The organism is Saccharopolyspora sp. MMCC62 (assembly GCF_057736575.1).
This window is the reverse complement of the sequence record NZ_JBYKCM010000009.1, coordinates 1-56,922: the sequence shown is the minus strand read 5'-3', so window position 1 is coordinate 56,922 and position 56,922 is coordinate 1. Positions and strand designations below refer to the sequence as shown.

Sequence of the window (56,922 nt, the reverse complement as noted above, 5' to 3'; positions counted from 1 at the left end):
GCGGACTGGCGGCCGGACGGCCCCCTCGCCCCGGACCACGTCCCCTCCGAAGCCGCCTGCTACGCCGCCGTCGCCACCCCGCGGAGCTGACCGGTCGGTCCGGAAATCCTTGCGCGGCAAGGACTGCGCGTCCCCGAAGTCCGGAATATCCGTTGCCGGACGGAAGTCGTGGGGCTGATGTGGTGAACGTCTTGGTATGAAAGCGCGTTCCTGCGACCGCAATGTGTTCGAACCCCTGTGCCTGTGGCACGGTGGAGTGAACTGCGAAAGCAGGAAGGACGTGAAGCCCATGCGCAACGTGAACAAGCGCCTCGGTCGGGCGGCCACCGTGGCCGCCCTGGTCGCCGGCGCGGCGCTCACCGGCACCGCCGCCTACGCGGACGCCGGGGACGTGACGCCCTGCCAGGCGACGGCGAAGGCCTGCGTGGACCTGTCGTCGAAGCAGGCGTGGCTGCAGGAGAACGGCCAGGGCTTCTACGGGCCGGTGCCGCTGACCTCCGGGAAGGCCGGCTCGGAAACCCCCGTCGGCACCTTCCGGGTGCAGTGGAAGGACGCCGACCACCGCAGCTCCGAGTTCGACAACGCACCGATGCCGAACTCGGTGTTCTTCACCACCACCGGGGTCGCCTTCCACGAGGGCAGCCTCGAGCAGGAGTCGAACGGCTGCGTGCACCTGTCCACCACCGCCGCCAAGAAGTTCTTCGACAGCCTGAACCCGGGCGACGAGGTCCAAGTCGTGCAGTGATCCAGGACCACGAGCAGGGGCGGCATCCGCACGGGTGCCGCCCCGCTTCGCGTCCGGAGGCCCGCACCGGCGCCGCCCCGGCCGGTGCGAAGATGGGGCGGTGACACGGATCGTGGCGGGCAGTGCGGGCGGCAGGCGGATCGACGTGCCGCCGCGCGGCACCCGCCCCACCTCGGAGCGGGTCCGCGAGGCCGTGTTCAGCGCGCTCGAAGCGGCCGTGGACCTGGACGGGGCGCGGGTGCTCGACCTCTACGGCGGCTCCGGGGCGCTCGGGTTCGAAGCGCTCTCCCGCGGCGCCGCGCACGCCACGTTCGTCGAAGCGGACCGCCGCGCCGCGCAGATCATCCGGCGCAACGCCGGGACCCTCGGCTTCCGGCAGGTCGCCGTCGAGCAGGCCAAGGCGGAGACCGCGCTGGCCACCCCGCCCGGGGAACCGTACGACCTGGTGCTGGCCGACCCGCCGTACGACCTCGATCCGGCCCGGCTGGCCCAGGTGCTGACCGCGCTGGCCACCGGCGGCTGGACGGCGCCCGGCGGGCTCGTCGTGCTGGAGCAGTCCACCCGCAGCGGCGAGCCGGCCTGGCCCACGCCGCTGACGGCCGACCGCACCCGCCGCTACGGCGACACCGCGGTGCACTGGGCGTTCCTGGAGGACGCGCTCCCGGAGGACCGGGCACTCCTGGAAGGTCAGGCGCCCCTGGACGACCGCGAGTCCCAGGAGGACGTCCCGAGGCTCCCGGAAGGCGAGCGGCGGCCCGGCTAGCAGCCCGGATCGGGCGGGTCCGATCGGGCGGTGACCCGTGCCACGTCCGGCCTGAGGCGGACGGAACCCGGTGCTAACGTCCGGCCTCATGAGACGTGCCGTGTGTCCTGGCTCCTACGACCCGGCCACCAACGGCCATCTCGACATCATCGAGCGGTCCGCGGGCCTGTTCGACGAGGTGGTCGTCGCGGTCCTGGTGAACAAGAGCAAGCGCAGCCTGTTCACCGTGGAGGAGCGGCTGGACATGCTCCGCGAGGTCACCGAGCCGTGGCCGAACGTGCGGATCGACTCCTGGCACGGGCTGCTGGTGGACTACTGCCGGGAGAACGACATCTCGGCGATCGTCAAGGGCCTGCGCGCGGTCAGCGACTTCGACTACGAGCTGCAGATGGCGCAGATGAACCAGCGGCTGTCCGGGGTGGAGACCCTGTTCATGTCGACCAACCCGCTCTACAGCTTCCTGGCCAGCTCCCTGGTCAAGGAGGTCGCGACCTACGGCGGGGACGTGGCGAGCCTGGTGCCGCCGAAGATCGAGCAGCGGCTGGTGGCCCGCGTCGCCGAGCGCAACGCCGAGAACTCCTGACGCCCGCCGGTGCTCAGCCGGTGAGGTCCAGCTTCATCCCCACGTGGCTGTGCTCGAAGCCCAGCCGCGCGTAGAACCGGTGCGCCCGCTCCCGCGAGACGTTGCTGGTGAGCTGCAGGATCCGCGCCCCGCGCCCGCGGGCCTGCTCGACGGCCCACCGCACCATCTCCGCGCCCAGCCCGCGCCCGCGCTGGTCCTCCCGCACCCGCACCGCCTCCAGCTGCGCCCGCGTCGCGCCCGCGTGCGAGAGGCCCGGGATGAACGTGAGCTGCAGCGTGCCCACCACCTCGCCCGCCCGGTCGGCGACGGCGAGCAGCTGGTTCGGGTCGGCGTCGATCGCCGCGAACGCCGCCGCGTACGCCGGATCGCCGGGGCGCTCCCGCAACCGGCCCAGCGGGTCGTCGGCGAGCAGGTCCACGATCGCGGCGAGGTCGGCTTCGACGGCGCTGCGGAGAACGGGAGATGTCATGGGCCGACCGTAGGACCACGTGCGGGTGAACTGTGCGTCCACCCGGCTTCGTGTTCACGACAAGCCTCCAGCTGATCATGGCCGCGGGTTAGCGTCCGGGCATGAAGATCTCGTCGAAAGCCATGAACATCCTGCTGGCCGGTGTGCTCGCCGTCGCGGGCCTGTTCGGCGTCTCGGTGACCGCGCTGTCGGCCGACCCGGTCGGCGTCGGCACCCACCAGGTCGCCGCGGCCGAGTGCGGCGACACCTCCGGGTTCGACGCGGTGAAGCTCTCCGCGCTGCCCGCCGAGGCCTCCGACACCGTGGACCTGATCAACAAGGGCGGCCCGTTCCCGTACCCGCAGGACGGCGGCACGTTCAGCAACCGCGAGGGCATCCTCCCGGACTGCGCCAGCGGTTACTACAAGGAGTACACCGTCGAGACCCCGGGCAGCGACGACCGCGGTGCGCGCCGCTTCGTCGTCGGGGAGAACGGTGAGTTCTTCTACACCGACGACCACTACGAGAGCTTCTCCATCACCGACATCAACGGCTGACCTCCCGGTCACCGCTTGCGGGCCGCTCGTCCTCCGGGGCGGGCGGCCCGTTCGCGTTCCGGCGGCTCGAAACGGGACACGCGCGGCGAGGTTCTCCACTTCGGGCGAGTCCGGCGGCACACTGGTGATCGGCCGACCCGTGATCCCCGGGGCCGGGGTCTGGTGTCATGCTTGCCGCTCCGGACGGCTACGACGGCAGGGAGATCGAGGTGTACCGGGTTTTCGAGGCGCTGGACGAGCTCGTCACGATCGTGGAGGAGGCGCGCGGGGTACCGATGACCTCGGGCTGCGTCGTTCCCCGCGGCGACGTGCTGGAGCTGCTCGACGACGTGCGGGACGCGTTCCCGCAGGAGCTCGACGACGCCCAGGACGTGCTCGACCACCGCGACGACGTGGTGTCCAAGGCCGAGGCGCAGTCCGGCAAGGCGATAGGGGACGCCAGGTCCGAAGCGGACCGCACCCTGTCCTCCGCCCGCGCCGAGGCCGAGCAGCTCGTCGCCGACGCCCAGGAGCAGGCCGACCAGCTCGTCGCCGACGCCCGCGCCCACGCCGAGGAATCGGTGACCGCGGGCCGCCGCGAGTACGAGGACTACGTGGGCCGCGCCCAGTCCGAGGCCGACCGCATGGTGCAGGCCGGCCGCGCCGCCTACGACCAGTCCGTGCACGAAGGCCGCTCCGAGCAGGCCCGGCTGGTCGCCGACACCGAGGTCGCCCAGGCGGCGCACGCCGAGGCGCGGCGCATCACCGAAGCCGCCCAGGAGGACGCGGAGCGGCTGCGCAGCGAGTGCGACGCCTACGTGGACGCCCGGCTCGCCGACTTCGAGGACCTGCTCAGCCGTACCCTGCGCACCGTCGGCAAGGGCCGCCAGCAGCTGCGCAGCCCGGTCGGGGTTCCGTTCGACTACGAGGAGTCCCGGCACGGCGCGCCCACCTACGAGGAGAACTGACGCCGCCACCCACCTGCGGCCGGGGCGATTCCGGGTGGTCGCGGGCGTGGCGTACGCTGGGCGCTCGTCCAGCCGTCGGCTGGTGCAGTGCCCCATCCCTTCACCTCGACGAGATTCGTGATGTCCCAGAACCGTGATGCAGCAAGTGCCGCCCCGCAGGTCGGCCCGTGGGTGATCGACACCCGCGAGCTCGGCCACCGCGCGGGCAGCAGCCGCAGCTTCGACCGCAGCGCCCCGGCGCCCGCCGGTTTCGGCCTGGAGATGATCGGAGTGCCGGAAGGCGACCCCGTCCAGCTCGACGTGCTGGCGGAGTCGGTGGTGGAAGGGGTGCTGATCTCGGGCACCGCCACGGCGGAGTTCACCGGTGAGTGCGCGCGCTGCCTCGACCAGTTCTCCGAGGAGATCGAGATCGAGCTGCGCGAGCTGTACGCCTACCCGGACAGCACCACCGAGGCGACCACCGACGAGGACGAGGTCAGCCGCGTCGTCGACGATCTGATCGACCTGGAGCCCGCGGTGCGGGACGCGATGCTGCTGACGATGCCCACGTCCCCGGTGTGCAGTGAGGACTGCGAAGGTCTCTGCACCGGGTGCGGGGTGAAGTGGGCCGAACTCGGCTCCGATCACACCCATGAGACGATGGACCCTCGCTGGGCCGCGCTGCGTGAGCGGTTCGGCGGGAACGAAGAGGAGAACTAGTCGTGGCCGTCCCCAAGCGCAAGATGTCCCGCTCCAACACCCGGCACCGCCGGTCCCAGTGGAAGGCCACCGCGCCGACCCTGGTGCAGTGCTCGAACCGGGCCTGCCGGGAGCAGAAGCTGCCGCACGTCGTCTGCCCGGCCTGCGGCCAGTACGACGGCCGCCAGGTCGTCCAGCCCGCCTGACGCGCGCGGATCGCGGAGTGGGGGGAAAGCAGTCCCGGAACCGCGTTGCGGACCGGGCCCCGTTGATGTCAGCGCTCGGCGTCGAACTCGACGCCGAGCTGCTCACGCTTGCCCTGACGCACCGCTCCTACGCGTACGAGAACGGTGGTCTGCCGCCGAACGAGCGGCTCGAGTTCCTCGGCGACTCCGTGCTGGGCCTGGTGATCACCGACCGGCTGTACCGGGAGCACCCGGACCTGCCGGAAGGTCAGCTGGCCAAGCTGCGCGCGAGCCTGGTGAACATGCACGCGCTGGCCGGAGTGGCCCGGACCCTCGGTGAGGGCGGGCTCGGCCGGTACCTGCTGCTCGGCCGCGGTGAGGAGCTCACCGGCGGTCGGGACAAGGCGAGCATCCTGGCGGACAGCCTGGAGGCGGTGCTCGGTGCGGTGTACCTGGAGAACGGGATCGACGTCGCCAGGGACCTCATCTACCGCCTGTTCGGCGCGCTGCTGACCGAGGCGCCGCAGCGCGGTGCCGGGTTGGACTGGAAGACGAGCCTGCAGGAGCTCACCGCGGCCGCCGGGCTGGGTGTGCCGGAGTACCGGGTGCAGGAACGCGGACCTGATCACCGCAAGGAGTTCAGCGCGTTCGTGGCCGTGGCGGGCGACACCCTCGGCGAGGGTGACGGCCGGACCAAGAAGGAAGCCGAGCAGAAGGCCGCCGAGGCGGCGTGGCGCTCGTTGTCCGAGCGGGAGCAGAACGCTCAGGACCAGGCCGACCAGACCGGCGAGTCCGGGGCGGACGAGTCCGCCGCGAGCGCTTCCGGCGACGGTGCGGCCCGCGACGGCGATACCGCGTGATCGTCCAGCGGTAGAGCGGTTTTCACTGCCGGTCGAGCGGTGGAACCTCCGGCGGCTCCGGCCGCCGCGGGATCCTCTGCTCGACCGGTTTTTTCGCGCGCTGCGGCGCGCACGTCGATGTTCCGCCGCCGTCGCGCGGCGAGTCCCCGCGGTGCCGAGAGGTGGGCGCGTGCCCGAGTTGCCCGAGGTCGAGGTGGTCCGGCGCGGTGTCGCCGAGCACGTGACCGGACGAACCGTGTCCGCAGTGGAGGTCCTGCACCCGCGCGCGGTGCGCAGGCACGTCCCCGGGCCCGACGACTTCGCGGCCCGGCTGGTCGGCCGCACCGTGCGCGGCGCGCGGCGGCGCGGCAAGTACCTCTGGCTGGTGCTGGACGAGGACGCGGCGCCGCAGGCCACCGAGTTCGTCGGCACCGCCGACGCGCCCGGCGAAGCGGTGCTGACCCACCTCGGCATGAGCGGCCAGCTGCTGGTGCAACCGGTCGGGACCGCGGACGAGAAGCACCTGCGGGTGCGGTTCGCGTTCGCCGACGGCGGTCCCGAGCTGCGGTTCGTGGACCAGCGCACCTTCGGCGGGCTCAGCCTGGCCGACCAGGTGGCGGTCGACGGGGTGCTGCTGCCGACGCCGGTGGCCCACATCGCGCCGGACCCGCTGGAGGAGGCCTTCGACCTCGACTCGGTGGTGGCGAAGCTGCGGTCGCGGCGCACCGGGGTGAAGCGGGCGCTGCTCGACCAGAGCCTGATCTCCGGGGTCGGCAACATCTACGCGGACGAAGCGCTGTGGCGGGCGAAGCTGCACTGGGCGCGGCCCACCGCCACGCTGACCGGCCCGGAGGTGCGGGCGCTGCTCGCCGCCGTCACCGAGGTGATGGGGGAGGCGTTGCAGGTCGGCGGCACCTCGTTCGACGCGCTGTACGTCAACGTGAACGGCGAGTCCGGCTACTTCGACCGGTCGCTCGCGGTGTACGGCCAGGCCGAGCGGCCCTGCCCGCGGTGCGGGGCGGTGGTGCGGCGGGACGCGTTCATGAACCGCTCGTCCTACACCTGCCCGGTGTGCCAGCCGGAACCCCGCAACGCGCACCGCTGACGCGGGCGGGCCCCTCGGCTGCTGCGTGAACCGAGGGGCCCTGGACCAGTGCCACGCTCGAGCGGTGTTCGCTGACCCGAGCGTCGGCTACCCGGGGTGGCGCGGGGTGAATCACGCGGGCCGGGGTGGATCGTGCCGGCCGAGCCGGGTCGTGCGGGCCGGGGCGGACTAGCGGGAGCCGGGGATCTCGCCGGTGGTGGCGATCCGCTCGGCGACGTCCCGGAGCTTGACGTTGGTGTGCTGCGAGCTGGTGCGGAGCACGTCGAAGGCCTGGTCCGCGGAGATCTTGTAGCGCTCCATGACGATGCCGAGCGCCTCCCCGATGAGCTGGCGGGTGGCGACCGCCGAGTGCAGCTGCGCGTCGACGCGGGCGGAGGAGAACGCGACCGCGGCGTGCGAGGCCATGATCCAGCCGATCAGCTCGGAGTGGTCGGTGAAGGCGCCGGGCCGCGAGGAGTAGAGGTTCAGCGCGCCCAGCTCGTCCTCGTCGGTGAACAGCAGGAAGCCCATCATGCTGCCGATGCCGAGCTCCCGGGCCTTCGCCGCGTAGCGGGGCCAGCGCGTCGTGCCGGTCATGTCGGCGATGCGGTAGGCCTGCTCGCGGTGCTGGGCGGCGTCCAGGCACGGCCCTTCGCCCAGCTCGACCTGGAACCGGTCCGAGTCGCCGACCAGGTCGTCCGTCACCGCGAGGGTCTCCACGCGGCGCCGCTCGCCGCCGCCGTGCAACGTCATGATCCCGGCGTGCTCACAGCCGTCCACCAGCGCGACGGCGTGCCGGCAGATGCGGTCCAGGGTGGGTTGGACGCCGTCCTGGGCGAGCAGGTCCCGCGACATGGTGGCCAGTGCGACCGCCAGTTCTTCGGCTCCGTTGCGCAACGCACCTCCCGAGGTGGACGACCATCCCTCGCCCCTACCCGTTCCCGAGCATCGCGACACCCGCCCGGTCGATGCGGAGCAGGACGGTGCCGTGGGCGGGGACGTCGGCGGCGAGGGGCCCGGTGGTGCCGTCGGTGAGGTTCCGCGCCCGGTGCGGCCCGGCGGGGAGGCCCAGCTCGGCGGGATCGGCGGTGATGCGGGCCGGGGTGTCGGCGCGGTTGTAGAGGGCGATGGCGGTGCCGTCGTGCAGCGGCTTCGCCCAGACCTGGTGGTCGCCGCCGCGGACCTGGCGGGCCGCCGCGCCGAGCGGGTCCTGGTCGACGGCGATCAGCTCGGGATCGGTGAGCAGCGCGCGGTCCGCCTCGCTCATCGTCCGGGGGTCGTTGCCCGCGATGAGCGGGGCGGCGAACATGGCCCACATGCTCAGGTGGGTGCGCTCCTCGTCGGGGGTGAGCCCGGCGTAGCCGTTCACGCCGTGCACGCCGACCTCCAGCATGTCCGGATCGTTCCAACACCCCGGGCGCACCCGATCCGCAAGTCCATTGTGGACTTCGATGATGTTCCGCACGCCCATCGGATGTGCGTTGCGGTTCCCGGAATCCCACACCGGCTGGATGTCCTCGGTCGTGCGCGCCAGGTGCGCGACCCCGCACCAGCTCTCGGATTCCCCCGGCTCGCCGGGGAAGTTGCTGTTCGGGTTGGTGCTGAAGACGATCGGCCTGCCGGTGGCGGCGAGCGCGTCGCGCATCGCGGTGAACGCGGCGCGCACGTTCCGGGTGGAACCGCCGCCGGAGCACCAGTCGTACTTGAGGTAGTCCACGCCCCAGGACGCGAAGGTGCGGGCGTCCTGCACCTCCCGGTCACCGCTGCCGGTCGCGCCCGGGTACGCGCCGGTGCGCTGCGCGCAGGTCCGCACGTTCGGCGACAGGTAGATCCCGAACCGCAGGCCCCGCGCGTGCAGGTAGTCGCCGAGCGCCGCCATGCCGCCGGGGAAGCGGGCGCGGTCGGCCCGCAGGTTCCCGGCGGCGTCGCGCTCCGGTTCGTACCAGCAGTCGTCCACGACGACGTAGCGGTAGCCGGCGTCCCGCATCCCCGACGCCACCATCGCGTCCGCCACACCGCGGATCTTCGCCTCGTCGATGTCGCAGCCGAAGGTGTTCCAGCTGTTCCAGCCCATCGGCGGGGTGGCCGCGGGCGGCACCGGAAGTGGTGCCGCCGCGGCGGTGTCCCGCGGTGGGGCGCTGGTGCCCGCGAGCGCGAGCACGGCCAGCAGGGCGAGCGCGACGCTCGGCACCCGGCGAGCGGTCCTCCCGGTGGCCGCCGGCATCAGTGCCGGTTCGCGCAGTCGTAGAGCCGGGTCGGCGCGTCCTCCCCGCCGGTGCCGGTCGTCGCCCCGCCGGTGCCGGTCGTCGCCGCTGCGGTGCCGCCGTAGTCGGCCGGGTCGACGGCGGTGCAGTGCGCGGCGACCCAGGCCATCGACTCGTCGACGACGCGGGTGTCGACGTCCTCGCCGGTGCTCCGCACCCCGGAGCTGCCGTTGGTCCACACGAAGCGCAACCGTCCTTCCTCGACGTAGGTCCGCAGCCGGTCGACGGTGGGGGCCGGGTCGTTGCCGTTGTAGCCGCCGACGGCCATCACCGGCTCGCCGGTGTCCAGGATGATCGGTGCGGCCACCATGGCACCGACGACCGCGACCAGCCAGGTCTCGCCCTGGTGGTGGTCGGTGAGGTAGCGGACCACCTCGTCGCTCACCTCGGAGCTCTGGCCACCGGGACCGCGGCGGCCGTCGCCGGACGTCCGGGCGTTCTGGCCGTCCGCGTTCTGCCCGTTCGGGTTCTGCCCGTTCTGGCTCTGCCCGTTCGGGTTCCGGCCGTCCGAGCTCGTGCCGTCCGCGTTCGGGTCGGCCGAGTCCTGGCCGCTGGAGTCCTGCCCGTCCGCGTCCCGGCCGCCCGCACCCCGCCCGTCGGCGCCCGGTCCACCGCGCCCGTCCTGGCCGGGACCGCGCTGGCCCCGGCCCGGACCGCCACCGCCGGGACCGCCGCCCGGGCCGCCCTGCGCGGTCGGTCCGGCGGACGGGAACGTCGCCTGGATGGGCGTGCTCAGCGGGGTCAGCGCGTAGGCCGTCGGCCCGGACAGCACCGCGATCAGCCCGGCCAGCAGCGCCGCCAGCCCGAGCTTCGCCCGCCGCATCCGCCGCTCCCGGGGGAACGCGAGCAGCAGCACCAGCACCAGCACCGAGACCGCGGTGAGCACCGCGATCAGCGGCGGCAGCCAGCCGATCCAGTCGGAGTCCAGCAGCGCGCACGCCCACGCCCCGGTCGCCGCGATCGACAGCGGCAGCAGCGCGCCCCACCCGGTCGAGACCCGGAACAGCCGCACCATGCACACCACGCCGATGCCGGTCACGGCCGCGAGCGGCGCCGCCAGCGCCACCGTGTAGTACGGGTGCCAGATGCCGGAGGCGAAGGTGAACACCGCCGCGGTCACCAGCAGGGTTCCCAGCCACAGCAGGAGATCCGCGCGCTGCGCGCTGTGCGCGGGCCGCCGCCGCAGGTACACCAGCGCGGCGATCGCGCCGCACAGCGCCAGCGGGAACAGCCAGGAGATCTGCCCGGCCACCTGGTCGCTGATCAACCGGGTGAGGCCCTCGTCGCCCCCGCCGGGTCCGCCGCCCATCCCGCCGGGTCCGCCCCCGCCGGGCGGCATCCCGCCGGGCATCCCGCCACCGCCGCCTCCGCCGGTCATCCCGGGCGACATGATGTGGTTCTGCCCGAGCACCCGCCCGATCCCGTTGTAGCCGAGCAGCAGGTCCAGCACCGTGTTGTCCGTGCTGCCGCCGATGTAGGGCCGCGAGGCGGCGGGCACGGCGTCCACCGCGACCAGCCACGCGGCGCTCACCCCGGCCAGCACCAGCCCGGCGACGCCGAGGTTCAGCAGCTTCCGCGGCCACCGCGGCCGGGCCGCGACCAGGTACACCACCGCGATCACCGGGACCACGAAGTACGCCTGCAGCATCTTCGCGTTGAACGCGAGCCCGATCGCCACCGCGCTCCACACCAGCGGCACGAGCTTCCCGGAGCGGATCGCGTTGGAAGCGCCCCAGATCGCCAGCACGGTGAGCAGCACCAGCAGCCCGTCCGGGTTGTTGTGCCGCGCCATCGCCACCGCGATCGGCGTCACCGCCAGCGCCAGCGCCGCCAGCAGCCCGGCGGCGTGCCCGAAGGAACGCCGCACCAGGTGGTGCACCACGGCCACGGTGAGCACGGCGAACACGGCCTGCGGCACCAGCAGGCTCCACGTGCCGAACCCGAAGACCCGCGCCGACAGCGCCTGCACCCACAGCGCCAGCGGCGGCTTGTCCACGGTGATGAACGAGGCCGCGTCGAGCGAGCCGTAGAAGAACGCCTTCCAGCTCTGCGTCATGCCGAGCACCGTCGCCGAGTAGTACGTGTTCGCCCACTCGTTGATCGACAGCGCCCAGGTGTCGAGCACCGCCGACACCGCCAGCACCGCGATCAGCGCCGGCCGCGCCCACGCCGGGTCCGCCCTCCTGCCCAGCACCCACCGGGCCGCCCGGGACCGTTCCTGCTCCACCGCGTCACTCCTCTGCTCGCCGTCGCCCCGACGGTGGACGGCGAAGCTGGGAATCGGCTGGACGTCCGGTGCGAGCACTCCGGCCGGTCCGGCGCCCGTTCGCGCAGCACCCGGCACCCCGGGCGGTGCGCGGGCGCGCGCGACGGGCCCGGATTCCCAGCGAACTCCCACCCAGCGCCTAGGCCCTGGACAACCCGGCGGTGCTTCATGGAACCCGGGTCGCCAGAGCTGCCGACCGTGATGTCAGGAGCGGGAGAACGTGGGAAAGGGATGAACGTGATGCCGCAAGGAAGTGTCGATACCGCGCGCCGGGGGGCGATGGCGCGCGAGACGGCGACGGTCGATCTGGTGATCCCGGTCTACAACGAGGAACGGTCGCTGCCGGGGTGCCTGCAGGTGCTCCAGCACCACCTCGAGCACGAATTCCCGTTCTGCTGGACGATCACGGTCGTCGACAACGCCAGCACCGACGGGACGCTGCGCGTCGCCCACGAGATGTCCGAGTCGATGCCCAACGTGCGGGTGCTGCACCTGGACCGCAAGGGCCGGGGCCTGGCGCTGCGCACCGCGTGGGGTTACAGCGACGCGGACGTGGTGGTCTACATGGACGTGGACCTCTCCACCGGGCTGGACGGGTTGCTGCCACTGGTGGCGCCGCTGGTCAACGGGCATTCGGACCTGGCCATCGGGTCCCGGCTGGCGCCGGGTTCGCGCACCATCCGCGGGGCGAAGCGGGAGTTGATCTCGCGGGCCTACAACAAGGTGATCCGCTGGACGCACGGCGCGCGGTTCTCCGACGCGCAGTGCGGGTTCAAGGCGGCGCGCACCGACGTGATCCGGCCGCTGCTGCGCAAGGTCGAGGACGATTCCTGGTTCTTCGACACCGAACTGCTGCTGCTGGCCGAGCACAACGGGCTGCGGGTGCACGAGGTGCCGGTGGACTGGGTCGAGGACGTCGACACCCGCGTCAACGTCACCAAGACCGCCACCGACGACCTCGCCGGGCTGCTGCGGGTGGCGCGGGCGAAGCTGACCGGTGCCGCCACCGTCGAGGGCCTGCCGCGGCGACCGGAACCGCGCGCCGCGCACCCGCAGGCGGTGCTCGCGGAGCGGGAGAACGGCCTGCTGTGGCAGCTGTTCTCCTTCGGCATCATCGGCATCCTGTCCACAGTGGCCACGTCGGTGCTGTACGCGCTGCTGCGGTCGTGGTGGCCGCCGCTGGTGGCGAACCTGGTGGCGCTGACCGTGACGACCCTGTGGAACACCGAGGCGAACCGCCGGTTCACCTTCGTCGGGCGGGCCGCGTCCTCCGGGCGGGTGCACGTGCAGGGGCTGGTGGTGTTCGCCCTGTACTACGTGGTGACCTCCGGCGCGCTGCTGGCGCTCGACGCCGCGGTTCCGGACGCCTCCCGCTGGCTGGAAGTGCTGGTGCTGATCGCCTCCTCGGTCGTCGGCACCGCGCTGCGCTTCGTACTGCTGCGGTCCTGGGTGTTCCGCCCGAGGACGCCGCAGCCCACGCCCGTTCCCTCCTCCGAAAAGGAAGCAGCATGACCACGGTCGCACTCGGCGCACCCGCAGCGGACGCCGTCGACGCACCCCGGCGGAGGCGGTGGCAGCCGTTCGCGCTCGGCGCGATCTGCCTGCTCGCCGCGGTCCTCTACGCGTGGGGGATCGGTTCCTCCTGGGGCAACACGTACTACTCGGCGGCGGTCAAGTCGATGTCGCAGAGCTTCGAGAACTTCCTGTTCGGGTCGTTCGACCCGGCCGGGGTGGTCACCGTGGACAAGCCGCCGATGGCGCTGTGGGTCCAGGTGGCGTCCGCGAAGATCTTCGGCTTCAACCAGTTCGCGGTGCTGTTCCCGCAGGTCGTGATGGGCGTGGCCGGGGTGTTCCTGCTGCACCGCGTGGTGCGCCGGTGGGCGGGGGAGCACGCCGCCCTGCTGGCGGCGCTGGTCATGGCGCTGACGCCGATCACGGTGGCGATCAACCGGGACAACAACCCGGACACGCTGCTGGTGCTGCTGGTGGTGGCCGCCGCGTACGCGCTGACCCGCGCGCTCGCGGCGGAACGCGCCTCCCGCGCCACCTGGTGGCTGGTCGGTGCGGCCGCGCTCATCGGCTGCGGGTTCATGACGAAGATGCTGCAGGCGTGGATGCTGCTGCCGGTGTTCATCGCGGTGTACCTGGTGGGGCGGCGGGCGCCCTGGGGGCGCAAGGCGCTGGACCTGGTGGCGGCGGCGGTGACGGTGCTGGTCACCTCGTTCTGGTGGGTCGCGGTCACCGCGCTGTGGCCGTCGCCGAAGCCTTACATCGGCGGTAGCGAGGACGGTTCCGCCTGGGACCTGATCTTCGGCTACAACGGGTTCGGCCGGATCTTCGGCGGCGAGGGCAACGGTGGTGGCGGGGGCTCCTCGTCCGGCGGTGGCCCCGGCGGGGGCGGGCCCGGCGGCGGGTTCTCCGGTGAGTCCGGGCTGCTGCGGTTCGCGAACGAGCAGCTCGCCGGGCAGATCAGCTGGCTGTTCCCGCTGTGCGCGCTGGTCCTGGTCTCCGTCGTGGTGGGAGCGGTGCTGCGGCGCCGCGCCGGGGAGCCGGGCGACCGGTTCGAGGCCGCGGGCTGGGTGCTGTGGGGCGGCTGGCTGGTGTTCATCTGGCTGATGTTCAGCTTCGCCCAGGGCACGATGCACCCGTACTACACGACGATGCTGGCGCCCGCGGTCGGCGCGGTCGCCGGCGCCGGGCTGGTCCGGTTCGGACGCTCCTACCGGTCGGGCGCGGGCAAGGCGTGGCTGCTGCTGCCGCTGGGCGTGGTGCTCACCGTGGCGTGGGCGGCGGTGCTGGTGTTCCGCGATCCGGAGTGGAACGGCTGGGCCGGGTACCTGGCGATCGGGCTGGGCGTGGTGGCGGTGCTCGCGCTGCTGCTCGGCCGCGGCAGGCGCGCGGTGAGCGCGGTGGCGCTGGCGTTGTCGCTGGCCGCGGTGCTGGCCGTGCCGAGCGTGTGGTCGGCGGCGACGGCGTTCGCGTCGGACGGCGGAGGCGGCATGGGCGGGGCGAACCCGACGGCCGGTCCGTCGACCGGGATGGGCGGTCCGGGCGGTGGCGGTCCCGGTGGCATGCCGGGGCGGAGCTCGCAGGACGGGAACGCCTCGGGCCAGGATTCGCCGGGGCAGAACGCTCAGGACCAGGGCTCGCAGGACCAGAACTCGCAGGACCGGGGTTCGCGGCCCGGCGGCGGGCAGTCCCGCGGCGGTCCCGGCGGCATGAGCGGCGAGTCCCTCACCGACGAGCAGCAGTCGCTGCTGGCGTACGTGACCGCGCAGGCCGGTGACCGGGAGATCCCGCTCGCGGTCGAGGGCGGGGCGCACGGCGCGAGCTCCTACATCATCAACAGCGACGTCCGGGTCATCGGCATGGGCGGGTTCACCGGCAGCGACGACGCGCCGTCGGTGGCGCAGCTGACCTCCTGGAAGCAGGCCGGGCAGCTCGGATTCGTGCAGCTCGGCGGCATGGGCGGTCCCGGCGGCGGTGGCCCCGGTGGCGGCGGTCCGGGCGGCACGTCCGGGCAGCGGTCCCAGAGCGGCCAAGACCAGGGCGGCCAGGACCAGGGCGGCCAGGACCAGGGCGGCCAGGACCAGGGCGGCCAGGACCAGGACGGGAACGGCCGCTCGCAGGGCGGCGGGATGCCCGGCGGCCAGGGCGGTGCCGCCACCGAACGCCAGGAGTGGGTGGAGCAGAACTGCACCCTGGTGGACGCCGCCACCTACGGGGGCACCGCCTCCGAGCAGGACGGCCAGTCCGCCGGCGGTCTCTACGACTGCCGGGGCTGAGCCCCCGCCGCCGGGCCCGCGCGCAGGCCCGGCGGTGGTCCGGCCGCGGCGCCCCGGACCGCGTTCGACGACGAACGCGCCGGGGCGTCCCGGCGCCGGAAGACCCGCCGCTCCCGGTCCGCAGATCGTTCCCAGCATCCGTCCAGCGAGTGCCCAGCAGAGTGAGAGATCCTTGCCCCGTGGTTGATGCGAAGGCGCCGTCGGCGCGCGTACTGGTCGTCGATGACGAGCCGAACATCCTGGAACTGCTCACCGCCGCCCTGCGGCTGAGCGGTTTCGAGGTGCGCGGTGCCGCCAGCGGAGCCGAGGCGTTGCGCGCCGCGGGCGATTTCCGCCCGCACATCGTGGTGCTGGACGTGATGCTGCCGGACCAGGACGGTTTCACGGTGGCGCGGCGGCTGCGCGAGGACGGGGACGCGGTGCCGGTGCTGTTCCTGACGGCGCGGGACGCGGTGGAGGACCGGATCGCGGGGCTCACCGCGGGCGGCGACGACTACGTGACGAAGCCGTTCAGCCTGGACGAGGTGGTGCTGCGGCTGCGCGCGATCCTGCGCCGCGCCCAGCCGGCGCAGGTCGCCGAACCGGATTCGCGGTTGCGCTACCAGGACCTGGAGCTGGACGAGGAGACCTACGAGGTGCGCCGCGCCGGGCAGCTGGTGAACCTGTCGCCGACGGAGTTCAAGCTGCTGCGCTACCTGCTGATCAACGCGGAGAAGGTGGTCAGCAAGGGCCAGATCCTGGACCGGGTGTGGAACTACGAGTTCGGCGGGGACAGCCGCATCGTCGAGTCCTACATCAGCTACCTGCGCCGCAAGGTCGACTTCGTCCAGCCCGCGCTGATCCACACGATCCGCGGCGTCGGCTACGTGCTGCGCATCCCGCCGGAGGAGCGCGCCCGATGCTGACCCGGATGCGGCGGTTCACCCGCACGTTGCGCGGCAGGTTGCTGCTGCTGCTGATCGGCGCGACGCTGACCGGCCTGGTGGCGATGGGGTTCGCCAGCCAGCTGCTGCTGCGGGATTCGCTGATGGACAAGCTGGACGGGCGGCTGCACGAGATGGCGCGCCCGTGGCTGGACGGCCACCCGCGCCCGATGCCGAGCGGCGGACCGGACGAGCACGGTTCGGCTCCGCGGCTGCCCACGGACTTCCGGGCGCTGCTGTTCGACGAGAACGGCGACCTGTGGTCGATCTCGGGTCCGACGGAGACCGATCCGCGGCAGCCGATGCTCCGCAGGCCGGGCCCGGTCGGCGAGATCATCACGGTGCCGGACCGATCGGGCGGCGCGGACTGGCGGGTGCTGACCGAGGCGCGGCCGGACGGCGAGACGGTGGCGCTGGCGCTGTCCACCGGGGACGTCACCCAGACCCTGCAGTGGCTCACCATCATCGAGCTGGTGGTCGGCGGGATCGTGGTGGTGCTGCTGGCGGCGGCGTCGATGGTGACGGTGCGGCTGGGCCTGCGGCCGCTGACCCGCATCGAGCACACCGCGCACGCCATCGCCACCGGCGACCTGGAGCGCCGGGTCGCCGACCAGGACCCGAGCACGGAGACGGGCAGGCTGGGCGCGGCGCTGAACACGATGCTGGGCAGGCTGGTGGCCGCGTTGCAGCAGCGGGAGCAGTCCGAGCACCGCCTGCGCCGGTTCGTCGCGGACGCCTCGCACGAGCTGCGCACCCCGCTGACCTCGATCCGCGGTTTCGCCGAGCTGTACCGGCGCAGCGACTCGCCGGGGGAGCAGGACGTGCGGATGATGATGTCCCGCATCGAGAGCGAAGCGGTGCGGATGGGCGCGCTGGTGGAGGACCTGCTGCTGCTGGCCCGGCTGGACCGCGAGCGCACCATCGACCTGGTGGACCTGGACCTGGTGCCGCTGGCCACCGACATCGCGGGCGACGCGCGGGTGCGGGACACCGGCCGCGAGATCGAACTGGTGGCGCCGGAGCGCGCGGTGCGGGTGCTGGGCGACGGCCCGCGGCTGCGGCAGGTGCTGACGAACCTGATGACGAACGCGCTGGTGCACACGACACCGGGCACGCCGGTGCGGGTGGAGGTGGCGCACGGTTCGGTGCGCGACGGGGTGTTCGCGGCGGGAGCGCCGGTGCGGCCGGGGACCGCGATGGGCGTGGTGTCGATCAGCGATGCCGGACCGGGGATCCCGCCTGCGCACGCGCAGCGGATCTTCGACCGGTTCTACCGGGTGGACGACGGGCGGGAGCGCTCGGAAGGCGGCACCGGCCTGGGCCTGGCGATCACCGCGGCGATCGCGGAGGCGCACAACGGCCGGGTGGAGCTGTCCACCGGCCCGACGGGGTCGACCTTCCGGCTGCTGATCCCGTTGAGCTGACGCGCGAACGCCCCCACCGGCACCCGAGGACCGGTGGGGGCGTTCGTGCCGTTCGGCCCGCAGAGCAGGACGGGCCGAACGGCGGACCAGCGGCCCGGGCAGCGCCCGGGCCGAACCCGATCAGAGCTTGACGGTCGGGTTGTGCAGGTCGAACCAGGTGGAGACGTCCAGCGCGCGCTCGAACACGTTCCGGGTGGGGGTGTCCACTTCGGACGGATCGAGGTTCGCGGCCTCGCGGATCCAGTCGGCGTTGAGCAGTTCCAGCGCCCGGTCCCCGTTGGCGATGAGGTCCTTGACCTGCTTCTGCAGCTCGGCGGCGTAGCGCGGGTCCTGCGTCGACGGGTACGGGCTCTTCACCCGCTCCACGACGGACTTCGGCAGCACGTCGGCGGAAGCGCCGCGCAGCAGGCTCTTCTCCCGGCCGTCGAAGGTCTTCAGCGACCAGGGCGCGTTGAACACGTACTCGACGAGCCGGTGGTCGCAGAACGGGACGCGGACCTCCAGGCCCACGGCCATCGACATCCGGTCCTTGCGGTCCAGCAGCATCCGCACGAAGCGGGTCAGGTGCAGGTAGCTGATCTCCCGCATCTTCGCCTCGAACGGGCTGTCCGAGTCGAGCGTGGGCATGCCCGCGATGGCCGCCTCGTACTCCGAGCTGATGTAGCCGGGGATGTCGAGGGTGTCGGCGACCGACTGGTCGAGGACGCGGGGGCCCTCGGCCTGCTGGGTGTTGAACGCGGCCAGCCACGGGAAGGTGCGCGCCTGCTGCACCTTCGGGTCGTGGAACCACTTGTAGCCGCCGAAGACCTCGTCGGCGGACTCGCCGGACAGCGCCACGGTCGAGTGGCCGCGGATGGCCTTGAACAGCAGGTACAGCGAGTTGTCCATGTCGCCGAGGCCCATCGGGAAGTCCCGGGACTGCACGGCCGCGCGGCGCACGGCGGGGTCGGCGAGGGCCTGCGGGTCGAGGACGATGTCCTGGTGCTGCGAGCCGACGTGCTTGTGCACGTCCTGCACGAACGGGCCGTCGGGGGTCGCGCGCATCTCGTCGGGCTTGAAGTTCTCGGTCTGCCCGACGAAGTCCACGGCGAAGCTGCGGACCTTCTCGCCCTGCTCGGCGAGCTGCTGCGCGGACAGCGCGGTCAGCGCGCTGGAGTCGAGGCCACCGGAGAGCAGCAGGCAGCGCGGCACGTCGGCGACGAGCTGGCGGCGCACGATGTCGTCGAGCAGTTCGCGGACGTGCGCGACGCTGGCTGCCTGGTCGTCGGTGTGCTCGACGGCGTCGAGGCTCCAGTAGGTGTGCTCGCGCAGGCCGTTGCGGTCGAAGGTGACGATGGTGCCGGGCACCACTTCGCGCATGCCCTGCCAGATGGCCCGGCCGGGGGACTTGGTGACGGAGAACAGCTCGCGCAGCCCGTCGGCGTCGACGACCTTCTCCACCTCGGGGTTGGCCAGGATCGCCTTCGGCTCGGAGCCGAACAGCAGGCCGTTCTCGGTCTGCTGGTAGTACAGCGGCTTGATGCCCATCCGGTCGCGGATCAGCAGCAGCTGCTCGGTGCGGGTGTCCCAGACGGCGAAGGCGTACATGCCGTTGAGCTTCTCGGCGACGTCGGCGCCCCACTCGAGGTAGCCGTGCAGCACGACCTCGGTGTCGGAGTCGGTGTCGAAGCGGTGGCCGCGGCGGCGGAGTTCGTCGCGCAGCTCGGTGAAGTTGTAGGCCTCACCGCTGTAGACGAGCCCGACCTTGCCGTCGGGGGTGTCGACCTCCATCGGCTGGGCGCCGCCGGGCAGGTCGATGATGGCGAGCCGCCGGTGGCCGAGCGCCGCGTGCGGCTGGACCCAGGTGCCCGCTCCGTCCGGCCCGCGACAGGCCATCGTGTCGCACATCGCGTCGATGACCGGCTGTTCCCGGGTGAGGTCTCGGCGGAAATCGATCCAGCCGGAGATGCCGCACATGGCGTAGCTCCCTTCGCGGAGGTTCTTACTTAGTCAAGGTAACTACTTTGTTGCATCGACGAAACCAATCCGCGGTGTCGAACTCAGCGAGTGACAACGCCCAGAGCTGCCAAAACGGGCGAAAAACCACGCCTATCGGTGGCGTACCCGCGCATCGCGGCAGGTAACGCGGTCGTAACGTGCTCGAATTCCGCGGCGAGTGAGACAGGCCACTGCCTCACTCGGGCGGGCTAGCGGAGAGGGGTGCGTAAGCAGCGCGTCAAGACCGCGGGTCACCGCGTCAAACCGCCGTCAGCAGCCCTGTCCGCGCCCCGCGCGACGACGTTGAGTGGGGGCGACGGCGCCACCGGGGCGCCCCGCACCGAAGGAGGCGCGCGGAGATGGCGGACCTCGCCTACGCGCTCGTGCTGATCGGCGGGTTCCTCGTGCTCGCGCTGAGCCTGCGCGGTCTGGAGCGGTTGTGATCGCCCTCGTCGCCAACGCCGCGGGCGGCGTGCTCGCGCTGCTGCTCATCGCCTTCCTGTTCGTCGCCCTGATCAGGCCGGAGAAGTTCTGATGTCCTCTCTCGCGGTCGGCCTCACCCAGGCCGGCCTCCTCGTCCTCGCTCTGGCGGTCTGCCACCGGCCGCTCGGCGACCACATGGCGCGCGCCTACACCGACGACGGGCACTGGCGGGTGGAGCGCGGGCTCTACCGGGTGCTGCGCGTCGACGGCGACACCGGGCAGCGCTGGACGACCTACGCGGCCTCGGTGCTCGCGTTCTCGTTCGCCTCCGTCGTGCTGCTGTACCTGCTGCAGCGGTTGCAGGGCTTCCTGCCGCTGGACTTCGGCCGCGGCGCCGTCGAACCGGCCACCGCGTTCAACACCGCGGTCAGCTTCACGACCAACACCAACTGGCAGTCCTACGTGCCGGAGCAGGTGCTCGGGCACACCGTGCAGCTGGCCGGGCTCACCGTGCAGAACTTCCTGTCGGCCGCGGTCGGCATGGCCGTCGCCGTCGCGCTGGTGCGCGGGTTCACCCGCTCCGGCACCGACCGGATCGGGAACTTCTGGGTGGACCTCACCCGCGGTGTGGTGCGCGTCCTGCTGCCCATCGCGGCCGTGGCCGCGGTGCTGCTGGTGGGGCTCGGCGCGGTGATGAGCTTCGCGCCCGGGCTGCACGTCGTCGGCCTCGACGGCCAGCAGCACACCATCGCCACCGCGCCGATCGCGAGCCAGGAGGCCATCAAGGACCTCGGTACCAACGGCGGCGGCGTGCTCAACGCGAACTCCGCCCACCCGTTCGCGAACCCGAACGGGGTCAGCAACCTGCTGCAGATCTTCCTGCTCCTGCTGATCCCGGTGAGCCTGACCCGCACCTTCGGCACCATGGTCGGTGACCGCAGGCAGGGCCGCGTGCTGCTGTCGGTGATGGCCGGGCTGTTCACCGCGCTGCTGGCCGTCGTGTGGTGGGCCGAGGCGCACCCGAACGGTCCGGCGGCGCTCGCCGCGGGCGGCGCGCTGGAGGGCAAGGAAGCGCGCTTCGGCACCTACCTGTCCGGGCTGTTCGCCGTCGCCACCACCGGCACCTCCACCGGCGCGGTGAACTCGATGCACGACAGCTTCAGCGGGCTCGGCGGCGGGGCGGTGCTGCTGAACATGCTGCTCGGCGAGGTCGCGCCCGGCGGGGTCGGTTCCGGGCTGTACGGCATCCTCGTGCTGTCGGTGCTCGCCGTGTTCCTGGCCGGGCTGATGGTGGGGCGCACCCCCGAATACCTGGGCAAGAAGCTCGGCCGCCGGGAGATCACCGCCGCCGCGCTGTCGATCCTGGTGATGCCCGCGCTGGTGCTGGTGGGCACCGGTGCCGCCATCGTGCTGCCCGCGACGTCCGAGGCGATGGCGAACTCGGGGGCGCACGGGCTCAGCGAAGTGCTCTACGCGTACGCGTCCGCCGCCAACAACAACGGCAGCGCGTTCGGCGGGCTCACCGCCACCTCCGGCTTCTTCCAGACCACCCTGGCGCTGGCCATGCTGTTCGGCAGGCTGCTGCCGATCATGGCGGTGCTGATGCTCGCCGGGGCGCTCGCCCGCCAGCGGCGCATCCCGGCCGGTGCGGGCACGCTGCCCACCACCGGACCGCTGTTCGCAGGCCTGCTCGCAGGCACCGTCGTCCTCGTCGCCGCGCTGACCTTCCTGCCCGCGCTGGCGCTCGGCCCGATCGCGGAGGCCCTGGCATGACCGCCGTCCTGACCGAATCCCCGGAGTCCGCCGGGGACCGGCAACCCCCGCAGCGCGGGCGCGCCGTCGCCGCCGGGTCGTTCCGGCCGCGGCAGCTGCTCGCCGCCCTGCCGCAGGCCCTGCGCAAGCTGCACCCGAAGCACCAGCTGGCGAACCCCGTCATGCTCGTCGTGTGGGCCGGCTCGGTGCTCAGCACCGCGCTCGCCGTCGTCGAGCCCAGCACCTTCGGCATCGCCGTCGCCGCCTGGCTGTGGTTCACCGTGCTGTTCGCGAACCTCGCCGAAGCGGTCGCCGAAGGACGCGGCCGCGCGCAGGCGGAATCGTTGCGGCGCACCAAGTCCGAGGCCGTCGCCCGCCGGCTCGGCGAGCACGGCGAGGAGCGGGTCGCGGGCACCGGCCTGCGCATCGGCGACCGCGTCGTCGTCGAAGCGGGCGAGGTGATCCCCGGCGACGGCGACGTCGTCGAAGGCATCGCCACCGTCGACGAATCCGCCATCACCGGCGAATCCGCCCCCGTCATCCGCGAATCCGGCGGTGACCGGTCCGCGGTGACCGCCGGGACCACGGTGCTCTCCGACCGGATCGTCGTGCGGATCACCACCGCGCCCGGCGAGACCTTCGTGGACCGGATGATCGCGCTCGTCGAAGGCGCGCAGCGGCAGAAGACGCCGAACGAGATCGCGCTGACGATCCTGCTGTCCACGCTCACCATCATCTTCCTGCTCGCGGTGACCGCGCTGCAGCCGCTGGCCGGCTACTCCGGCGGGCTGCTGCCGGTGGTGACGCTGACCGCGCTGCTGGTGTGCCTGATCCCCACCACGATCGGGGCGCTGCTGTCGGCGATCGGCATCGCCGGCATGGACCGGCTGGTGCAGCGCAACGTGCTCGCCAAGTCCGGGCGCGCCGTGGAGGCCGCCGGGGACGTGGACACGCTGCTGCTGGACAAGACCGGCACCATCACCTTCGGGAACCGGCGCGCCACCGCGCTCGTCCCGGTCGGCGGGGCCACCGACGCCGAACTGGCCGAGGTGGCGGTGCTGTCCAGCCTCGCCGACCCGACCCCCGAAGGCGTCAGCATCGTCGAGTTCTGCCGCGAGCACCACGAGGTCCCAGACCGGCCGGACGGCGGCGAACCGGTGGAGTTCACCGCGCAGACCCGGATGAGCGGCCTCGACCTGCCCGGCCGCCGCATCCGCAAGGGCGCGATCAGCGCGGTCCGCGAGTGGGTGCGCGCGGGCGGCGGCACCGTCGAGTCCGAAGTGGACACCATCGCGGACGGCATCGCCCGGGACGGCGGCACCCCGCTCGCCGTCGCCGAGGAGCGGGACGGCGCGTTCCGCGTCGTCGGGGTGGTGCGGCTCTCCGACGTGGTCAAGCCCGGCATGGCCGAGCGCTTCGCCGAACTCCGCGCGATGGGCATCCGCACCGTCATGGTCACCGGCGACAACGCGCTCACCGCCGCCGCGATCGCCCGCGAAGCAGGCGTCGACGACCACCTCGCCGAGGCCAGGCCCGAGGACAAGATGGAGCTGATCCGCCGCGAGCAGGACGGCGGCAGGCTCGTTGCGATGACCGGGGACGGCACCAACGACGCGCCCGCGCTCGCGCAGGCCGACGTCGGCGTCGCCATGAACACCGGCACGGCCGCCGCGAAGGAGGCCGGGAACATGGTGGACCTGGACTCCGACCCGACCAAGCTCATCGAGATCGTCGAGATCGGCAAGCAGCTGCTCATCACCCGCGGCGCGCTGACCACCTTCAGCATCGCCAACGACCTGGCGAAGTACTTCGCGATCCTGCCCGCCCTGTTCGTCGCGATCTACCCGCAGCTGGGCCGGTTGAACGTGATGCAGCTGGCCACGCCGTCCTCGGCGATCCTGTCCGCGGTGATCTTCAACGCGCTGATCATCGTGGCGCTGATCCCGCTGGCGCTGCGCGGCGTGCGGTACCGGCCGTCGAGCGCGGCGGCGCTGCTGCGGCGGAACCTGCTGCTGTTCGGCGTCGGCGGGGTGCTCAGCCCGTTCCTCGGGATCTGGCTCATCGACCTCGTCGTGCGCCTCATCCCGGGCCTGGGTTGAGCGGAAGAGTTCTGAGGAGAGGACACGATGTTCACGACGTTGTTGCGGCAGTCCGGGACCGCGGTGCGCGCGCTGCTGGTGTTCACGGTGCTGCTGGGCGTGTGCTACCCGCTGGCGGTGTGGGGCGCGGGCCACCTGCCGGGGCTGAGCGACCACGCCGAAGGATCGCCGCAGGTGGTGGACGGGCGCGTCATCGGATCCGAGCTGATCGGCATCGACCCGGTGCCCGCGGACCCGGCGCACGACCCGTACTTCCACACCCGCCCGTCGGCGTCGGCGGACGGACCGCTCGGGCCCGGTGATCCGTCGACGTCCGGCGGCTCGAACCTGGCCGCGGACAACCCGGAGCTGCTGGCGGCCGTGCAGCAGCGCCGCACCGACATCGCCGCCCGCGAAGCGGTCGCCCCGCAGCTGGTCCCGGCGGACGCGGTGACGGCCTCGGCCAGCGGCGTCGACGCGGGCATCAGCCCCGCCTACGCCGCGCTGCAGGCCCCGCGCGTCGCCCGCGAGACGGGACTGCCGGTCGAGGAGGTGCACCGGCTCATCGCCGCCGCCACCTCCGGTGGCGTTTTCGCCGAGCGCACGGTCGCGGTCCCGGCGCTCAACGCGGCCGTCGCCGAGCACCGCGGATGACCCGTGACAGGTGCACCGCGCGGCGGACCGGCAGGATCGGTGCCGACGGCCACCGTCGGCGGGGAGGCGCGGGATGAAGCGGGGCGAGCTGCGGATCTACCTCGGCGCCGCGCCGGGCGTGGGCAAGACCTACGCGATGCTCGGCGAGGCGCGGCGGCGGCTCGAACGCGGCACCGACATCGTCGTCGGCCTGGTGGAGACGCACGGCCGCGCCGAGACCGAACGCCTGCTGGACGGGCTGGAGCAGGTGCCGCGCCGCCACGAGCGGCACCGCGGCGTCCAGGTCGCCGAACTCGACCTGGACGCCGTGCTGGCCCGCCGCCCGCAGGTCGCCGTCGTCGACGAGCTCGCGCACACCAACGCCCCCGGCTCGCGCAACGAGAAGCGCTGGCAGGACGTCGAGGAACTCCTCGAAGCGGGGATCACCGTGCTGTCCACGGTGAACGTGCAGCACTTGGAGAGCCTCAACGACGTGGTCGAGACGATCACCGGGGTCCGCCAGCAGGAGACGGTCCCCGACGAGGTGGTGCGGCGCGCCGAGCAGATCGAGCTCGCCGACATCACCCCGCAGGCGCTGCGCCGCCGGCTCGCCCACGGCAACGTCTACGCCGCCGACAAGGTCGATGCCGCGCTGGGCAACTACTTCCGCACCGGCAACCTCACCGCGCTGCGCGAACTGGCGCTGCTGTGGCTGGCCGACCAGGTGGACGTGGCGCTGCGCCGCTACCGGGCGGAACGGCAGATCACCGACACGTGGGAGACGCGGGAGCGGGTGGTCGCCGCCATCACCGGCGGCTCGGAGAGCGAGACGCTGATCCGCCGCGCCCGCCGCATCGCGGCCCGCGCGGGCGCCGAGCTGCAGGTGGTGCACGTGCTGCGCGGCGACGGCCTGGCCGGGGCGTCCCCCGCGAACCTGGCCCGGGCGCGGCGGGTCGCCGACGACGTGGGCGCCAGCTTCCACAGCGTCGTCGGCGACGACGTGCCGGAGGCGCTGCTGGAGTTCGCCCGCGGCGTCGACGCCACCCAGCTGGTGATCGGAACCTCGCGGCGCTCGCGGTGGGCGCGGCTGACCGCCGAGGGCATCGGCTCCACGGTGGTGCAGCGTTCCGGCACGATCGACGTGCACATGGTCACGCACGGCATGGCGGGCGCGCGCCCGTTCCGCCGCGCCGCGAAGAACCCGCTGTCCCGCACCCGCCGCGGCTGGGGCTGGGTGCTGGCGTGCACGCTGCCGCCGTTGGTGACGCTGGTCAGCGCGCTGCTCGGCGACTTCGAGCTGTCCACCGACGTGGTCGGCTACTTCCTGGCGACGGTGGTGGTGGCGCTGGTCGGCGGGGTGGCGCCGTCGGTGGCGGCGGCGCTGCTGGCGGGCGGGCTGCTGAACTTCTTCTTCACCGAGCCGCGGCACTCGCTGGCCGTCAGCTCCCCGGAGACGCTGGTGACGGTGCTCGGCATGGTCGGCGTCGGGGTGATGGTGGCGGTGGTGGTGGACCGGGCGGCGCGGCTGGCGGAGCGGGCGGCGCGGGCGCGCACCGAGGCGGCGCTGCTCGCGTCCTACGCGCGCACGGTGCTGGCGCACCCCGATCCGCTGCCGCGGCTGCTGGAGAAGCTGGTGGAGAACTTCGGGCTGTCCTCGGCGGCGCTGCTGGAGCGCGGGCCGGACGGCTGGCGCATCGCGGCGTCCCTCGGCACCACGCCCTGCGCCCGGCCCGACCAGTCCGATGTGGACATCGAGGTGACCGCGGACGTGCACCTGGCGCTGCGCCGCCCCGACGGCCGGGCGCTGCCCGCCGACGACCGCACCGTGCTGGAAGCCGCAGCGGGCCAGGCGCTGGTCGCGCTGCGTCAGCAGCGGATGGCCGCCGACGCCGCCGAAGCCCAGCGCGAAGCGGACGCGAACCGGCTGCGCACCGCGCTGCTGTCCGCCGTCGGCCACGACCTGCGCACCCCGCTCGCGTCCATCAAGGCCTCGGTGAGCAGCCTGCGGCTGCCCGGCGTGCAGCTGTCCGAGCAGGACGTCGCCGACTTGCTCGCCGGGGTGGAGGAGTCCACCGACCGGCTCGCGGACCTGGTGGACAACCTGCTGGACTCGTCCCGGCTGGCGACCGGCGCGATCGTGCCGCAGCTGCGCCCCGTCGGCTACGACCAGGCCGTCGCGGGCGCCCTGGCCGGATTGGACGGGCGGGAGCGGGTCGCGGTGGATACCGACGAGTCGCTGCCCGCCGTGCTCGCCGACGTCGGACTGCTGGAACGGGTGATCGCGAACGTGGTGCAGAACGCGCTGAAGTACGCCGGAGACCGGGTCGGCGTGCGCGCCAGCGAACACGCCAGGTGGGTGGAGCTGCGCATCGTCGACCACGGCCCCGGCCTGCCCGAAGGCGCCGCGGACACCGTGTTCGCCCCGTTCGAGCGACTCGGCGGGCACGCCGACACCGGCCCGCCCGGGGTCGGTCTCGGGCTGAGCGTCGCGCAGGGTTTCATGCAGGCCATGCACGGCACGATCCGCGCCGAGGACACCCCCGGCGGCGGGCTGACGATGGTGCTGGCGCTGCCGGTGGCGACGGAGGGGCGATGACGAAGGTCCTGGTGGTGGACGACGAGCCGCAGCTGCTGCGCGCGCTGCGGATCAACCTCACCGCGCACGGCTACGAGGTGGTGGTCGCGCCGGACGGCATGACGGCGCTGCGGATCGCGGCCGAAGCTCGGCCGGACGCGGTCGTGCTGGACCTCGGCCTGCCCGACCTGGACGGGGTGGAGGTGATCGCCGGGCTGCGCGGCTGGACCACGCTGCCGATCATCGTGCTGTCCGCGCGCACCGAATCCACCGACAAGGTGCACGCCCTCGACGCGGGCGCCGACGACTACGTGACGAAACCGTTCGGCATGGACGAACTCCTCGCCCGGCTGCGCGCCGCGGTGCGCCGCTCCCGGTCCGCCGTCGCCGAGGACGAACCGGTGGTGCGCACCGAGTCGTTCGAAGTGGACCTGTCGGCGAAGAAGGTGCTGCGCGCCGGCGCCGAAGTGCACCTGACGCCCACCGAGTGGGGCATGCTGGAAGTGCTGGTGCGCAACCGCGGCAAGCTCGTCGCGCAGCGGCGGCTGCTGCAGGAGGTGTGGGGCCCGGCCTACGCGGACGAGTTCCACTACCTGCGGGTGTACATCGCGCAGCTGCGCCGCAAGCTGGAGGACGACCCGAGCCGCCCCCGCCACCTCATCACCGAAGCGGGCATGGGTTACCGGTTCGAAGGCTGAACTTCCCGCTGCTCCACGGGCTGAACTTCTCGCTGCTCCGCAGGCTGGAGCTCCCGCCGGGCCTCGCGCTGCTCCGAAAGCCGGGCCTCCCGCCGGTCGAGGTCCTCCGCCGCGAGCACCGCGGCCTCGTCCAGCGCCCGCCGGAACACCGCGATCTCGCTGCCGCGCAACCGGAAGTAGCCCTGGAACTCCGGGCCGAAGATCTCGACGTCGCCGGAGGAGACTCCGACGTTGCAGACGGCCAGCTCCTCGTCGTCGTCGCTGCACCGGCACAGCCACTCCCGCTGCGGACTCTCGGAGCCGAACCGCGCGATCTTCTCGTCCATCACTGCCTCCTGGGGGTTGTGGATCACGCTTCCAAGAATCGGGGCGTTGCGATTCTTGCCGCAAGTACACGATCAAGTGATGGTCGCCGGGTGTGCTCGCCGCTAGCGTTTCGTTGTCATCCTCGGAAAAGCGGGAGGTATTCGGTGGCAAGGCGTGCGATGACGTCGGTGCGCTCGCGTCGATTGGCTTACGTGCTGCGCAAGCAACGCATCGCGGCCGGGTTGTCGGCGGCGGAGTTGGCGAGGTCGGTCGGGATGTCCGGCAGCAAGATCAGCAGGTTCGAGAACTGCGAGAGCGGCATCTACCTGGACGACCTGGAGAAGCTGATCGACTTCTACGGCATGTCCAAGAAGCGCCGCGTGGAACTGCTGGACATCGCCCGGCACGCGGAGGAGCGGGGGTGGTTGCGGCTTCGCAGCGGTGAGTTTCCGGCTGATTGGCAGACCTGGGTCGACTTTGAGGATGAGGCGACCGCCCTCCGTTCCTACGAGCCGCTGATCATTCCGGGGTTGTTGCAAACCGCTGAGTATGCACGTTCGATCATTCGTGCCACCGGCGGAGCCCTGGGGGACGACGCGATCGACAAGTTGGTGGCGAGCCGCAGTGCTCGACAGGGCGTGCTGTCGCGAGCACGGCCGGTTCAGCTCAGTGCGGTCGTTGATGAAGCCGCCCTGCACCGTCCTTTCGGAGATGACGAATCGATGCGTAGCCAGGCGGCTCGCCTGCTTGAAGAAGCTCAGCGGGAGAACGTGACTCTCCAGGTCATACCGTTCGGGACTGGCCTACACGCGGGGGTCGTCGGCGCATTCACGCTACTTGAGTACGACGGTGATCCGAGCTTGGTGGGCATGGAGCAGCTGGGTGCGAGTCTTCTGCTGGACGAGGACGAGCACATCAGAATGTACGTCGATGCGTGGCAGTCGTTGCAGGCGGTCACGCTGTCGCCTGCTGACTCGCTGGAGCTGGTGCGTGATTTGGCGGTTCAGTCCCGGACTGCATCGTGAAATCATGGGAGCATGAGTGAATTTCACACTGACCGTGCGAAGTGGCGGAAATCTAGCAGAAGTATCAGCGCCGCCAACTGCGTCGAAGTCGCCCTCACTCGCGGATCCGTGGGCGTGCGCGACTCCAAGTCGCCGGAGGCCGGGGTGCTGGTCTTCCCCGCTCGGCGGTGGGTGGACTTCCTCGCGGCGCTGCGCGGGACGGGTTCCGTGTGACGTTCTCCGAAGTGGCCACGTGGGTGAATCCGCGCTGTCAGCGCCCTGCGGGCGCCGGAGATCATCTCGCGGGGAGGCGGTCGCCGGCGCCGGTAATGGGCGCTGCGGAAGGGAAGAACGCGGATGAACGTGCTGGTCAGGATGTTGGCGGTGCAGGCGTGAGGTGCTGACGCTGTCCAGGGATCTCCTCGCACCTGCTCCGAAGCCTCCCCAGGAGCAGGCGTCGGCACCTCGTGGGGTTCCCGGTGGTTCGCTGCTCCGGCGGGGGGACGGCACTGGGCAGGGGGCCGATGCGCTGCCACGCTCGTTCCATGGGCAGTCCTGGAACGGCCGATGGGTGGCGCAAGTCCGCGCGCAGCGCGACCACCGCGAACTGCGTCGAGATCGCCTTCGGTTGGCGGAAGTCCAGCCGCAGCAACAGCACGGCCAACTGCGTCGAGGTGGGCTGGCGGAAGTCCAGCCGGAGTGCCAGCACGGCGAACTGCGTCGAGGTGGCCGCCGACGGCCCGGTGGTGGCGGTCCGCGATTCGAAGTCCCCCGGCACCGGTCTCCTCGTGTTCCCCGCCCGCCACTGGGCCCGCTTCCTCGCTGCCCTCCGCCGCTGACGCCCGAGCGCGTCCCCGCCCCAGGTGAATGGCCCATTGGCCCAATCAGGCTAGGCGAACGGGCCATTCACCTCGCTGGATTCGCGGGTTCCGCGAGGTTGATCGAATCGGGTACGCGGTCGTCGGCGCGCTGTTAGCGTTCCGAGCCGTTGCCCGCTGATCCACAGCGGGCCGCGGAGCGCGGAAGGAAGTGCGGGATGAGCCTGCGGCTCCAGTGCTGGGGGGTGCTGGATGCGTGAAGTGGTGCGGCTGTCCGGAGATCTGGGCCTGCCACCTCCAGAACCGGACCGGTCCTGGCCGCCAGAGCCGGAATCGGCGCGGACGCCGGAACCGGTGTGGCCGGATTCGGGAGCGGACGCGGAACCGGTGCGCTCGCCGGTGCCGGAACGATCGGAGCCGACGCGAACCGCGGGACCGGCGGGAACTCGGGGCCCGGCGGGAACTCCAGGACCGGCCGGAACTCCGGAACCGGTGAGAACTCCGGAGCCGACGCGAACCGCGGAACCGGTGGGAACTCCGGAGCCGGCCGGAACTCCGGAACCGGCGGGCGCCCCGGAACCGCCCCGAGCGGCCCTGCCGGACCCGGAGCCGAGCGCGGATCCGGCGCCGCATCCCGAGCGATCGGCACCGCCCGAGCCGGACCCGGTGCTGGTGCTCGCGGCCCGCCGCTGGCAGGACGCGGGGACTCCGCCGGATCCGACGCTACTGCTGGCGACTTTGGGCCGGTCGACCCTGCACCTGCCCGCGGAGGCCTCGACGCTGCTGCTCGGCGGCCGCGAGTGGCTGCCGGTGTTCTCGACGCGGCAGCGCGCCGCGGACTACGCGGGAGCGGCGGGCCTGGCGGACGCGGACGGCACCGTGGACGTGGTGGCGCTGCCCGCGAAGCGGATCTTCGAGCACTACCTGCCACCGGACGTCGGCGTCGTCGTCGACTCCGGCGAGGAGCACCGGCTGGTGCTGGCGGCTGAGGAGGTGCGCGATGTCTGACGACGGGTTCGGCCTCGACGCGGCCGCGCTGGAAGCGGTGATCGCGGGGCACGAGCAGACGGTGCGGGCGTTGTCCGACCTGATCCCCGGCGGCTCGTACGTCGCCGACGCGGGTTCGGCCGCCGGACTCCAGTCGATGGCGCTCACCGCCGGTGATCTCGGCGAGGAAGACCGGGTGCAGGGTGCGCTCGCCAAGTTCTGCCTCAGCTGGGAGCACGGCCTGGGCAGCCTGCTGCGCACCGGTCAGGAGCTGGCCGACCAGCTCACCGACGTCCTGAAGGAGTACCGCGGCCAGGACGACGAGATCTCGGGGCTGTTCAAGGAGATCCTCATGACCGTCGTCTCGCCGGACCAGCAGAAGGTCGCCGGTGCCCGCGACATGAGCTGGAGCGAACTGGGAGAGGCCGCCAGGCCCGATTACGGCGGCTGGGGCGAGGAGTTCGGCGAAGTCGGCGAGTCGCTCGGCCAAGCCGGTGACGACCTGTGGACGGCTGGACAGGCCGGCGCCGAAGTCATGAACCCGGCCCTGCACCAGAGGAATGATCGCTGATGGCGGCGGAACTCGGCGACACCGACGACCCCACCGAACTCGTGCCCGGCGACGTCGCGGGCACCAAGGACAAGGCGGACACGTTCCGCCGCATCGCCGACGGTCTTGCCGCGGTGCAGCGCATCGACTCCGAGCACGCCTGGAGCGGACCGGCCGCCGAGGCCTACCGGAAGACCGTCCGCGACGAGCAGCAGCGGTGGGACGTGGCGGCCGCGGCGTTCGGGAAGGCGGCGACGGCGCTCGTGGAGCACGCGGAGTCGCTGCGCACCGCGCAGGACGCGGCGGCCCGCGCGATCGAGCTCTACCGCCAGGGCGAGCAGGAGACCGCCCGCGCCGAGAAGGCCCACGCGGCGCAGGTGGAAGCGGCCGGACCCGCCGACCAGGTCGCGCCGTTCCAGGACCCCGGCGCGGCGAAGACCGCCGAAGCGCGAATCCTGCTGAACGTCGCCAGGGGCAAGTTCGGCACGTCCGGCGTCGCCACCGCCGACGCCCTCAAAGCCGCAGCTGAGAACGCTCCCGACTCGTCCTTCCTGGAACGGATGATGGATGCGTTCCGCGGCAGCGGCGGTGCCCTGTTCGAAGCGGGCAAGAGCTACGCGGGCGGGGGACTCGGCGCGCTGGGCGAGATGGCGATGGGCGGACTCGGCCTGGCCGCGAAACCCATGCACCTGATCACCGACCCGGCCGCGACGATCTCCGCCGGATTCGCCGCTGGAGCAGGTGTCGTGCACATGATCACCACGAAGGAGGGCTGGGGCCAGACCATCGGCACCCTCGACGAGTGGAAGAAGGACCCGGCGGCGGCCCTGGGCAAGGCCGGCGCCAACATCGCCGCCACCGTCGCGGGCGGCGGTGCGGGCGCGGCCTCCAAAGCGGGCCTCGCCGCCCGCGTCGCCAAGGTCGCCAAGCACGCACCCGAGCCGGAACTCCCCAAGGCGCCGCCCCGCCCCACCCACGACGCCGAGGGCTACACCCTCCCCACCGAAGAAGAACTCCAGCGCGCCCGCGAGAAAGCCGCCCGCCCCGACCCCGAACCGGAACCGGAACCGGAACCGCCGCAACGCGAAACGCCGCCGGAACCAGGGCCGAGGCGCGGACACCCCGAAGACCTCCACGTGCTGGACCCGTTCAACCCGGACAAGGACCCGATCGACTTCGAGCCGGATCCGCCGAAGGCATCGGAACCACCGCCACTCTCGTTGCGGGCTGCGAGAGAGGACCTACAGCGCGCTGAGGCCGAGCTCAAACAGGCGAAACTACACGAAGCGTGGTATGAGCGGAACCAACCGGAAAGCTTGCCGGAACATCGAAAGTCGATGTCCGAACTGACCACGCGAATCGCTGAGTTGGAAGCAAGATTGGGACAATGACTGTGAGTGGACAAAGTGCACCGATTCAAGACGGGCCGTCGCAATCGTGCGAGATTCCCGTGTACGGCCCGTCACCGCAAGACCCGACCCGGTCGACACTCCAAACGGCCCAGGCGACGTGGTTCCCCACCACCGACGGCGAGGTGCTGGTCCGGATCGAGCTTCCTGCGGGCGACATAGCCAGTGCCGGGCACGACCTTTTTTACACACTGCTCGGGATGCGTTCGGACCTGCACGAACATGGATGGAAACTCTTGGTCAACGCTTCCCGTCGCAACGTGTGGGGCTCTACCCGCCAATTCCCGTGTCACGTCGACCAAGTCCGCGTCTACCCGGCGTTCGGACGTCCGGCCGAGCCGTATTCGCTGCACGCCCTGGCATTGCCCGACGACCTGAGTGAGATCGGTGGGGCTTCGGTGGACGAACAGCTTCTCTGGCGCAAGGAGTGGGCCGGGAAGGTGGGGCCGGGTGAGCTGAGCTGGACAGAGTACGACCGCGAGCGAAGAGCGTTGCGGGAGCGAGAGACGTGACCCGGTGCGGCTACTCCCGTTCGGCGGTCGGCTGCGGGGCTGTGCGTAGAGGCGCAAGGCGCATCCACGTCGCGGGACCGTTGCCGGACGATCCGGACGCGAGGACGATCCAGCGGGCCGAATTGAGCTGGTTCCTCGCGGACGACGGCCGGGTCCAGATGACGATGGCGGGACCACCACCGGACAGCGACATCACGGTCAAGGCGCCCGACGTGTTCGCGGCGCTGCTGGCGATCCGCGAGATGCTGCACGACGACGGTTGGCGGGTGCTGGTGAACGCGGCGCGGCGGGAGGCGTGGGGTGGAACCCCGGAGCATCCGTGCGGTATCGCGCAGGTCCGGATCTACCCGAGCCTGACCGGGCCGCCTGCCGACGATCCGGTCGATGCGCTGGACATACCGGACGATCCGGCCCTGGTCCGCAGCGGTTCGGTGATCGAGCAGACGCTGTGGCACAAGGAGTGGGCGGGCACCATCCCGCCGGGCGGGCTCACTTGGACGGAATTCGAACGCCGTTCCCGAGCATCCGGCCCCGGCGCAGCGGTGGGCAGTGCCGGACGGGCGCCGGAAGACCTCGCCGAACAGGATCGCGCGCCACGCGGACAGCAGACGATCACGGCCACAGCACCGGAACTCACCAACTCCGAGCCGGTGTCCTTGATCGGACCGTCGCCGGACGGCTCGAAGCGGTCGGAAATGCACCGAGGCGTCGCGGAGTGGGGGCGGCGGCCGGAAGGCGGCGTGCACCTGCGACTGCACGGACCGTTCGGCCGGCTCGACGGCCACGGCCCCGATTTGTTCACGACGCTGCAGGACCTGCGGCAGAAGCTGCTCGCCGAGGACTGGGCGATCCTGGTCAACGGCGCGCTCTTCGGCGCATGGCGAGGCACTCCGCAGCATCCCTGCGGACTCGCACACATCCGGATCTACCCCAGCCTCACCGGGCCTCCGCTGACCGAGCAGCTCGATGTGTTGGGCACACCGCCGGGAAGATTCGCGGAAATGCCGTGGTCGATGCCCGCGGAGCAAGTCGCGTGGCAGCACGAATGGGCGGGCACCACACCGGCCGGACGGCGAACGTGGACCGAGCGGGATCGCGAGATCCGCGCGAGGAAGAACACCCCGTACGCGCCTGACGTCGCGCAGCGGTATTACGCGGCCCACCTCGACTCCGCCCGCGCGCACGTGCCGACCCGCCCGTGAACAGGCCCCGGCGGAGAACAGCTCGGTGTGCCAGGTCAAACGCAAGCCACGGACCGAGGGACAGCAGCCGAGTTGACGACGCCGCACGGCAACGGAAGAACTACGACTCCTCAGGAAGAGCACGCGATGAATCCCACGTGCGGCTGGCCGTGGACCCGGCCCATACCCGCGCACGGTCCGACGCTCGCCGACCCCGAACGCCTGGAGTTCCAAGAGATCCCGTTGACGTGGTCTCCGGTCGATGCCGGTGTGCAGGTGGAGCTGGGTCTGCCCACTGGCCCGGTCCGCGCCGCTGGCGTGGACTTGTTCTCCGCGCTGATGCTGCTGCGCGTCGACATCGAAGACAACGGCTGGGGGTGGACGCTGCTCGTGGCCGCGGCCTGGAAACGGGCTTGGGGACCGACGGACCGGTACCCCTGCGACATCGGCGCGGTCAGGTTCTTCGCTGACGACGGAACACCTGAGACGAAACCGGTTGATGCGCTCGCGCGTCTCGCAAGTTCGGACCTGTACGAATACAGTCCCAGATTCCAATGGGACGAGCGAATGCGGCGGGAAACCGGTGCGGACCACGTCCGCGTGAATTCGGGCCCGTACTGGCGGCACATCGACGCCTTGCGGGAAGGTCGCAAGGAGGCGGAGTTCGACCCGAACCGGCCCGAGGACTTCTTCGACGGCTTGGACAAGTGGTTGAAGAACGCTCCGCCGCACCAGCCCGCCTGCATCCCCACCGAGCGACAACGGCGCGAAGTCCTCCCGCACGCGGAGAAGATCTACGTCCGCGGCCGCAAGCCACGAACCCCCGAGCCGGTCCAAGCGCTGGCCGAATGGGGACGCCGGGACGATGGCGGCGTGCACCTGCGCTTGACCGGACCGTTCGGGCAGCTCAGCGCGGAGGCCGAGAACGTGTTCGTGGCGCTCCTGCGCATCCGCTGGGACCTGTACGTGGAGGCGTGGGAAGTGCTGGTCAACGCCGCCCTCCGCGAAGCGTGGGGGAGCACTCCGCTGTTCCCCTGCGGCATCGCGCACGTCCGGCTCTACCCCAGCGTCCTCCGGGCCCCTACCAACGACCAGATCGATGCGCTGGGAACCCCCGCCGACTTCGGCGAGGAGCGGGACTTCCGCGCTCCCCAACAGCAAAGCTGGCACTGGAGGTGGGCCGGACCGAAAGGTTTCGGGAACGGGGCGGACGTGGACGAGGGCACTGCGCCCGGACCGCTGAAGGGCTAGCGCGGCCAGGCCACCGCAGCCGCGCCGGATCAGGACATGTGCGCCAAAGCCAAGCAAGCGGCGGAGTTCGCCGTGTCGAACCTGCAGGCGCAGGGTTGAGAACAGCTCAGGGGCGTCGTAGTGCGGAAGAGCGTGGGGCTGGGCCGGGAACGGCGAAGACGCGTTCGGAGGCGCTTGACGATCTCGTCTCCGACGATGGTCGGGGCCCGTTCGGGTGGTGGCTGTGCGGTCGGTGTGAAGTTGGTGGAAGTCGGGTCTGGGGTGGAACCGCCGCTGCTACTGTCTGCGTCGCACTGGTGATCAGCAGCCGCGACTAGGGGGTTCCCCGCGATGACCGCACCAGCACCGCCCCCCGCCCCGGGCGGGCCGGGCCAGACCATCACCGTCACCCCGGAGAACGTTCTGGCGGCTCGGCGGGTGATCGGGGAAGCGGCGTCGAGCGCAAAAGACCGGTTGAATCGACTCGCAGAGAACCTGCGTGTCCTTCCTTCAGCCTCAGACGAGGTCAGCGTGGCGGCAGCCCGGGTCTGGAACGCGAATCTTTTGGGAGAGGGAGATTCGCATTACCGGCGTTTGATCGGTTATGTGCAGGGCGTTGAGCAGCTCGGGGAGCAGCTCGAAGAGGTCGCCAGGCAGTACGGCATCGACGAAGAGGAGATCGCCGCCTCGTTCAAGCAGTCGGGGGAGCGCACGTGACGAAGTATGTGACCAGGCGCGGAGTGCGTGTCGCTGTTCTCTCGGGCCTGCTGCCGTTCTTGGTCGGTGGGTGTGCGCTCAATGAAGCCGAACCCGCAGATCCGCAACAAGAACAGGCCGCACCCGCTCCCGAGACCGGTCCGGATTTGCCGAACCGCCCCCGGGACCTACCTGTTTCGGGCCTCGATGAGGCTCAGATCTGCAAGTTGATCCAGCCGGAACAGCTGGATCAACTCGGTGTCGGAGGAGGTGACCCGGCCCCGAAGCTCAACGAACAGGACTTCCCTGGATGCTCGTGGCTGAGTGAATCGGGCGCGTCGCCGAGCATCGGCGTCCTCCTCGTGGTCGCACCGATGAGCATCCAAGATCGTCTTGCCGAAACCTCCGGCGGCACTGCGACCACCGATACGCTCGACAGCGGTTTCGGTGCCGTTCGATCGCAGGTCCCCGGTGCTGAAAGCCTAGGGTGCGTCGTCGCGGTCGACGTTGCCGAGGGAGAGACTCTGGAAGCTGGACTCTCCTGGCTCGGGGGCGAAGAGATGGCAAGCCAGGACATGTGCGCCAAAGCGAAGCAAGCGGCGGAGTTCGCCGTGTCTAACCTGCAGGCGCAGGGCTGAGAGAGCGGAATCCAGGGGGCGTGATGATGGAGAAGGTCGTGACTTCGGTTTCGGTGAAGTTGGGGCTGCTCGTCGTTGTTCCCGCGCTGTTGGCCGGGTGCGCTCTCAACGAGGCTCCCGCCGCACCGCCTCCTGCCACCGATCAGGGCGCTGGTTCTGGCCTCGGTCTCCCCGAACGCCCCCGGGACCTTCCCGTCGCGGGAATGCAGGAAGATGCGGTGTGCGCAGTGCTGACACCGGAACAGGTCGGGACGCTCGGTGTCGGTAGGGGTGTGCCTCAAGCCGAGTCGGGTACGTTCGACACTCCGGGATGCACGTGGTTGAGCGGGCAGGAGACCTCCGGTGTGGGACTCACGATCGCGGTTGCGCCGTTGAGCTTCGAAGACTCGCAGAGCCAGAAGTCGGACGGTTCGTCGAACGTCGCCGCGATTTTCACGTTGGGTCAGGGCTTCGGTGCGTTACAAGGGCAGATCCCGGGCGCGGAGAACCTCGGTTGTTTCGTTGACGTCGATGCTGCGGAAGGCCAGACGCTCGAAGTCGGCACCACGTCGATCGGTGGCGACGACGTTTCGAACCAGGACCTGTGCGCCAAAGCCAAGCAAGCGGCGGAGTTCGCCGTGTCGAACCTGCAGGCGCAGGGCTGAGAGAGCGGAATCCAGGGGGCCGGTGTGGAGGATTTGAACCCGATCAGGAACCTGCGCTTCGAGGGTTTCGACATCCCGGAGTTGCTGGGTTGGATCGGCCGGATCAAGGACGGCCGGGGCACCGAGTCGATGGACCAGGCCGCGTCGGCGCTGCAGCAGTGCGCGCAGATCGTGACGGAGCTGGACGAGACGCTGCGGGTGGAGCTCGGCAAGCTGGAGATCGAGTGGACCGGCAACGCGGGCTCGATCGCGCAGGAGGCGACGAAGCAGCAGTCGGCGGTGATGCAGCAGTCGCAGGACCCGCTGGCGACGTCGGCGACGAGCGTGGAGGCGCAGGGCCGCGGCTACGAGTCGGCGAAGAACACGCTGCCGAACCAGTCGGAGATGCACAACGACAAGTCGGAGAACTTCATCGAGAAGGGCTTGGGCTACTTCGGCTACACGAGCGACTACGACGAAGAGGCCAAGAAGATCGACGGCCGCAAGCAGGTCGCGCAGCAGGCCCTGACCTCGTACCGGGACACGACGGTGTCGCAGGCGGAGAACTTCCAGCCGATGCCGGAGATGCAGCCCGCGGCGGTGTCCGCGCAGTCGGCGACCGCGAGCGGTGTGGCGGGCGGTGGCATCGGCGCGTTCGCCTCGCCGGGATCGTCCGGGTCGGTGCCGGGTGGTGCCGGGGGAGGCGCGGGTCTGGGGATCGGCGGCGCGGTCGGCGGTGGTCCCGGTGGGCGTAGCGGCGGGCGCCCGGGCGGTTCCCCGGACGACGACCGCGCTCCGGGCGGTCGCAGCGGCGCCGAGGAGGAACCGCACCGCGGCGCGGGCGAGCCCGGTTCGGAGCCGCACCCGGACGAGGACGGGAAGCCGGGCATCGGTCTGGGCGGCGTCCTCGGCATCGGCGCCGGTGGGGCGGCGGTCGCCGGGATCGGCGCGGTCGCGGCGAGCAAGATGCTCGGCGGCAAGGCCGGTGCGCCCGAGGGCAGCGTGCGCGGTGGTTCGGCGGGCGCGGACAAGGGCAAGGCCGGTTCGCTGCGCGGCGGTTCGTCCGGTGTCGGCGGACCGGGGGACACCACGGCGGGGCGCACGGCGAGCGGCTCGGCGACGAGCAAGCCCGCGCCGGGCTCGGCGATGGGCCCGGCGGCGACCCGCGGCCAGAGCAGGTCCGACGACGACGCCGAGCACGAGAACAAGTACTACGAAGAGGAAACCCCGTTCGACGACAACCGCCTGGTGGCCCCGCCGGTGTTCGGCGCGGACGACCAGGGTGACGACCGGAAGAAGCAGGACTGACGGTGCGTCCCGGAGCCGATGGCGAGCAGATCGTGCTCTCCGCGTTGGAGTTCGACGTGGTGTGCGAGGCGGAAGGGTTGACCGGGCGCAGGCACGCGGTGCTCACGGTGCCCAGCCCCGGCGCCACGCACACCGAGCGCGCCCGGCTCGTCGCCCAGGCGTGGGCGGACCTGCGGGCGCGGCGGCTCGCCGAACCCGGCGAGAACCGGCTGGACGAGGACTTCGCGGACCTGCTGGTGCTGCTGGACCGGCCGCAGCTGTCGGTGGACCTGCGGATCTGGGCGCCGGACCGGTCGATCCGGGCTGCGGGTTCCGCGAACGGCAACGCGGGCCTGGTGACGGTCGTCGACGGTGACGTCGTGGAGTTCACGCCGGTGCGGGGGAGCTCGCTGCCCGAAGCCGTCGTGTCCGTCGCCGGGGAGGGGCCCCCGGGCGGCGGACGCCCGGTGAGCGTGCCGAACGACGTGCTGCTCGACGCCAGCGCCCGCGCAGGTCAGGACCTGCGGGTGTTCGAGGACGAGCTGCGCGGGCAGGGCGTGGTGGCCGACGACGCCGCGGTGCTGGCGCGGATGGCCGACGGGATGGGCATGCGCGGCCAGTTCGGCGTGGAGCACACCCGGAGCCGGTCGACGGTGCCGCGCCGCGCGGACCGCGTCGTCGGTTTCCACGACACCCCGGACGGCCGATACCTGCACAGCGTGCGGACCAGCGGGGACGGTCGGCGGTGGAGCACGGTCGCGCCCTGCGACAACCGGCGGCTCGCCGACTACGTGCGCGAACTGATCACCGAGACGGCCGAGGACGCCGAGGGCTGAGCGGCACGGCCGTGACGGGGCCCGGCCCGCGAGCCGCTCACGCCAGCCCCGCAGCGGGCCGCACACCCCGGGCTCCGCCGCGGGCGAGCCCGCTACCCCGCGTGCCACCTCCCCGCTCCGCACCGGCGCTGGTCATCACGGCGGTCGTCCTCTAGCGTCTCGTCGGCCGAGCCGCGGAAGAACGACCCAGGAGGACGCACCGAGCATGAGCACCGCAGCCACACCCGGGACCGGACGCGGCGCCGTCGTCGGCGCCGCCACCATCGCCGCGCTCGGCGGACTGCTGTTCGGCTACGACACCGGCGTCATCTCCGCCGCGCTGCTCTACATCGCCCCCGCTTTCGCGCTCGGCGACGGCATGCAGGAGGTCGTCGTCGCCTCGCTGCTGCTCGGCGCCATCGCCGGTGCCGTCGGAGGCGGCCGTGTCGTCGACGGTTTCGGCCGCAAGCGCACGCTGCTGCTGGTGTCGGCCGTGTTCACGGTGGGCGCGCTGCTGTCGGCGCTCGCGATGAACGTGGCCGTGCTGATCGCGGCGCGGGTGGTGCTGGGCCTCGCCATCGGCGCCAGTTCGCTGGTGGTGCCCACCTACATCGCCGAGATCGCGCCGCCCGCGCTGCGCGGCCGGCTGGTGTCGATGAACCAGCTGATGATCACGATCGGGATCTTCGCGTCCTACCTGGTCGGCTACGCGTTCGCGGAGAGCGGCGGGTGGCGCTGGATGCTCGGGCTGGCCGCCGTGCCGTCGCTGCTGATGCTCGCCGGGCTGTTCGTGCTCGACGAGAGCCCCCGCTGGCTGCTGGCGCGCGGCCGCACCGAGCAGGCCCGCGCCGCGCTGCTGCGCACCCGCACCCCGGACGAGGCGGAAGCGGAGCTCGCCGAGATCAGCGAGACGATGCGGGAGGAGCGCCGGTTCACCTACCGCGACCTGTTCGGCCCGCGGCTGCGCCCGGCGGTGCTGCTCGGCGTCGCCGTCGCCGCCACCAACCAGCTCGTCGGCGTCAACGCCGTCATCTACTACGCGCCGACGATCCTCAAGCAGGCCGGGCTCGGTGATTCGGCGGCGATCCTGTCCTCGGTCGGCATCGGCGCCACCAACATGGTGTTCACCGCGATCGCGCTGCTGCTCATCGACCGGGTCGGGCGGCGGCCGCTGCTCATCGGCGGGACCAGCGTGGTGATCGTGGTGCTGTTCGGGCTCGGCGCGCTGTACCTGCTGCCGAGCGTGCAGGGGCTCGGGACGCTGCTGACGATCGGGCTGATGCTCTACGAGGCCGCGTTCGCCGCCAGCCTCGGCCTCGCCATCTGGCTGATCAACAGCGAGGTGTTCCCGACGGCGGTGCGCGGCAAGGCGTCCAGCATCGGCACCGTCACGCACTGGGGCCTGGACTTCGTCATCTCCATCTCGGTGCTCACCCTGATCAACGCGTTCACCGCGACCGGGTTGTTCTGGATCTACGGGGTGCTCGGCATCGTCGGGCTCACCTACCTGTACCGGAAGCTGCCCGAGACGAAGGGCCGCAGCCTGGAGGACATCGAGACCTCGCTGCGCGGGGAGGCCCGCGCATGAGCACCGTCGCGCTCGACGAACTGGTCCGCCGCGCCCGCGCGCTCGCCGCGAGCGGCACCCGGCGCGTCCTCGGCATCACCGGCGCGCCGGGCGCGGGCAAGGGCACCGTCGCCGACGCGGTGCTCGCCGAGCTGGGCCCGGCGGCGGTGCTGGTGCCGATGGACGGCTTCCACCTCGCCGAGGCCGAACTGCACCGGCTCGGCCGCCACGACCGGAAGGGCGCTCCGGATACCTTCGACGCCGCCGGATACGTGGCGTTGCTGCACCGGATCCGGAACCAAGGCGCGGAAACGGTGTACGCGCCCGAATTCCACCGCGAAGTCGAGGAATCGTACGCGGGCTCCATCGCGATCCACCCGGAAACACCGCTGGTGATCACCGAGGGCAATTACCTGCTGCTGGATTCACCACCGTGGGACGGGGTGCGGGAACTGCTCGACGAATCGTGGTTCCTCGCGCCCGATGACGGCGAACGCCTGTCCCGGCTCATCGCCCGGCACGTCCGCTACGGCCGTTCCCCGGCGGAGGCGCGGGACTGGGTGCTGCGCAGCGACGAGCGCAACGCCGCCCTCGTGTCACCCACCCGGGCGAGGGCCGATCTGCTCGTCACCGGCGACCCGGACTGAGCCCGCTTTGTCCCGTGGACAATTCGCCTACCTGCGCGGACATTGTTCCCGGCGGTCGCGGCCAATGATCGCTCGACGCGGCCCGCAGCGGCTGGCAACGTAGTCGGCACGGCAGCGGCGGACGACCTTCTGGGGGATCGCCCGCAGGCTGCCGGAGCGATCGCCGCACGTGGGGAACCGGCCGCGGAATTCCGCGACCGGTACGTCTGCGGCGATCACTCGAACCACCGGGAGAGGCGCGGACATGGGGAATCCGAGACCAACCCCTGGGGAAGACGGACGGCGGGTGCCTTCGTCCCGGAAAAACGGGCGGAGGCACCCCCTCCGGAACGGGTCAGGCGGAACCCGGCGTCACGCGGATGTCGAAGAACACCGGGCGCAGCGCCTGATCCGGGAAGAACAGCTCGCCGTGCTCGTCGACCATCTTCCACGCGATCTTGCACTGGCCGGTCTTCTCGCCCGCCACGACCGGAACGGTGATCCGCACCTGCTCGCCGGCCGGGGTGTCCCGGATCCACACCCGCTGCGGCGCGGTGCACTCGGCGTCCCCGACGCGCTCCCCGGTCTGCTCCAGGTAGCGCCCGGTCCAGGGCACGCGGCCCACGTTCTTGATGTCCCACGACTTCACGAAGCTCGTCCCGGCGGGGATCGGCGTGTCGTCCGGCACCGTCTCGCCGAGCATCACCGACGCGTCGCCCGGGATGGGTCGCTCCGGGCCGGACAGCAGGTACCAGCCCAGCACCACCGCCACCAGCACCACCGCGGCACCGGTGCCCGCCAGGATCCAGCCGCGGCGGCGCGCCCGGTCCGGGCCGGACTCCGGGTCGGGTTCGGCGGCGGGAGCGTCGCGTCGCACCGCGGGTTCGCCCTCCGGCGCGGACGGTTGCTCGGCGGCGGCCCTGGCGTGCTCCCACCGGCGGGACCACTCGCGGCGCACCGTGTCGGCGTCCTGCCCGAGCGCGCCCACCGCGAGGCTGCGCACGTACTCCCACGTCGTCTCCCAGGACGGCAGGTCCTGCCCGCGCGCGGCCGAGGACAACGCCGACTTCGACGCGGCCGCCCCGAAATCGGTGCGCATCCGGTCGTAGGACGGGTCGCCCGCGGATTCCTTGAGCTCGCACAACCGGTAGGCGAAGGCGGCGACCGGCCCGTCGGCCGGGTCGGGTCGCAGCTGCTTGCGCCCCCGCTTGCCACCGGCAGCGGGGGTCGCCTCTGATTCGCTCATCGTGGATGCCTCGTGGAGGTGTGGTCGTGCGCGCGAGCAGCGGTCGGCGCGGCGCGTTCGGGGACGTGGAACTCCGTGTCTAGCACGGTTCGGCGGGCCCCTTGCGCCGCGGCGCGGCCGTTGCCCCGTTCGACCGCCGGTGCCGGGCGAACGGGGCAGCCGGTCCGGCCGAACGGCCGCGAACGATCAGCCGGTCGAGTCGGCGGAGGACGGTGCCGACGAGGTGGCCGAGGTGGTCGGTTCCTCGGCGGAGCTGCTGCGCGTGGTCGGCGCTTCGGTGCGCGAGGCCGACGGGCCGGTGGAACCGGTGGACTCCGTCGGCGGTTGCGTGGGCTCCGAGGTGTCCGGCGGGCTCGTCGGCGGCGGAGTCGTCGAGGTGGGCGGCGGCTCCGGTTCCGACGTGGTCGGCGGCGGAGGCGGCGGCTTCGGGGTGCCGGTGTCCGGCGGAACCCAGGTCGGGCTCGGCGGGAGCGGCGGTGCGGAACCGTCGTCCGGCGGCCGGGAGCTGCTCTCCGCGGTCTCGCTGGTCAGCTCCGCCTCGCTGGACGAGATGTCCGCGGCGGACGTGCCCGCGGGCGGGGCCAGCTGCGGCGGTCCCACCGGTTGCGGCGCCCCCGGGTAGCCGGTGGTGGTCTGCAGCGTCGTCTCGCTCGGCGAGACGGCGGGGAACCGCTCGGCCGCATCCCGCTCGTGATCACCGACGACGACGGCCGCGGAGGCGGCGAAACCGGTGGCCACGACCACTCCGGTCGTCGCCCACAGGGCGAGTCTTCGCGACCGCGTCCCGGTCGGTTCCCCGGCCTGCGCGGCGGGGTCAGGTGCTAAAGGGTCCATCGTGTCCCACTCGTTCAGTCCCGACGGCACGGGCCGGCGCACCCGTACCGCTGATACCGGCGGCGTCCGGTTCGGGCGGAATTCGACGTTCCGGACGTTGCGCGTGGATCTCGCGACACGGTAGCCGCCTGGGCAAGCCCCGTTCGGCCCGGGTGCCGCGCCCGCCGTCGATCATCCGGGCCGTGCGCTGGTGATTCGCCGGGAGAAGTCACCGCGGCCACACCTTCGAGTGATGGATGATCGCGGAGCGTGCGGGGCGCGGTCGGTGCGGCCCCGGGCGACGGGCATCATGCGAGGTGTGAGCGATCTCGACGACACTTCCGCGACCACCGAGCAGGCCCGGCTGACCGCCTGGGTGCACGGGCACGTGCACGGCGTCGGATTCCGCTGGTGGACCCGGGCCCGCGCCCTCGAACTCGGCCTGGTCGGCAGCGCCACCAACCTGCCCGCCCGCCGCGTCGAAGTCGTCGCCGAAGGTCCGCGGGAGGCCTGCGAGCGGTTGCTGGCCGCGCTGCGCTCCGGCGACACCCCCGGCGAGGTCGAGCACGTGGCCGAGCAGTGGTCCGAGCCGAAGGGCGACCGCACCGGGTTCGTCGAACGCTGACCCGCCCGCCGGGCCCGGTTCCGCCGGTGGCGAACATCGCGGCGGGTAGGCTCTGCCGAACGCCGCACGCAGGCAGCACTCGCGGAAAGGTCGATCGCAGCCGTGCACTTGAAGAGCCTGACGCTCAAGGGGTTCAAGTCCTTCGCCTCGGCCACCACGCTGCGCTTCGAACCCGGCATCACCTGCGTGGTCGGGCCCAACGGCTCCGGCAAGTCGAACGTGCTGGACGCGCTGCGCTGGGTGATGGGCGAGCAGGGCGCCAAGGACCTGCGCGGCGGCAAGATGGAGGACGTCATCTTCGCCGGCACCTCCGGCCGCGCCCCGCTGGGCCGCGCCGAGGTCACGCTCACCATCGACAACTCCGACGGCGCGCTGCCCATCGAGTACACCGAGGTGTCGATCACCCGCCGGATGTACCGGGACGGCGCCAGCGAGTACGAGATCAACGGCAACAGCTGCCGCCTGATGGACGTGCAGGAACTGCTGTCGGACTCCGGCATCGGCCGCGAGATGCACGTCATCGTCGGCCAGGGCCAGCTCGCCTCCATCCTGCAGGCCAAGCCGGACGAGCACCGCAGGCTCGTCGAAGAGGCCGCGGGCGTGCTCAAGCACCGCAAGCGCAAGGAGAAGGCGCTCCGCAAGCTCGACGCGATGCAGGCCAACCTGACCCGGCTCACCGACCTCACCGGGGAACTGCGCCGCCAGCTCAAGCCGCTCGGCAAGCAGGCCGAGATCGCCCGCAAGGCGCAGACCGTGCAGGCCGACCTGCGGGACGCCCGGCTGCGGCTCATCGCCGACGACCTGCTGTCCTCCCGCGCCGAGCTGGCCCGCGACCAGGCCGACCAGGAAGAGGCGAAGGCCAAGCGCGCCGAGGTCGAACGCGGCCTGCAGTTCGCCCAGTCCGAGGAGAAGGGGCTGGAGGAGAAGGTCGCCGCCGACGCGCCGCGGCTCAACCGCGCCCAGGACACCTGGTACCGGCTGTCCGCGCTGGAAGAACGGCTGCACGGCACGCTGCGCCTCGCCGCGGAACGGCACAAGCACCTCACCGCGCAGAACACCGAGCAGCGCAGCGGCCGCGACCCCGACCAGCTCGACGCCGAAGCCGAAGAGGCCGCCGAGCAGGAGATCGAGCTCCGCGAAGAGGTCGAGACGGCCCGCGAAGTCCTCGCCGAGGTGGTGCGCCGCCGCTCCGAGCTGGAGGACCGGCTCAAGGACGCCGAGCGCGAGCACATGGCCGCGGTCCGCGCCATCGCCGACCGCCGCGAAGGCGTCGCCCGGCTCTCCGGCCAGGTCGAGTCGATGCGCAGCAAGGCGAGCGCCACCTCCGACGAGCTGGAGCGGCTGAACGTCTCGCTGGCCGAATCGCAGGAGCGCGCCGAGGTCGCCGAGACGGCGTTCGCCGACGCCGAAGCGGAGAGCGGCGGCCAGGAATCCGACGACGCGGGCCTGCCCGAGCGGCAGGCGAACGCGGCCGCGGCCCGCGACGCCGCCCGCTCCCGGGTGGAGGAACTGGTCAAGGCCGAGCGCGCCGCCGAACGCGAGATCGCGTCCTGGCAGGCCAGGGTCGAGGCGCTGTCGATGGGCCTGAACCGCAAGGACGGTGCGGGCGCGCTGCTCGGCGCGGGGGAGAAGGTGCCGGGCCTGCTCGGTTCGGTGGCGGCGCTGCTGACCGTGGACACCGGTGCGGAGGCCGCGCTGGCCGCCGCGCTCGGCGCCGTCGCGGACGCGGTGGCCGTGTCCGGAGTGGACGACGCGGTGCGCGCCCTGGAACTGCTCAAGTCCGATGCCGCGGGCAAGGCCGGGGTGCTCGTCGGCGGTGCGGGCGAACCGGACCGCACCGGCTGGCCGCAGCTGCCCGCGGGGGCGAGCTGGGCGGTGGACCTGGTGCGCGCCCCGGACGGGCTGCGCGCGGCGGTGACCACGGCGCTGGACCGGATGGCGGTCGTCGACGACCTGCCCGCCGCCCGCGACGTGGTGCGGCGGAACCCCGAGGTGCGGGCGGTGACCCGCGACGGCGACGTGCTCGGCGGGCACTGGGCCACCGGCGGCTCCGACGACGGGCAGAGCGTCATCGAGGTGCAGGCCGCCGTCGCCGAAGCCGAGCAGGAGCTCGCCGCCGCGCAGCGCCGCCAGGAGCAGCACTCGGCCGCGCTGGAAGGCGCCCGCGCCGAGGAGCAGTCCCGCCGCGACGAGGTCCGCGCCGTGCAGGAGCAGATCAACGAGGCGAAGATCGCCGCCGCCCGCAGCTCCGAACGCGTCTCCAGCCTGCGCAAGGCCGCCCAGTCCGCGGCCGCCGAGGTGGAGCGGGTCCGCCAGCAGCGCGCGAAGGTCGAGCAGTCCCGCGAACAGGCGCTGGCCTCGCTGGCCGAGCTGGAGGAGCGCCTCGCCGCCGTCAAGAACGAGCAGGAGGAGCAGGCCGAACCGGACACCGAACTGCGCGACCGGCTCGGCGGCGAGCTCGGCACCCTGCGCCAGGAGGAGATGGACGCGCGCCTCGGCCAGCGCACCGCGGAGGAACGCGCCCGCGCTGTGCAGGGCCGCGCCGACCAGCTGCGCCGCGCCGCCCGGCAGGAGCGGGAGGCCCGCGCCCGCGCCGAAGCGGCCCGCCAGGCCAGGGAGCGCGGCGCCCGCGTCGCGCAGGCCGTCGTGGACGGTGCCGAGACCGCGCTGGAGCGCATCGCGGTGTCGCTGCGGGCGGCCACCGAGGAGCGCGACACCGCGCAGGCCTTGCAGAGCGAGCACGAGCAGGCGCTGGGCGCGGTGCGCGCCCGGGTGCGGGAGCTCAGCGGCGAGCTGGAGAAGCTCACCGACGCGGTTCACCGGGACGAGGTGGTGCGCGCCGAGCAGCGGCTGCGCATCGAACAGCTCGAATCCAAGATCATCGAAGATTTCGGCATCGGCCTCGACGACCTCGCCGAGGAGTACGGCCCCACGGTTCCGGTCCCGCCGAGCCCCGCCGAGGTCGCCGAGTACGAGGCGGCGAAGGAACGCGGCGAAGAGGTCACCACGCCGCCGTCGGTGCCCTACGACCGCGCCACCCAGGAACGCCGCGCCAAGCGCGCCGAGAAGGACCTGTCGCTGCTGGGCAAGGTGAACCCGCTGGCGCTGGAGGAGTACGCGGCGCTGGAGGAGCGCTACCGCTTCCTGTCCACCCAGCTGGAGGACATCAAGTCCACCCGCCGCGACCTGCTGGACGTCGTGAAGGAGGTCGACGAGAAGATCCTGGAGGTCTTCCAGTCCGCGTTCCACGACGTCGCCGCCGAGTTCGAGAAGGTGTTCTCGGTGCTGTTCCCCGGCGGTGACGGCAGGCTGGTGCTCACCGATCCGGACGACATGCTCACCACCGGTATCGAGGTGGAGGCGCGGCCGCCGGGCAAGAAGGTCAAGCGGCTGTCGCTGCTGTCCGGCGGGGAGAAGTCGCTGACGGCGGTCGCCATGCTGGTGTCGATCTTCCGGGCGCGCCCGTCGCCGTTCTACGTGCTCGACGAGGTCGAGGCGGCGCTGGACGACACCAACCTGCGGCGGCTGATCATCCTGCTGGACCAGCTGCGCAGCACCTCGCAGCTGCTCATCATCACGCACCAGAAGCCGACGATGGAGATCGCCGACGCGCTGTACGGCGTGAGCATGCGCGGGGACGGGATCACCACCGTCATCTCGCAGCGGCTGCGCGGCGGGAAGTCCGGGAAGGCCGAGAAGTCCGGCGAGGGCCCGGCGCCGGAAGCGGTGGCCGATGGCGCGGCGCCCGCGGACGCGGCGCCCACGTCGGCGCAGCAGGAACCGGTGCCCGCTCCGGTCACGGCGGACGAGGCGCCCGCTCCGGACGCGGTGCCCGCTCCGGACGCGGTGCCCGCTCCGGAGGATCCGGCCGCCGGGGAACCCGCCGCGGACTGATCAGCCGGACGCCCGGTGATCTCGCAGCCGGTTCCCAGCCTCCTCGCAGCTCGCCGCTCTAACTTCGAGCTCGTTCCGCGAACGAGACTGCGAAAGAGGGCGGCATGTCGGATCACCACGAAGGGCAGCGGGTCAGCAGGCGATCGATGTTCGCCGGTGTCGGCTCGATCGGGTTGGGCACGCTGTTGGCGGCGTGCGGGTCGCAGGCCGGCGGTAGCACCACCGTCACCACCTCCACGGGGGAGAGCCAGGCGCTCACCCCGCAGACCGCCACCGACGCGTCGGACCTGTTCTCCGGCGTGAACACCTGCACGCTCACCCCGGACACCACGCAGGGGCCGTACTACTTCGACGCGGACAAGGTCCGCAGCGACATCCGGGAGGACCGGCAGGGCGTGCGGCTGCGGCTGGCGCTGAAGGTGCAGGACAGCGAGACCTGCGCGGCGCTGCCGAACGCGGTCGTGGAGATCTGGCACTGCGATGCGGCTGGGCTGTACTCCGGGGCCGAGGACCAGTCCTCCGGCGGCGGCGGTGGCATGCCGCCGGGACCGCCGCCGGAGAACGGCGAGAAGCCGGGCGGTGGCGGACCCGGTGGCGGCGGTGGCGACCAGGACCTGGTGCCCACCGACGACAAGCGCTACCTGCGCGGCGCCCAGGTCAGCAACGCCGAGGGAGTCGTCGAGTTCACCACGATCTGGCCCGGCTGGTACACGGGCCGCACGGTGCACGTCCACGTGATGGTGCACGTCAGCAACGAGCGGGTGCTGACCAGCCAGCTCATGTTCGACGAGCAGCTGAACTCGGCGGTGTTCGCGCGGGCGCCGTACAGCGAGCACACCGGCCGGGACACGTTCAACGACGGCGACAACATCTTCGAGGACTCGATGCTGCTGAAGGTGGTGCCGGAGGACGACGGCTACCTGGCGTCGATCGTGCTCTCCGCCGACTCGGACCAGGACGGCGCCTGATCCCTGCCCGGTGGGTCGGGCCGGTTCTGCGGAACCGGCCCCCTCGAGCGGCGGTGCGAACTACGGTGTGACTCGCGATCTTCGTGCCCGTTCAGGAGGCCCCGTGTCCCAGCCGAACAGCCCGCACCCGGGGCTTCCGCAGCCGCAGGCCGGATCTGTCCAGCAGCCGTACCCGGGTTCGGGTCCGATCCCGCAGTACCCGGGCTCCGGACCGGTTCCGCCGCCGCAGTCGAGCTCGGGACCGGCCCCGCAGCCGTACCCGGGCCAGCAACCGACGCACCCGGCGACGGCGCCGCCTGCGGGCGCGGGGCGCCTCGTGCTGGACTCCTCGTACGACCCGCTGGCGTTCACGATGGGCCTGCTGAAGCCGGGCATCACGATCAACGGGCGACCGGGTCCGGTCGCGCGGTGGGGCAGGACGGTGGTCGACGTGCCGCCGGGGCAGTACCAGGTCGAGCTGCACGTGAACTACCTGTGGCGGTTCGGTTCCGCGGCCGCGGTGGTCCCGGTGCACGCGGGCGGGCAGGTCGACGTGTTCTACCGGGCGCCGATGGTGACGTTCGGTGCGGGGGCGATCGGGCCGGGCCCGCAGGAGACGCCGAACCGCCGGCTGATCGTGGGGCTGTTGATCGGCTGGTTCGTGTTCTGCCTGCTGGTGGCGATCCTGCCGCTGCTGCTGCTCTGATCCGCCCGCACGAGCAGTGCTGATCGTTGATCACACTGATCATCCCGCACTCGCTAATAACAACGAGCCGGAGGTGAACGGCCCACCCGCACCGCGAGCGGGCCGTTCACCTGCGGTGTCAGGCTGAGTCGGCGGTGGCCGCGGACTTCTCCGCTTCGGGCGGCGCCGGGTGCCGCAGCGACAGCAGGCCGCCGACGAGCAGCGTGACGAGCACCCCGACGGGCGTGAACCACGGGAACGCCAGCGACGCCTCGCCGCCTTCGCCGTCCGGGAACGTCACCCCGAACGCCAGCACCAGCACCACCACCAGCGTCGCCACGAACGCGATGATCGCGTCGCTCTGCCGCGCCCGCTTCACCAGCATTCCCAGCAGGAAGGCGCCGAGCAGCGCGCCGTAGGTGTAGCTGGCGATGCTCAGCCCGATCTCCACGACCGGGTTGTCGGTGTTGCTGAACAGGGACGCGAACACCACGAACACCAGCGCCCAGATCAGCGTCCACACCTTGCCGAGCCGCAGCACGCTCGAATCGTCCGCCCCGCTGCCGCCGATGCGCCGGTACAGGTCGCTGACGGTGGAGGTGGACAGCGAGTTCAGCGAGGACGACAGGGTGCTCATCGCCGCGGCGAGGATGCCCGCGATCAGCAACCCGGACACGCCGGGCGGCAGCTCGGTCACGATGAACCGCGGGAACAGCTCGTCATCGCTGCCCATGCCCAGCGCCGCCGGATCGGCGCCCTGGTGGAAGGACCACAGCTGGGTGCCGATGAACAGGAACAGCGCGAACTGCACGGCCACCACGACACCGCTGGTGATCAGCGCGAGCTGGCTGTCCCGCAGGTTCCGGCAGGACAGCAGCCGCTGCACCATCAGCTGGTCGGCGCCGTGCGAGGCCATCGCGAACACCGCGCCGCCGATCACCGCCGTGAAGAACGCGTACTGCTCGGTGACGATGGACGAGCCGAAGTCGAACAGCTGGAACTTGCCCTCCTGCCAGGCGGTGGCGAGCCAGTCCCCGGGCAGGTCTCCGGCGAGCACGACCGCGGTCAGCACGGCCCCGGCCACGTAGACGAACATCTGGATCGCGTCCACCCACACCACGGCCTTGATCCCGCCGAGGTAGGTGTAGATCACGGTCAGCACCGACAGGGCCAGCACGATCTGCCAGTAGGAGATGTCGAGCCCGAACACCTCGGCCATCACCTTCACCGGGATGGCGGTGGCGAACAGCCGCAGCCCGTCCGCGAGCAGCCGGGTGATCAGGAAGGTCACCGACGCGGTGCCCTGCAACCCGGTGCCGAACCGCTTCCCGAGGAACTCGTAGGCGCTGACGAGGTTCCCGGCGAAGTACTTGGGCAGCAGCACGAACGCGACGATGATCCGGCCGATCAGGTAGCCGATGGCCAGCTGCAGGTAGGTGAAGGTGCCGAGGTAGGCGACGGTCGGCACGCTGATCACGGTCAGCGTGGAGGTCTCGGTGGCGACGACGGAGAAGCACACCGCCCACCACGGGAGGGTCCGGCTGCCGACGAAGTACTCCTGCGAGCTGCGCTGCTTGCCGCTCAGCAGCAGGCCCAGCAGTGGCATCGCGACCAGGTACAGCCCGATCACGATGAGATCGATCGACCTCATTCGGCCTCCAGTGTCGTGGGGTGGGTGATGCGCAGGCTCCGCACCGGTCCGGCCGCGGGTTCGGGCGGACGCAGCGGTCCGGCTCCCGGGGTGATCGAGCCGAGCAGCCGGGGCCCGTCGGCACCGGTCGTGCCGGGCACGTTGCCGGGCAGCCCGTTCCAGGTCAGCCAGCCCAGCAGGGCCGCCAGGTAGCCCTCCTTGCCGGCGGCGGGCAGCCCGAGGTCGTCGCTGACGTGCAGGTCCACCCCGGCGCCGAGCCTGCGCCGCAGCGCGGCCAGCAGCGCCGGGTTGCGCACCCCGCCGCCGGAGGCGACGACCTCGCGCGCGCCGTGCCGGTGGCAGGCGTCGGCGACGGTGGCGGCGGTGAGCTCGGTGAGCGTGGCGAGCAGGTCCGGCCCGTCCGGTTCGTGGCCGTCGAACCCGGCGCCGCGGAGGGCTTCGTCGAGGTGGGCGGCGTTGAAGTGCTCCTTGCCGGTCGATTTCGGCGGCTCCGACCGGTAGTAGCCGTCGGCGAGCAGCCGGTCGAGGAGTTCCGCCCGCACCCGTCCTGCCGCGGCGAGCCGCCCGTCGACGTCGCTGGTGGCCGCACCGCCGGTGACGCGCGCGGCGGCGGCGTCGAGCAGCGCGTTGCCGGGCCCGGTGTCGTAGGCGAGCGGTTCCGGGTCGCCGACGACGGTGATGTTGGCGATGCCGCCGATGTTGAGCGCGACGACCGGTCCGGGCCGGTCGGCGAGCCACAACGCGTCGAGCACCCCGGCGAGCGGGGCGCCGTGCCCGCCCGCGGCGACGTCGCGGGCGCGCAGGTCGGCGATCACCGGCAGCCCGGTGGCTTCGGCGATCCACGCGGGCTGGCCGAGCTGGGTGGTGCCGCGCGCCTGCCCGTCCTCCACCCAGTGGTAGAGCGTCTGGCCGAGCGAGGAGATCAGGTCGGCGTCGCCGAACTCGGCGATGCCGTGCCGGGCCGCGTCGGCGAAGGCGCGGCCGATCTCGGTGTCGAGCACGCAGAACTCGTGCGCGTCCACGGCCGCGGGCGGCAGCGCGGCCGCCAGCCGTTCCCGCAGCGCGGGCGGGTAGGGGACCTCGGCGAACCCGAGCGGCCGCAGTGCGGCGACGCCGTCGCCCGCGGTGCTCAGTTCGGCGGCGGCGACGTCGATGCCGTCCATCGACGTGCCGGAGAGCAGCCCGAGGACTCGCCATGAGGACATGTCCAGTGGTGTATTGCACCGAGCTGGGGGATGCAAGCGCCTTTCCGCCATTGTTGGTGAATCGCCCACCTTGGGGTTGTCCCGCTGCTGCTCCGGGCGGGTGCGAGGATGGGCGCCGTGTCCACCTCAAACCTGATCCTGATCGCCGTTGTCGTCGCCGTGCTGCTCGTGCTGGCCGTGGTCGCCGGCATCGTGCTGGCGCGCAGGCGCCGCATCAGCCTGCGGGAGCAGGAGGCGGAGCGCCCGGCGGTGCAGGGCGGTGGCTACCAGGCGGGTGGTGGTTTCAGCTTCTCCAGCGGTGCGGCGACCGCGCCGCCCGCGGAGGCGGAGCAGCCGGAGCACCCGGTCCGGGAGCGCCCGGAGACCGAGGGGCAGCCCGGGGTCGGTGACGACGCCGCCGAGCCGAGGGACAGCGCGCGCCGCGGCATCGTGGACGTGCCGCTGCCCGCGGAGGGTGAAGTCGAAGCGGAGACCGGCACGCCCCGCGAACAGCCGGCCGACACCACCGGATCCGACACCGACACGGATACCGGTTCGACCGAGACCGACGTCGAACGCGTCCAGGACGGCTCCGGCGGCGGCGCGGTCGTCGCCGACGAGATCCCCGGCGACGACTCGACCGGCACCGCGACCCGCGTGCCCGACCAGGACCGGGTCGAGACCCCGCCGGAACCGGCGCCCGCCGCCGAACCGGTCACCGAGGTCGAGGAGATCGAACCGACCGCGGGCCGACTGGAGCGGTTGCGCGGCAGGCTGTCCCGGTCCCGTTCCACGTTCGGCCAGGGGCTGCTGGGCCTGCTCGGCGCGGGCGACCTGGACGAGGACTCCTGGGAAGAGGTCGAGGACACGCTGCTGCTGGCCGACCTGGGCGCGGCCACCACGACCGAGATCGTGGAGCGGCTGCGCACCGAGATCGCCTCGCGCGGCGTCCGCACCCCTGACGAGGCGCGGGCGCTGCTGCGCGAAGTCCTCATCGACGCGCTGAGCACCGACGCACAGCGCTCGGTGCGCGCCCTGCCGCACGGCGACCCGGCCGACGGCGGCAAGCCCGCGGTGCTGCTGGTCGTCGGCGTCAACGGCACCGGCAAGACCACCACCACCGGCAAGCTGGCGCGGGTGCTGGTCGCCGACGGGCACCAGGTGCTGCTGGGCGCCGCCGACACGTTCCGCGCGGCCGCCGTCGAGCAGCTCGCCACCTGGGGCGAGCGGGTCGGCGCCGAAGTGGTGCGCGGCAACGAGGGCCAGGACCCGGCGAGCGTCGCGTTCGAATCGGTTTCCCGCGCCACCGACAGCGGCGTGGACGCGGTGCTGATCGACACCGCGGGCCGGCTGCACACCAAGACCGGGCTGATGGACGAGCTCGGCAAGGTCAAGCGGGTGGTCGAGAAGCGCGCCCAGGTGGACGAGGTGCTGCTGGTGCTGGACGCCACCACCGGGCAGAACGGGCTGGTGCAGGCCCGGGTGTTCTCCGAGGTCGTGGACGTGACGGGCATCGTGCTCACCAAGCTGGACGGCACCGCGAAGGGCGGCATCGTGTTCCAGGTGCAGCGCGAGCTGGGCGTCCCGGTCAAGCTCGTCGGCCTTGGCGAGGGCCCGGACGACCTGGCCCCCTTCGAACCCGCCGCCTTCGTGGACGCCCTCCTCGGCTGACCTTCGCGCGAACGCCTCGAACACCGCCGGCGCGTGGATCCGATCCGCGCCGCCGTGGGAGCGCTCGTCCAGGACGGCGCTCCCGGGCTTCTCCCCGAGCGCGGCCGGACGCTGCGGCACGTGACCTGCCGGTGACCGGGGAACGCCGCCGTAACACGAGGACCCGGACAGTTCACGACGGGGAAACGAGCGGACGGATCGCCTGAAACAGGCATTCCCCAGGATGCGCCCAACCGGTTCGCACGGGGAGGCGACGTGAATTCAGGCGATACCGCATGGGTGCTGATCAGCGCCGCGCTGGTGCTGCTCATGACACCAGGGCTGGCTTTCTTCTACGGCGGCATGGTGCGCGCCCGCGGCGTGCTCAACATGATCATGATGAGTCTCGGCGCGATGGGCGTCGTGGGCGTCCTCTGGGTGCTGTTCGGGTACTCGGCCGCGTTCGGCGGGGACCTCGGCGGCCTCGGGCTGCTGGGTGACCCGGTGCAGTTCTTCGGGCTGAGCGGGCTGCTCGGCGAGGACCAGCTGTCCGGGACGATCCCGACGCTGGCGTTCGCCGGTTTCCAGGCCATGTTCGCGATCCTGACGGTCGCGCTGATCTCCGGCGCCATCGCCGACCGGGCCCGCTTCGGCCCGTGGCTGCTGTTCGCGGCGCTGTGGGCGACCGTCGTGTACTTCCCGGTGGCGCACTGGGTGTTCGCGTTCGACGAGACCGACGAGGCGGGGAACGTGACCGCGGTCGGCGGCTGGATCGCGAACCGGCTCGCCGCCATCGACTTCGCGGGCGGGACCGCGGTGCACATCAACGCCGGTGCGGCCGCGCTGGCCCTGGCGCTGGTGCTCGGCAAGCGGGCGGGCTGGCCGAAGGGCACCGGGAAGCCGCACAGCCTGCCGTTCGTGGTGCTCGGCGCCGGGCTGCTCTGGTTCGGCTGGTTCGGGTTCAACGCCGGTTCCGCGCTGGCCGCGGACAACTCGGCCGCGGTGGTGCTGGTGAACACGCTGGTGGCGACGTGCGCGGCGATGCTGGCCTGGCTGCTGGTCGAGCGGCTGCGCGACGGCCACGCCACCACGCTCGGCGCGGCGTCCGGCATCATCGCCGGTCTGGTGGCGATCACCCCGGCCTGCTCGTCGGTGACGCCGGTGGGCGCGATCGCGGTCGGCGGGATCACCGGTGCGGTGTGCGCGCTGGCGCTGAGCCTGAAGTACCGGTTCGGCTTCGACGATTCCCTCGACGTGGTCGGCGTGCACCTGGTCGGCGGGCTCGTCGGCACCCTGCTGGTCGGGTTCTTCGCCTCCGATTCGGCGCCGGCCGGGGTGAGCGGGCTGCTCTACGGCGGCGGGTTCGACCAGCTGTGGCGGCAGGCGGTGGGCGCCGTGGTGGTGTTCGCCTACTCGTTCGCGCTGAGCCTGCTGCTGGCCTGGATCGTCAAGGCCACCGTCGGTTTCCGGCTGAGCCCGGAGGACGAGGCGGAGGGCGTCGACGAGACGGAGCACGCCGAATCGGCGTACCACTTCGGCGACGGCCGTTCCGCGCGCCGCCCGGCCGTGCGCACCGACGGTGCCGACCGCGAGTTGGAGGGCAGCAACGCATGAAGCTGGTGACCGCGATCGTCCAGCCCAGCAGGCTGGACGCGCTCAAGGACGAGCTGGGGAAGCTGGGCGTGCTCGGCATGACCGTCAGCGACGTCCAGGGCTACGGCAGACAGCAGGGCCACACCGAGGTGTACCGCGGCGCCGAGTACGCGGTGGACTTCGTGGAGAAGGTCCGGGTCGAGGTCGTCGTGGACGACACGACGGTGGACGAGGTCGTCGACGGGATCGTGCGCGCCGCCCGCACCGGCAAGGTCGGCGACGGCAAGGTGTGGGTCACCGCCGTGGACTCCGTGGTGCGGGTCCGGACCGGGGAGACCGGGGTGGCGGCCATCTGACACCGGGCGAGCACCGTCCTGCAGCCGGGCGTGGACCACGCGGTCCACGCCCGGCTTCGTGCGTCGTGCGCCGCCGATGGGATTGCGTAGCTCTACTCAGCGGCACCGCGGGCTCTCACGGTCTTGCCGGGTCCCCGGTCGCGGCAGACTTCAGCCCGTGCCGAGGCCGAGCCGCGAGACCCGCCCGCACCTGGGGGTCGGACGGGAACGGGCGGAACGTGGCCGGGCACGGCTCTGGGGGAGCCGGAACACCGGGGGAACCGCGCCGGAGGGCCGGTGCGCGGAGATGGGGGACGTGGGCCGGGTCGGGGGGACTCGGCGCACTTGAGGAGGAAAAGGGAGGGATCCCGGGAGCCGGTGGGGGCCGGGAGGAGCGGGATCCCGTGGGGGTTGGGGTAAGAG

Annotated in this window: 53 protein-coding genes (1 of these 53 only partly in view); 44 read left to right on the top strand and 9 right to left on the bottom strand. The window is 72.1% G+C overall.

Going from position 1 to position 56,922, the window contains the following annotated elements; genetic code table 11:
• The 4 genes from AC29IT_RS20945 to coaD form a co-directional block, all read left to right on the top strand.
• Positions 1–90: the 3' portion of an SAM-dependent methyltransferase gene (locus AC29IT_RS20945; protein ID WP_488219885.1), read on the top strand. Its footprint begins 711 nt before the window's first position; the window shows 90 of its 801 coding nt (coding positions 712–801); the start codon falls outside the window, past its left edge; the stop codon is at positions 88–90.
• A gap of 199 nt (positions 91–289) precedes the next feature.
• A complete protein-coding gene (locus tag AC29IT_RS20940; protein WP_488219981.1) occupies positions 290–745 on the top strand; it encodes a L,D-transpeptidase in 456 nt (151 codons plus the stop codon).
• A gap of 100 nt (positions 746–845) precedes the next feature.
• Positions 846–1,508: a 16S rRNA (guanine(966)-N(2))-methyltransferase RsmD gene (gene rsmD / locus AC29IT_RS20935; RefSeq protein ID WP_358446066.1), complete on the top strand. Its 663-nt coding sequence runs from the start codon at positions 846–848 to the stop codon at positions 1,506–1,508.
• 88 nt (positions 1,509–1,596) lie between these two features.
• A complete protein-coding gene (gene coaD, locus AC29IT_RS20930; RefSeq protein WP_358446064.1) occupies positions 1,597–2,091 on the top strand; it encodes a pantetheine-phosphate adenylyltransferase in 495 nt (164 codons plus the stop codon).
• Between the two features lie 13 nt (positions 2,092–2,104).
• Here coaD and AC29IT_RS20925 read toward each other — a convergent pair whose 3' ends face one another.
• Positions 2,105–2,560 carry a GNAT family N-acetyltransferase gene (locus AC29IT_RS20925; protein ID WP_358446061.1) on the bottom strand — a complete coding sequence of 152 codons (456 nt, stop codon included), beginning with the start codon at positions 2,558–2,560 and terminating at the stop codon, positions 2,105–2,107.
• A gap of 101 nt (positions 2,561–2,661) precedes the next feature.
• Between AC29IT_RS20925 and AC29IT_RS20920 the strand changes: the two genes are divergently transcribed.
• The 6 genes from AC29IT_RS20920 to mutM all read left to right on the top strand — a co-directional run bounded on the left by AC29IT_RS20920 (position 2,662) and on the right by mutM (position 6,850).
• Positions 2,662–3,096: a guanyl-specific ribonuclease gene (locus AC29IT_RS20920; protein WP_358446058.1), complete on the top strand. Its 435-nt coding sequence runs from the start codon at positions 2,662–2,664 to the stop codon at positions 3,094–3,096.
• 209 nt (positions 3,097–3,305) lie between these two features.
• Positions 3,306–4,043 carry a DivIVA domain-containing protein gene (locus tag AC29IT_RS20915; protein WP_358446073.1) on the top strand — a complete coding sequence of 246 codons (738 nt, stop codon included), beginning with the start codon at positions 3,306–3,308 and terminating at the stop codon, positions 4,041–4,043.
• Positions 4,044–4,163: 120 nt separating this feature from the next.
• On the top strand, positions 4,164–4,742 hold the full coding sequence (locus AC29IT_RS20910; RefSeq protein ID WP_358446055.1) for a YceD family protein: 579 nt from the start codon (positions 4,164–4,166) through the stop codon (positions 4,740–4,742).
• 2 nt (positions 4,743–4,744) lie between these two features.
• A complete protein-coding gene (gene rpmF / locus AC29IT_RS20905; protein WP_184481814.1) occupies positions 4,745–4,927 on the top strand; it encodes a 50S ribosomal protein L32 in 183 nt (60 codons plus the stop codon).
• Positions 4,928–4,992: 65 nt separating this feature from the next.
• A complete protein-coding gene (gene rnc / locus AC29IT_RS20900) occupies positions 4,993–5,766 on the top strand; it encodes a ribonuclease III (protein WP_358446052.1) in 774 nt (257 codons plus the stop codon).
• Positions 5,767–5,935: 169 nt separating this feature from the next.
• The gene (mutM, locus tag AC29IT_RS20895) at positions 5,936–6,850 is read left to right on the top strand and encodes a bifunctional DNA-formamidopyrimidine glycosylase/DNA-(apurinic or apyrimidinic site) lyase (protein ID WP_358446049.1); all 915 of its coding nucleotides are present in this window, start codon (positions 5,936–5,938) and stop codon (positions 6,848–6,850) included.
• Between the two features lie 168 nt (positions 6,851–7,018).
• On the opposite strand, the gene AC29IT_RS20890 is transcribed toward mutM, so the two are convergent.
• From AC29IT_RS20890 to AC29IT_RS20880, 3 genes are read right to left on the bottom strand one after another with little or no spacing between them, the layout of a single operon-like run.
• Positions 7,019–7,726 (bottom strand): GAF and ANTAR domain-containing protein, encoded by a 708-nt coding sequence (locus tag AC29IT_RS20890; protein WP_488219884.1) that lies wholly within the window; start codon positions 7,724–7,726, stop codon positions 7,019–7,021.
• Between the two features lie 34 nt (positions 7,727–7,760).
• Complete coding sequence (locus tag AC29IT_RS20885) at positions 7,761–9,020, bottom strand: glycoside hydrolase family 27 protein (protein WP_488219883.1); 1,260 nt, start codon at positions 9,018–9,020, stop codon at positions 7,761–7,763.
• Positions 9,021–9,052: 32 nt separating this feature from the next.
• The gene (locus tag AC29IT_RS20880; protein ID WP_488219882.1) at positions 9,053–11,320 is read right to left on the bottom strand and encodes an ArnT family glycosyltransferase; all 2,268 of its coding nucleotides are present in this window, start codon (positions 11,318–11,320) and stop codon (positions 9,053–9,055) included.
• A 279-nt stretch (positions 11,321–11,599) separates the two neighbouring features.
• On the opposite strand from AC29IT_RS20880, the gene AC29IT_RS20875 reads away from it, so the two are divergent.
• From AC29IT_RS20875 to AC29IT_RS20860, 4 genes are all read left to right on the top strand, one after another.
• On the top strand, positions 11,600–12,871 hold the full coding sequence (locus tag AC29IT_RS20875; protein ID WP_488219881.1) for a bifunctional glycosyltransferase family 2/GtrA family protein: 1,272 nt from the start codon (positions 11,600–11,602) through the stop codon (positions 12,869–12,871).
• A complete protein-coding gene (locus tag AC29IT_RS20870) occupies positions 12,868–15,144 on the top strand; it encodes an ArnT family glycosyltransferase (protein ID WP_488219880.1) in 2,277 nt (758 codons plus the stop codon). Before AC29IT_RS20875 ends, AC29IT_RS20870 begins: the two co-directional genes overlap by 4 nt.
• A 179-nt stretch (positions 15,145–15,323) precedes the next feature.
• Complete coding sequence (locus tag AC29IT_RS20865) at positions 15,324–16,049, top strand: response regulator transcription factor (RefSeq protein ID WP_488219879.1); 726 nt, start codon at positions 15,324–15,326, stop codon at positions 16,047–16,049.
• The gene (locus tag AC29IT_RS20860) at positions 16,043–17,491 is read left to right on the top strand and encodes a sensor histidine kinase (protein WP_358446031.1); all 1,449 of its coding nucleotides are present in this window, start codon (positions 16,043–16,045) and stop codon (positions 17,489–17,491) included. The genes AC29IT_RS20865 and AC29IT_RS20860 overlap by 7 nt, the downstream gene beginning before the upstream one ends.
• A gap of 120 nt (positions 17,492–17,611) precedes the next feature.
• On the opposite strand, the gene asnB is transcribed toward AC29IT_RS20860, so the two are convergent.
• Positions 17,612–19,447: an asparagine synthase (glutamine-hydrolyzing) gene (gene asnB / locus AC29IT_RS20855; protein WP_488219878.1), complete on the bottom strand. Its 1,836-nt coding sequence runs from the start codon at positions 19,445–19,447 to the stop codon at positions 17,612–17,614.
• Positions 19,448–19,907: 460 nt separating this feature from the next.
• On the opposite strand from asnB, the gene kdpF reads away from it, so the two are divergent.
• From kdpF to AC29IT_RS20825, 6 genes are all read left to right on the top strand, one after another.
• Positions 19,908–20,003 carry a K(+)-transporting ATPase subunit F gene (gene kdpF, locus AC29IT_RS20850; protein WP_488219877.1) on the top strand — a complete coding sequence of 32 codons (96 nt, stop codon included), beginning with the start codon at positions 19,908–19,910 and terminating at the stop codon, positions 20,001–20,003.
• Positions 20,003–21,664 carry a potassium-transporting ATPase subunit KdpA gene (gene kdpA, locus AC29IT_RS20845; RefSeq protein WP_488219876.1) on the top strand — a complete coding sequence of 554 codons (1,662 nt, stop codon included), beginning with the start codon at positions 20,003–20,005 and terminating at the stop codon, positions 21,662–21,664. The genes kdpF and kdpA overlap by 1 nt, the downstream gene beginning before the upstream one ends.
• Positions 21,661–23,742, top strand: coding sequence for a potassium-transporting ATPase subunit KdpB (kdpB, locus tag AC29IT_RS20840; RefSeq protein ID WP_488219875.1), 2,082 nt, complete (start codon positions 21,661–21,663; stop codon positions 23,740–23,742). The genes kdpA and kdpB overlap by 4 nt, the downstream gene beginning before the upstream one ends.
• Positions 23,743–23,769: 27 nt before the next feature.
• Positions 23,770–24,375 carry a potassium-transporting ATPase subunit C gene (locus tag AC29IT_RS20835; RefSeq protein ID WP_488219874.1) on the top strand — a complete coding sequence of 202 codons (606 nt, stop codon included), beginning with the start codon at positions 23,770–23,772 and terminating at the stop codon, positions 24,373–24,375.
• Between the two features lie 73 nt (positions 24,376–24,448).
• Entirely contained in the window at positions 24,449–26,950 is a 2,502-nt protein-coding gene (locus AC29IT_RS20830) for a DUF4118 domain-containing protein (protein WP_488219873.1), read from the top strand.
• The gene (locus AC29IT_RS20825; RefSeq protein WP_358445809.1) at positions 26,947–27,627 is read left to right on the top strand and encodes a response regulator; all 681 of its coding nucleotides are present in this window, start codon (positions 26,947–26,949) and stop codon (positions 27,625–27,627) included. Before AC29IT_RS20830 ends, AC29IT_RS20825 begins: the two co-directional genes overlap by 4 nt.
• Here AC29IT_RS20825 and AC29IT_RS20820 read toward each other — a convergent pair.
• Positions 27,609–27,953 (bottom strand): hypothetical protein, encoded by a 345-nt coding sequence (locus AC29IT_RS20820; protein WP_358445806.1) that lies wholly within the window; start codon positions 27,951–27,953, stop codon positions 27,609–27,611. The two genes, AC29IT_RS20825 and AC29IT_RS20820, sit on opposite strands and share 19 nt — an antisense overlap.
• Positions 27,954–28,112: 159 nt before the next feature.
• Here AC29IT_RS20820 and AC29IT_RS20815 point away from each other — a divergent pair, with 159 nt between their 5' ends.
• The 16 genes from AC29IT_RS20815 (at position 28,113) to AC29IT_RS20740 (ending at position 41,897) form a co-directional block, all read left to right on the top strand.
• Entirely contained in the window at positions 28,113–28,958 is an 846-nt protein-coding gene (locus AC29IT_RS20815) for a helix-turn-helix domain-containing protein (protein WP_488219872.1), read from the top strand.
• Between the two features lie 12 nt (positions 28,959–28,970).
• Positions 28,971–29,171, top strand: coding sequence for a DUF397 domain-containing protein (locus AC29IT_RS20810; RefSeq protein ID WP_488219871.1), 201 nt, complete (start codon positions 28,971–28,973; stop codon positions 29,169–29,171).
• Positions 29,172–29,482: 311 nt separating this feature from the next.
• Positions 29,483–29,776, top strand: coding sequence for a DUF397 domain-containing protein (locus AC29IT_RS20805; protein WP_488219870.1), 294 nt, complete (start codon positions 29,483–29,485; stop codon positions 29,774–29,776).
• Between the two features lie 507 nt (positions 29,777–30,283).
• Positions 30,284–30,763 carry an SseB family protein gene (locus AC29IT_RS20800; RefSeq protein ID WP_488219869.1) on the top strand — a complete coding sequence of 160 codons (480 nt, stop codon included), beginning with the start codon at positions 30,284–30,286 and terminating at the stop codon, positions 30,761–30,763.
• The gene (locus tag AC29IT_RS20795) at positions 30,756–31,313 is read left to right on the top strand and encodes a hypothetical protein (protein WP_488219868.1); all 558 of its coding nucleotides are present in this window, start codon (positions 30,756–30,758) and stop codon (positions 31,311–31,313) included. Before AC29IT_RS20800 ends, AC29IT_RS20795 begins: the two co-directional genes overlap by 8 nt.
• A complete protein-coding gene (locus AC29IT_RS20790; RefSeq protein ID WP_488219867.1) occupies positions 31,313–32,683 on the top strand; it encodes a putative T7SS-secreted protein in 1,371 nt (456 codons plus the stop codon). The genes AC29IT_RS20795 and AC29IT_RS20790 overlap by 1 nt, the downstream gene beginning before the upstream one ends.
• On the top strand, positions 32,680–33,213 hold the full coding sequence (locus tag AC29IT_RS20785; protein WP_488219866.1) for a hypothetical protein: 534 nt from the start codon (positions 32,680–32,682) through the stop codon (positions 33,211–33,213). The genes AC29IT_RS20790 and AC29IT_RS20785 overlap by 4 nt, the downstream gene beginning before the upstream one ends.
• Positions 33,214–33,293: 80 nt before the next feature.
• Positions 33,294–34,415, top strand: a complete 1,122-nt coding sequence (locus tag AC29IT_RS20780) for a hypothetical protein (protein WP_488219865.1) — start codon at positions 33,294–33,296, stop codon at positions 34,413–34,415.
• Between the two features lie 72 nt (positions 34,416–34,487).
• A complete protein-coding gene (locus AC29IT_RS20775) occupies positions 34,488–35,645 on the top strand; it encodes a hypothetical protein (RefSeq protein WP_488219864.1) in 1,158 nt (385 codons plus the stop codon).
• A 330-nt stretch (positions 35,646–35,975) separates the two neighbouring features.
• Positions 35,976–36,341, top strand: coding sequence for a PE domain-containing protein (locus tag AC29IT_RS20770; protein WP_224958769.1), 366 nt, complete (start codon positions 35,976–35,978; stop codon positions 36,339–36,341).
• Positions 36,338–36,958, top strand: coding sequence for a DUF3558 domain-containing protein (locus AC29IT_RS20765; RefSeq protein WP_488219863.1), 621 nt, complete (start codon positions 36,338–36,340; stop codon positions 36,956–36,958). Before AC29IT_RS20770 ends, AC29IT_RS20765 begins: the two co-directional genes overlap by 4 nt.
• Before the next feature lie 23 nt (positions 36,959–36,981).
• Positions 36,982–37,602 (top strand): DUF3558 domain-containing protein, encoded by a 621-nt coding sequence (locus AC29IT_RS20760; protein WP_488219862.1) that lies wholly within the window; start codon positions 36,982–36,984, stop codon positions 37,600–37,602.
• A 24-nt stretch (positions 37,603–37,626) separates the two neighbouring features.
• Positions 37,627–38,889, top strand: coding sequence for a PPE domain-containing protein (locus AC29IT_RS20755; protein WP_488219861.1), 1,263 nt, complete (start codon positions 37,627–37,629; stop codon positions 38,887–38,889).
• A gap of 2 nt (positions 38,890–38,891) precedes the next feature.
• Positions 38,892–39,704 (top strand): ESX secretion-associated protein EspG, encoded by an 813-nt coding sequence (locus AC29IT_RS20750; protein ID WP_488219860.1) that lies wholly within the window; start codon positions 38,892–38,894, stop codon positions 39,702–39,704.
• 205 nt (positions 39,705–39,909) lie between these two features.
• Entirely contained in the window at positions 39,910–41,271 is a 1,362-nt protein-coding gene (locus tag AC29IT_RS20745; protein WP_488219859.1) for a sugar porter family MFS transporter, read from the top strand.
• Entirely contained in the window at positions 41,268–41,897 is a 630-nt protein-coding gene (locus AC29IT_RS20740) for a nucleoside/nucleotide kinase family protein (protein WP_488219858.1), read from the top strand. Before AC29IT_RS20745 ends, AC29IT_RS20740 begins: the two co-directional genes overlap by 4 nt.
• Before the next feature lie 334 nt (positions 41,898–42,231).
• Here the strand turns inward: AC29IT_RS20740 and AC29IT_RS20735 are convergent, their stop codons facing one another.
• Positions 42,232–43,122 (bottom strand): NBR1-Ig-like domain-containing protein, encoded by an 891-nt coding sequence (locus AC29IT_RS20735; RefSeq protein ID WP_488219857.1) that lies wholly within the window; start codon positions 43,120–43,122, stop codon positions 42,232–42,234.
• 223 nt (positions 43,123–43,345) lie between these two features.
• On the opposite strand from AC29IT_RS20735, the gene AC29IT_RS20730 reads away from it, so the two are divergent.
• The 5 genes from AC29IT_RS20730 to AC29IT_RS20710 all read left to right on the top strand — a co-directional run bounded on the left by AC29IT_RS20730 (position 43,346) and on the right by AC29IT_RS20710 (position 50,107).
• Entirely contained in the window at positions 43,346–43,744 is a 399-nt protein-coding gene (locus tag AC29IT_RS20730; protein ID WP_358439501.1) for a hypothetical protein, read from the top strand.
• 510 nt (positions 43,745–44,254) lie between these two features.
• Positions 44,255–44,560, top strand: a complete 306-nt coding sequence (locus AC29IT_RS20725; protein WP_488219856.1) for an acylphosphatase — start codon at positions 44,255–44,257, stop codon at positions 44,558–44,560.
• Between the two features lie 102 nt (positions 44,561–44,662).
• The gene (gene smc / locus AC29IT_RS20720) at positions 44,663–48,454 is read left to right on the top strand and encodes a chromosome segregation protein SMC (RefSeq protein ID WP_488219855.1); all 3,792 of its coding nucleotides are present in this window, start codon (positions 44,663–44,665) and stop codon (positions 48,452–48,454) included.
• Between the two features lie 104 nt (positions 48,455–48,558).
• Complete coding sequence (locus AC29IT_RS20715; RefSeq protein WP_488219854.1) at positions 48,559–49,422, top strand: peptidase associated/transthyretin-like domain-containing protein; 864 nt, start codon at positions 48,559–48,561, stop codon at positions 49,420–49,422.
• A 103-nt stretch (positions 49,423–49,525) separates the two neighbouring features.
• Positions 49,526–50,107 carry a hypothetical protein gene (locus AC29IT_RS20710; RefSeq protein WP_488219853.1) on the top strand — a complete coding sequence of 194 codons (582 nt, stop codon included), beginning with the start codon at positions 49,526–49,528 and terminating at the stop codon, positions 50,105–50,107.
• Positions 50,108–50,225: 118 nt separating this feature from the next.
• On the opposite strand, the gene AC29IT_RS20705 is transcribed toward AC29IT_RS20710, so the two are convergent.
• Both AC29IT_RS20705 and AC29IT_RS20700 read right to left on the bottom strand, forming a co-directional pair.
• Complete coding sequence (locus AC29IT_RS20705) at positions 50,226–51,737, bottom strand: sodium:solute symporter (RefSeq protein ID WP_488219852.1); 1,512 nt, start codon at positions 51,735–51,737, stop codon at positions 50,226–50,228.
• Positions 51,734–52,942, bottom strand: a complete 1,209-nt coding sequence (locus AC29IT_RS20700; protein WP_488219851.1) for an anhydro-N-acetylmuramic acid kinase — start codon at positions 52,940–52,942, stop codon at positions 51,734–51,736. The genes AC29IT_RS20705 and AC29IT_RS20700 overlap by 4 nt, the downstream gene beginning before the upstream one ends.
• A gap of 117 nt (positions 52,943–53,059) precedes the next feature.
• Here AC29IT_RS20700 and ftsY point away from each other — a divergent pair, with 117 nt between their 5' ends.
• The 3 genes from ftsY to AC29IT_RS20685 all read left to right on the top strand — a co-directional run bounded on the left by ftsY (position 53,060) and on the right by AC29IT_RS20685 (position 56,520).
• Positions 53,060–54,592, top strand: coding sequence for a signal recognition particle-docking protein FtsY (gene ftsY, locus AC29IT_RS20695; protein WP_488219850.1), 1,533 nt, complete (start codon positions 53,060–53,062; stop codon positions 54,590–54,592).
• Positions 54,593–54,847: 255 nt separating this feature from the next.
• A complete protein-coding gene (locus AC29IT_RS20690; protein ID WP_358439522.1) occupies positions 54,848–56,185 on the top strand; it encodes an ammonium transporter in 1,338 nt (445 codons plus the stop codon).
• Entirely contained in the window at positions 56,182–56,520 is a 339-nt protein-coding gene (locus tag AC29IT_RS20685) for a P-II family nitrogen regulator (protein ID WP_358439525.1), read from the top strand. Before AC29IT_RS20690 ends, AC29IT_RS20685 begins: the two co-directional genes overlap by 4 nt.
• The last annotated feature ends 402 nt before the right edge of the window (positions 56,521–56,922 follow it).

Bases quoted from the DNA above. Each gene is read 5' to 3' on its own strand.
- AC29IT_RS20940 (WP_488219981.1), top strand. From the start codon at position 290: ATGCGCAACGTGAACAAGCGCCTCGGTCGGGCGGCCACCGTGGCCGCC.
- coaD (WP_358446064.1), top strand. From the start codon at position 1,597: ATGAGACGTGCCGTGTGTCCTGGCTCCTACGACCCGGCCACCAACGGC.
- AC29IT_RS20925 (WP_358446061.1), bottom strand. From the start codon at position 2,560: ATGACATCTCCCGTTCTCCGCAGCGCCGTCGAAGCCGACCTCGCCGCG.
- AC29IT_RS20920 (WP_358446058.1), top strand. From the start codon at position 2,662: ATGAAGATCTCGTCGAAAGCCATGAACATCCTGCTGGCCGGTGTGCTC.
- AC29IT_RS20910 (WP_358446055.1), top strand. From the start codon at position 4,164: ATGTCCCAGAACCGTGATGCAGCAAGTGCCGCCCCGCAGGTCGGCCCG.
- rnc (WP_358446052.1), top strand. From the start codon at position 4,993: ATGTCAGCGCTCGGCGTCGAACTCGACGCCGAGCTGCTCACGCTTGCC.
- AC29IT_RS20875 (WP_488219881.1), top strand. From the start codon at position 11,600: ATGCCGCAAGGAAGTGTCGATACCGCGCGCCGGGGGGCGATGGCGCGC.
- AC29IT_RS20870 (WP_488219880.1), top strand. From the start codon at position 12,868: ATGACCACGGTCGCACTCGGCGCACCCGCAGCGGACGCCGTCGACGCA.
- AC29IT_RS20860 (WP_358446031.1), top strand. From the start codon at position 16,043: ATGCTGACCCGGATGCGGCGGTTCACCCGCACGTTGCGCGGCAGGTTG.
- asnB (WP_488219878.1), bottom strand. From the start codon at position 19,447: ATGTGCGGCATCTCCGGCTGGATCGATTTCCGCCGAGACCTCACCCGG.
- kdpA (WP_488219876.1), top strand. From the start codon at position 20,003: ATGTCCTCTCTCGCGGTCGGCCTCACCCAGGCCGGCCTCCTCGTCCTC.
- kdpB (WP_488219875.1), top strand. From the start codon at position 21,661: ATGACCGCCGTCCTGACCGAATCCCCGGAGTCCGCCGGGGACCGGCAA.
- AC29IT_RS20835 (WP_488219874.1), top strand. From the start codon at position 23,770: ATGTTCACGACGTTGTTGCGGCAGTCCGGGACCGCGGTGCGCGCGCTG.
- AC29IT_RS20830 (WP_488219873.1), top strand. From the start codon at position 24,449: ATGAAGCGGGGCGAGCTGCGGATCTACCTCGGCGCCGCGCCGGGCGTG.
- AC29IT_RS20825 (WP_358445809.1), top strand. From the start codon at position 26,947: ATGACGAAGGTCCTGGTGGTGGACGACGAGCCGCAGCTGCTGCGCGCG.
- AC29IT_RS20820 (WP_358445806.1), bottom strand. From the start codon at position 27,953: ATGGACGAGAAGATCGCGCGGTTCGGCTCCGAGAGTCCGCAGCGGGAG.
- AC29IT_RS20815 (WP_488219872.1), top strand. From the start codon at position 28,113: ATGACGTCGGTGCGCTCGCGTCGATTGGCTTACGTGCTGCGCAAGCAA.
- AC29IT_RS20810 (WP_488219871.1), top strand. From the start codon at position 28,971: ATGAGTGAATTTCACACTGACCGTGCGAAGTGGCGGAAATCTAGCAGA.
- AC29IT_RS20805 (WP_488219870.1), top strand. From the start codon at position 29,483: ATGGGCAGTCCTGGAACGGCCGATGGGTGGCGCAAGTCCGCGCGCAGC.
- AC29IT_RS20795 (WP_488219868.1), top strand. From the start codon at position 30,756: ATGTCTGACGACGGGTTCGGCCTCGACGCGGCCGCGCTGGAAGCGGTG.
- AC29IT_RS20790 (WP_488219867.1), top strand. From the start codon at position 31,313: ATGGCGGCGGAACTCGGCGACACCGACGACCCCACCGAACTCGTGCCC.
- AC29IT_RS20785 (WP_488219866.1), top strand. From the start codon at position 32,680: ATGACTGTGAGTGGACAAAGTGCACCGATTCAAGACGGGCCGTCGCAA.
- AC29IT_RS20770 (WP_224958769.1), top strand. From the start codon at position 35,976: ATGACCGCACCAGCACCGCCCCCCGCCCCGGGCGGGCCGGGCCAGACC.
- AC29IT_RS20760 (WP_488219862.1), top strand. From the start codon at position 36,982: ATGATGGAGAAGGTCGTGACTTCGGTTTCGGTGAAGTTGGGGCTGCTC.
- AC29IT_RS20745 (WP_488219859.1), top strand. From the start codon at position 39,910: ATGAGCACCGCAGCCACACCCGGGACCGGACGCGGCGCCGTCGTCGGC.
- AC29IT_RS20740 (WP_488219858.1), top strand. From the start codon at position 41,268: ATGAGCACCGTCGCGCTCGACGAACTGGTCCGCCGCGCCCGCGCGCTC.
- AC29IT_RS20735 (WP_488219857.1), bottom strand. From the start codon at position 43,122: ATGAGCGAATCAGAGGCGACCCCCGCTGCCGGTGGCAAGCGGGGGCGC.
- AC29IT_RS20715 (WP_488219854.1), top strand. From the start codon at position 48,559: ATGTCGGATCACCACGAAGGGCAGCGGGTCAGCAGGCGATCGATGTTC.
- AC29IT_RS20705 (WP_488219852.1), bottom strand. From the start codon at position 51,737: ATGAGGTCGATCGATCTCATCGTGATCGGGCTGTACCTGGTCGCGATG.
- AC29IT_RS20700 (WP_488219851.1), bottom strand. From the start codon at position 52,942: ATGTCCTCATGGCGAGTCCTCGGGCTGCTCTCCGGCACGTCGATGGAC.
- AC29IT_RS20685 (WP_358439525.1), top strand. From the start codon at position 56,182: ATGAAGCTGGTGACCGCGATCGTCCAGCCCAGCAGGCTGGACGCGCTC.